This window comes from Clostridium sp. CS001 (genome assembly GCF_020443565.1).
Classification (GTDB): domain Bacteria; phylum Bacillota; class Clostridia; order Clostridiales; family Clostridiaceae; genus Clostridium_AD.
The window spans coordinates 56,735-98,631 of record NZ_JAIZZN010000014.1 but is presented as its reverse complement, the minus strand read 5'-3'; the positions used below and the strand labels follow the sequence as shown (position 1 = coordinate 98,631).

At 33.8% G+C, this 41,897-nt stretch carries 37 protein-coding genes, 3 tRNA genes, 2 rRNA genes and 1 other annotated feature (1 of these 43 cut by a window edge); of the genes, 39 read left to right on the top strand and 3 right to left on the bottom strand.

Features of this window, described 5'->3' with window-relative positions; translation table 11 throughout:
* The 7 genes from LGK97_RS11230 to LGK97_RS11200 all read left to right on the top strand — a co-directional run.
* A 23S ribosomal RNA gene (locus tag LGK97_RS11230) occupies positions 1–105 on the top strand; the annotation flags it as partial.
* An 84-nt stretch (positions 106–189) separates the two neighbouring features.
* Positions 190–306: ribosomal RNA gene (gene rrf / locus LGK97_RS11225) — 5S ribosomal RNA — on the top strand.
* Between the two features lie 5 nt (positions 307–311).
* Positions 312–386: transfer RNA gene (locus LGK97_RS11220), tRNA-Asn, on the top strand.
* 315 nt (positions 387–701) lie between these two features.
* Entirely contained in the window at positions 702–2,780 is a 2,079-nt protein-coding gene (gene fusA / locus LGK97_RS11215) for an elongation factor G (RefSeq protein ID WP_226259858.1), read from the top strand.
* 168 nt (positions 2,781–2,948) lie between these two features.
* The gene (locus LGK97_RS11210; protein ID WP_226259857.1) at positions 2,949–3,185 is read left to right on the top strand and encodes a hypothetical protein; all 237 of its coding nucleotides are present in this window, start codon (positions 2,949–2,951) and stop codon (positions 3,183–3,185) included.
* Positions 3,148–3,372, top strand: a complete 225-nt coding sequence (locus tag LGK97_RS11205) for a hypothetical protein (protein ID WP_226259856.1) — start codon at positions 3,148–3,150, stop codon at positions 3,370–3,372. The genes LGK97_RS11210 and LGK97_RS11205 overlap by 38 nt, the downstream gene beginning before the upstream one ends.
* Before the next feature lie 189 nt (positions 3,373–3,561).
* On the top strand, positions 3,562–4,185 hold the full coding sequence (locus LGK97_RS11200) for a histidine phosphatase family protein (RefSeq protein ID WP_226259855.1): 624 nt from the start codon (positions 3,562–3,564) through the stop codon (positions 4,183–4,185).
* Positions 4,186–4,251: 66 nt separating this feature from the next.
* Here the strand turns inward: LGK97_RS11200 and LGK97_RS11195 are convergent, their stop codons facing one another.
* Both LGK97_RS11195 and LGK97_RS11190 read right to left on the bottom strand, forming a co-directional pair.
* Positions 4,252–5,751 carry a sensor histidine kinase gene (locus tag LGK97_RS11195; RefSeq protein WP_226259854.1) on the bottom strand — a complete coding sequence of 500 codons (1,500 nt, stop codon included), beginning with the start codon at positions 5,749–5,751 and terminating at the stop codon, positions 4,252–4,254.
* Positions 5,748–6,428 carry a response regulator transcription factor gene (locus LGK97_RS11190; protein WP_226259853.1) on the bottom strand — a complete coding sequence of 227 codons (681 nt, stop codon included), beginning with the start codon at positions 6,426–6,428 and terminating at the stop codon, positions 5,748–5,750. Before LGK97_RS11190 ends, LGK97_RS11195 begins: the two co-directional genes overlap by 4 nt.
* Positions 6,429–6,718: 290 nt before the next feature.
* Here LGK97_RS11190 and LGK97_RS11185 point away from each other — a divergent pair, with 290 nt between their 5' ends.
* The 6 genes from LGK97_RS11185 (at position 6,719) to disA (ending at position 15,600) form a co-directional block, all read left to right on the top strand.
* Positions 6,719–7,960: an aminopeptidase P family protein gene (locus LGK97_RS11185; protein ID WP_226259852.1), complete on the top strand. Its 1,242-nt coding sequence runs from the start codon at positions 6,719–6,721 to the stop codon at positions 7,958–7,960.
* A gap of 67 nt (positions 7,961–8,027) precedes the next feature.
* Positions 8,028–9,764: an ABC transporter ATP-binding protein gene (locus LGK97_RS11180; RefSeq protein WP_226259851.1), complete on the top strand. Its 1,737-nt coding sequence runs from the start codon at positions 8,028–8,030 to the stop codon at positions 9,762–9,764.
* A 270-nt stretch (positions 9,765–10,034) separates the two neighbouring features.
* Entirely contained in the window at positions 10,035–10,256 is a 222-nt protein-coding gene (locus LGK97_RS11175; RefSeq protein WP_226259850.1) for a hypothetical protein, read from the top strand.
* A gap of 150 nt (positions 10,257–10,406) precedes the next feature.
* Positions 10,407–12,848, top strand: a complete 2,442-nt coding sequence (locus LGK97_RS11170; protein ID WP_226259849.1) for an ATP-dependent Clp protease ATP-binding subunit — start codon at positions 10,407–10,409, stop codon at positions 12,846–12,848.
* Positions 12,849–12,969: 121 nt separating this feature from the next.
* Positions 12,970–14,325 carry a DNA repair protein RadA gene (gene radA, locus LGK97_RS11165; protein ID WP_226259848.1) on the top strand — a complete coding sequence of 452 codons (1,356 nt, stop codon included), beginning with the start codon at positions 12,970–12,972 and terminating at the stop codon, positions 14,323–14,325.
* A gap of 210 nt (positions 14,326–14,535) precedes the next feature.
* A complete protein-coding gene (gene disA / locus LGK97_RS11160) occupies positions 14,536–15,600 on the top strand; it encodes a DNA integrity scanning diadenylate cyclase DisA (protein WP_226259847.1) in 1,065 nt (354 codons plus the stop codon).
* 36 nt (positions 15,601–15,636) lie between these two features.
* Here the strand turns inward: disA and LGK97_RS11155 are convergent, their stop codons facing one another.
* On the bottom strand, positions 15,637–16,041 hold the full coding sequence (locus LGK97_RS11155) for a DUF1573 domain-containing protein (protein ID WP_226259846.1): 405 nt from the start codon (positions 16,039–16,041) through the stop codon (positions 15,637–15,639).
* Positions 16,042–16,188: 147 nt separating this feature from the next.
* On the opposite strand from LGK97_RS11155, the gene LGK97_RS11150 reads away from it, so the two are divergent.
* The 26 genes from LGK97_RS11150 to tuf (LGK97_RS11025) form a co-directional block, all read left to right on the top strand.
* Complete coding sequence (locus LGK97_RS11150; protein WP_226259845.1) at positions 16,189–16,656, top strand: CarD family transcriptional regulator; 468 nt, start codon at positions 16,189–16,191, stop codon at positions 16,654–16,656.
* 123 nt (positions 16,657–16,779) lie between these two features.
* Positions 16,780–17,886, top strand: coding sequence for a PIN/TRAM domain-containing protein (locus LGK97_RS11145; protein WP_226259844.1), 1,107 nt, complete (start codon positions 16,780–16,782; stop codon positions 17,884–17,886).
* A gap of 25 nt (positions 17,887–17,911) precedes the next feature.
* Positions 17,912–18,598 carry a 2-C-methyl-D-erythritol 4-phosphate cytidylyltransferase gene (gene ispD / locus LGK97_RS11140; RefSeq protein ID WP_226259843.1) on the top strand — a complete coding sequence of 229 codons (687 nt, stop codon included), beginning with the start codon at positions 17,912–17,914 and terminating at the stop codon, positions 18,596–18,598.
* Between the two features lie 339 nt (positions 18,599–18,937).
* Complete coding sequence (locus tag LGK97_RS11135; protein ID WP_226259842.1) at positions 18,938–20,650, top strand: proline--tRNA ligase; 1,713 nt, start codon at positions 18,938–18,940, stop codon at positions 20,648–20,650.
* Positions 20,651–20,783: 133 nt separating this feature from the next.
* On the top strand, positions 20,784–21,206 hold the full coding sequence (locus tag LGK97_RS11130) for a Mini-ribonuclease 3 (RefSeq protein ID WP_226259841.1): 423 nt from the start codon (positions 20,784–20,786) through the stop codon (positions 21,204–21,206).
* A gap of 2 nt (positions 21,207–21,208) precedes the next feature.
* Positions 21,209–22,012 carry an FAD-dependent thymidylate synthase gene (thyX, locus tag LGK97_RS11125; RefSeq protein ID WP_226259840.1) on the top strand — a complete coding sequence of 268 codons (804 nt, stop codon included), beginning with the start codon at positions 21,209–21,211 and terminating at the stop codon, positions 22,010–22,012.
* Positions 22,013–22,317: 305 nt separating this feature from the next.
* Complete coding sequence (gene rlmB, locus LGK97_RS11120; protein WP_226259860.1) at positions 22,318–23,082, top strand: 23S rRNA (guanosine(2251)-2'-O)-methyltransferase RlmB; 765 nt, start codon at positions 22,318–22,320, stop codon at positions 23,080–23,082.
* An 8-nt stretch (positions 23,083–23,090) separates the two neighbouring features.
* Positions 23,091–23,600, top strand: coding sequence for an NYN domain-containing protein (locus LGK97_RS11115; protein ID WP_226259839.1), 510 nt, complete (start codon positions 23,091–23,093; stop codon positions 23,598–23,600).
* A 75-nt stretch (positions 23,601–23,675) separates the two neighbouring features.
* The gene (gene sigH, locus LGK97_RS11110; RefSeq protein WP_226259838.1) at positions 23,676–24,317 is read left to right on the top strand and encodes an RNA polymerase sporulation sigma factor SigH; all 642 of its coding nucleotides are present in this window, start codon (positions 23,676–23,678) and stop codon (positions 24,315–24,317) included.
* 70 nt (positions 24,318–24,387) lie between these two features.
* Positions 24,388–24,462, top strand: a tRNA-Gly gene (locus LGK97_RS11105).
* 8 nt (positions 24,463–24,470) lie between these two features.
* Positions 24,471–24,546 (top strand) — tRNA-Thr (locus LGK97_RS11100).
* Between the two features lie 80 nt (positions 24,547–24,626).
* Entirely contained in the window at positions 24,627–25,820 is a 1,194-nt protein-coding gene (gene tuf / locus LGK97_RS11095; RefSeq protein ID WP_226259837.1) for an elongation factor Tu, read from the top strand.
* A gap of 250 nt (positions 25,821–26,070) precedes the next feature.
* The gene (rpmG, locus tag LGK97_RS11090; protein ID WP_125002828.1) at positions 26,071–26,220 is read left to right on the top strand and encodes a 50S ribosomal protein L33; all 150 of its coding nucleotides are present in this window, start codon (positions 26,071–26,073) and stop codon (positions 26,218–26,220) included.
* 39 nt (positions 26,221–26,259) lie between these two features.
* Positions 26,260–26,484, top strand: coding sequence for a preprotein translocase subunit SecE (gene secE / locus LGK97_RS11085; protein ID WP_226259836.1), 225 nt, complete (start codon positions 26,260–26,262; stop codon positions 26,482–26,484).
* A 45-nt stretch (positions 26,485–26,529) separates the two neighbouring features.
* On the top strand, positions 26,530–27,051 hold the full coding sequence (gene nusG / locus LGK97_RS11080) for a transcription termination/antitermination protein NusG (protein WP_226259835.1): 522 nt from the start codon (positions 26,530–26,532) through the stop codon (positions 27,049–27,051).
* Between the two features lie 56 nt (positions 27,052–27,107).
* Positions 27,108–27,533 carry a 50S ribosomal protein L11 gene (gene rplK, locus LGK97_RS11075; RefSeq protein ID WP_226259834.1) on the top strand — a complete coding sequence of 142 codons (426 nt, stop codon included), beginning with the start codon at positions 27,108–27,110 and terminating at the stop codon, positions 27,531–27,533.
* Between the two features lie 55 nt (positions 27,534–27,588).
* Positions 27,589–28,278, top strand: coding sequence for a 50S ribosomal protein L1 (rplA, locus tag LGK97_RS11070; RefSeq protein ID WP_226259833.1), 690 nt, complete (start codon positions 27,589–27,591; stop codon positions 28,276–28,278).
* Between the two features lie 37 nt (positions 28,279–28,315).
* Positions 28,316–28,451 (top strand) — a sequence feature (ribosomal protein L10 leader region).
* A 33-nt stretch (positions 28,452–28,484) separates the two neighbouring features.
* Positions 28,485–28,985, top strand: coding sequence for a 50S ribosomal protein L10 (rplJ, locus tag LGK97_RS11065; protein WP_226259832.1), 501 nt, complete (start codon positions 28,485–28,487; stop codon positions 28,983–28,985).
* Between the two features lie 114 nt (positions 28,986–29,099).
* Positions 29,100–29,459 carry a 50S ribosomal protein L7/L12 gene (rplL, locus tag LGK97_RS11060; RefSeq protein WP_226259831.1) on the top strand — a complete coding sequence of 120 codons (360 nt, stop codon included), beginning with the start codon at positions 29,100–29,102 and terminating at the stop codon, positions 29,457–29,459.
* Positions 29,460–29,728: 269 nt separating this feature from the next.
* Positions 29,729–33,442: a DNA-directed RNA polymerase subunit beta gene (gene rpoB, locus LGK97_RS11055; protein ID WP_226259830.1), complete on the top strand. Its 3,714-nt coding sequence runs from the start codon at positions 29,729–29,731 to the stop codon at positions 33,440–33,442.
* A gap of 32 nt (positions 33,443–33,474) precedes the next feature.
* A complete protein-coding gene (gene rpoC, locus LGK97_RS11050) occupies positions 33,475–37,008 on the top strand; it encodes a DNA-directed RNA polymerase subunit beta' (protein ID WP_226259829.1) in 3,534 nt (1,177 codons plus the stop codon).
* A gap of 121 nt (positions 37,009–37,129) precedes the next feature.
* Positions 37,130–37,372: a ribosomal L7Ae/L30e/S12e/Gadd45 family protein gene (locus tag LGK97_RS11045; protein ID WP_226259828.1), complete on the top strand. Its 243-nt coding sequence runs from the start codon at positions 37,130–37,132 to the stop codon at positions 37,370–37,372.
* A 116-nt stretch (positions 37,373–37,488) separates the two neighbouring features.
* Entirely contained in the window at positions 37,489–37,869 is a 381-nt protein-coding gene (gene rpsL, locus LGK97_RS11040) for a 30S ribosomal protein S12 (protein ID WP_226259827.1), read from the top strand.
* A 146-nt stretch (positions 37,870–38,015) separates the two neighbouring features.
* Positions 38,016–38,486, top strand: a complete 471-nt coding sequence (gene rpsG, locus LGK97_RS11035) for a 30S ribosomal protein S7 (RefSeq protein ID WP_226259826.1) — start codon at positions 38,016–38,018, stop codon at positions 38,484–38,486.
* A gap of 74 nt (positions 38,487–38,560) precedes the next feature.
* A complete protein-coding gene (gene fusA / locus LGK97_RS11030) occupies positions 38,561–40,630 on the top strand; it encodes an elongation factor G (protein ID WP_226259825.1) in 2,070 nt (689 codons plus the stop codon).
* A 125-nt stretch (positions 40,631–40,755) separates the two neighbouring features.
* Positions 40,756–41,897: the 5' portion of an elongation factor Tu gene (tuf, locus tag LGK97_RS11025; RefSeq protein ID WP_226259824.1), read on the top strand. 52 nt of this gene lie beyond the right edge of the window; 1,142 of the gene's 1,194 nt are visible here — the first part of the coding sequence; it begins with the start codon at positions 40,756–40,758; its stop codon lies off the right edge, out of view.

Below are 41,897 nucleotides of genomic sequence, written 5' to 3'. Positions count from 1 at the left end.
TGATGTGAGTAAGACTCCTGGAAGAACACCAGGTTGATAGGTTAGAGGTGTAAGCATGGTAACATGTTCAGCTGACTAATACTAATAAGTCGAGGGCTTGACCTTAATTAAATGAAATAAAAATAATGCGAAATCTTCGTAAGAAGAAACATTCACTGTGCAATTTTCAGAGAATATTTATATTCTCAATCTGGTGATTATGGCATGAAGGTAACACCCCTTCCCATACCGAACAGGTAGGTTAAGCTTCAATGCGCCGATGGTACTGCAGGGGTAGCCTTGTGGGAGAGTAGGTTGTCGCCAGGTAATGTTCCGCGATAGCTCAACGGTGGAGCACTCGGCTGTTAACCGATAGGTTGAAGGTTCGAATCCTTTTCGCGGAGCCAATTTTATTTAAAGTATACAAAAGCTAATTAATAGCTTTTTTTACGTTATAGGGAATTCTGAGTTGAGATTTATAACATTTATTAACAAGTTATTTATATTAAATGTGGATTATAGTAATAACTCCTACTTATATTAAGTATATAATTAAGTATCAATAATAAAATTATTGATACTTTTATCTTTTTTAGGAAATAATAAGTAAAGGATGAGTTATATTCATACTATTTAGAAAATTTGATCAATATAAAAGGATTTTTTATTAATAGGTAGAATATATAAGTATATATCTAATGAAAAGCTAGGAGGTATTGTATATGAAAGAATATAAAAGCAATAATCTAAGAAATATAGGAATTGTTGGACATAGCGGTTCAGGAAAAACCACAATAATGGAATCATTACTATATTACACGAAAGCTATAGATAGATTTGGTAAGGTTGATGAGGGTACTACAATTAGTGATTATGATGTTGAGGAAAAAAAGAGAAAAACATCTATTTCTACATCAGTAGCCTTATGTGAATGGGAAGATGTAAAAATAAATTTAGTAGATATGCCTGGATATTTTGATTATATAGGCGAAATGATTGAGGGATTAAGAGCTGTAGATATGGCAATGATAACTGTGTGTGGTGTATCGGGCATAGAAGTTGGTACTGAAAAAGCTTATGAATATATCAAGGATCATAACTTACCCAGAGCATTTTTTATTAACAAGCTAGATAGAGAAAATAGTAACTTTGAACTTGTTTTGCAGCAACTAAAAGAAAAGTTTGGGTTGTCTGCTGTACCAATACAATACCCTATAGGTAGCGAAGAAAATTTTATAGGAGTAATAAACGTTATATCTAGAAGAGCTAGAATATTTAATGCTAAAACACATAAGATGGAAGAAAGTGATATTCCAGAAGAATTAATTGATAAAGTAGATGAGTGCAAACAGATGGTTATGGAGGCAGTAGCTGAAACTGACGAAGCTTTGTTAGATAAATATTTTAACGAGGGTTGTATAAGTGAAGAAGAAATATATAATGGTCTTATAAAAGGAGCATCTAAAGGAGAGATTGCACCTATAATGTGCGGATCTGCTTTAATAGGCATAGGAATGCACACATTGTTAGAAGATATTGTTGAATGTTTCCCTTCACCAATTGATACAACCCTTTACAGCGCTAAGGATATAAAAGATAATAAATATACACAAATAAAGATCAATGCGGACGACCCGTTTTCAGCATTAGTATTTAAAACTATTGCAGATCCTTTTGTGGGTAAATTATCAATGTTCCGTGTCATTACTGGAAAAGCTAAAAGTGATACAATGGTATATAACACTAATAAAGAAAAAGAAGAAAAGATAGGAAGTATGTATTTCTTAAAAGGTAAACAACAATTTCAAACTCAAGAAATTGAGGCTGGCGATATTGGAGCTGTATCAAAACTTCAATATACAAGTACAGGGGATACACTTTGTGATAGTTCAAGACTATTAATCTTTGATACTATGGATTTTCCACAACCAGTGTTCTCAAGGACTATTGTAACTAAAACTAAAGGTGATGAAGATAAAATATCTAGCGGGTTAACAAAACTATTAGAAGAAGATCCTACATTCTCAGTAGCTAGGAGTACAGAAAGTGCAGAAACTATAATATCTGGCCTTGGAGCAACTCACCTTCAGGTAATAGTTAGTAAGCTTAAAAATAAATTTGGAGTGGATGTATCACTAGATGTTCCAAAGATAGCTTATAGGGAAACAATTAGAAAATGCTCTGATGTCCAAGGGAAACATAAAAAACAATCCGGAGGACATGGCCAATATGGAGATGTAAAGATTAAATTTGATCCTAGGAAAGATGGTAAGGATGATTTAGAGTTTATTGACGCAGTAGTAGGTGGAACCGTTCCAAGGCAGTATATACCTGCTGTTGAAAAAGGATTAAGAGAGAGTATTCAGCACGGTGTACTTGCAGGGTTCCCAGTTATAAGATTAAGAGCAACATTACATGATGGGTCTTATCATGCTGTGGATTCCTCTGAAATGGCATTTAAAATGGCTGCATCAGTAGCCTATAAGAAAGGACTTCAAGATGCACAGCCTGTTATATTAGAACCTATTATGCACGTTGAAGTTGTATGTCCAGAGGACTACATGGGCGATATTATTACAGATATAAACAAAAAAAGAGGTAAGATTTTAGGAATGGAATCTGTTGAACGAGGACAAAAAGTTATTGGGGAAGTGCCTCAATCAGAATTATTTAATTATGCAACAGATTTGCGCTCAATGACGGGCGCTAGAGCAAGCTTCAGGGTTAAGTTTGAAAGATATGAAGAGGTGCCGGAAGACGGGGCTCAAAAGATAATTCAAGCGAATAAGGACCCAGAATAAAAGACAATATCTAAAGAAATGAAGTTATGGTTATCCATGGCTTCATTTTTATTTTACCCATAAACTCTCTGAGATTACAAGATAAAATAAATATATTATAATAATTGCACATATTTTGTCTAAAATTGCTAAACCTATTAATAAATATAGAAAAGAGGGGGAAATTGAATGTCTGAATATAGATTAGATATTGTTGGAGATATTAAATTAAGTGATTACAGCAGCATTCATGATTATATGGGAGTAATTCAGCAGAATGATAAATTCACAATTACTTCAAAAATGAAGAACTTTGAGGAAGTTAAGATACTTTGCGAAATATTAGAAAGCAATCACTTTAGCATTGTAGAAGAAGGAGGAAGAGAAAATGGACAGTATTATGTCACATCGCAAAAAAAGAGGTAAAGAGGACATCATTGATAGACACTTAATAGAGCAGGCATATGGATCTGATTATCCCAATAAGGTAACTGCGCATCCGCTTGAACTTAACACTTATGCAGACCCAACAATTACTTCAAAAACTATGATACCGTCTGTGGATTTAGAAGAGGGGTTAGTTATTCACAAGGATGAACATTTATCTGATTAATCTTTTTAAAGAATGTATTAGGTAACTACAACAATTCAATTATACATATTTTGATAAGACAAATATTAGAAGCTAACTTCTATTGTTTGTTTTTTATTTTGCAAGCGTAGTGTATGGTTAATTATTAAGTTTGATTATATGTGAGAGATATATTATACTTTTAACGTGGTATAAAAGGAGGTAAAGCAAATGACAACTTTATATATTACCAGACATGGTGAAACTGAATGGAATACAGAAGGTCGTATGCAAGGATGGAACGATTCACCGCTTACAAAGCTAGGAATCCATCAAGCGCATTGGCTTTACGAGAGACTGAAAGATATAGATTTTAATGTAATTTATTCTAGTCCTACGGGGAGGGCTTATAAAACAGCAGAGATTCTTAAAGGTGAGAAAAACATAGAAATTATTGCGTATGATGCACTAAAAGAATTAAACCTTTCACAGTGGGAAGGGCTTGACCAAAAGAGTATCAAAGATAAGGATGAAGAGCAGTTTCATAATTATTGGAAGGCACCACACCTGTACAAGCCTTTATTTGGAGAGAGCTTTTTAGAACTTCAGAATAGGATAACAGCGGGGATTAAAGAAATTGTAAAAAATCATAAGGATGAAACAGTATTAATAGTAACTCATACTATGACATTAAAAGCATTAATGGCGGGGCTTAACAATAAGCATATTTCTACAATGTGGGACCCACCATTTATAAAACAAACTAGCTTAACTATTATAGAGATGGATGAAGATAAAGTAGATATTAAAATGTATGCAGATGACTCTCATCATAAGGAAATAACATTAGACTAAAAGACAGAATTTATGGTTTTAAACACTAGAGCAGATATATTGAAATAAATATATCTGCTCTAGTATTTAGCTTGTTATAATGTCCAAAGTAAAGTAAAAGCAAACACCTGTATCTGTATTTGAAACACCAAAATAACTTTTGTGAAGAAATAATATGTTTTTAACTATAGATAAACCAAGACCTGTACCGCCAAAGTTCTTATTACCAGACTTATCTACCTTGTAAAATCTATCCCAAATTCTATCTAAATCTTCACTGCTAATAAAGCTACCCTCATTTTCTATTTCTACTGACACTTTACCTTCTACTATTTTTAGTGCAATTATTATATTCTTTTTAATAGGCGTGTGCCTTATGGCATTACTTATTAAATTATTCATAACCTCTTTTATCCTATAAGGGTCACCGTAAACCATTATATTTTTCATATCAGAGGGTATATTTAGCTTAAGGTATCTATCATTTATACTATTTAGATACTTCTTGTATATGGAGCTAACTAGTTCTAAAACATTAAATTCTGACATGTTTAATTTAAAGTTACCTGACTCTAATTGGGATAAATCCATCATATCACATACTAAAGAATTCATATTTTTAGATTCATCTATTATTACATCTAAATAGTAAGCTACATCATCTCCTTTAGGTATACCATCTTTTAATCCTTCTGCATAGCCTTCTATAAGGCTGATGGGAGTTTTAAGTTCATGGGAAACGCTAGCGATAAATTCTTTTGTCATTTTTTCTAATTGCCTTTCTTTTTCAATGTCTCCTTTAAGCTGATCATTAGCAGTTTTAAGTTCAGTTAGAGTTGCCCCTAGTTTTTCGGACAAAAAGTTCAAGGTTCTTCCTAGACTACCTATTTCATCATTAGAAGCTATTTGGCATTTGGCAGAGAAATCTAACTGTGAAATTTTTGTAGCTGTAGAGTTTAAAGAAATAAGTGGTTTTGAAACCATCTTAGAATAAATTAAAGAAAGTACGGCTATTAAAATTACAGCAGCAATGTAGACATAAACATAATATTTTCTTGTAACATATGTTGCTTCACCTACAGGTTGTAGCGTAGATAACACAAAAACAATATCTTGTATTTCACCATTTGATATTACCGGTGATACTAAAACCAAATTGTCTGTATGTAAAGATGGATGTTTAAGGGTATATACTATGGTTTTTTTAGTACTTAAAACATCAAAATAATTTTCTAAAGAAGATATCCAATTATTAATAGCTAGCATCATTGTTTCTGAGCTCCTAGATTGCTTTTCATTTATCATGGGCTGTTTTATTAATTTAAGTGTACCACTGTTTTCTAAGATGGCTATTTTTGCATTGTTTTTATCTTCAAAATCACTCATTGCATTGAAAATATTATTGGAATTATAATTAGGATAATCAGATTTAAATTTTTCTACATTAGATTTTAGTTCTTTTGTCTTTTGAGTGACATAAAATTTTTCGAAAAATAGGAATTGAATAGAGATAACTGCACTTATAAAAAGGAATAAGAACACTACCGTAACAGCAAATAACTTCAAGGTGATTCCATTTTTTTTCATTCAATCACCTCAAATCTATAACCAGAACCGCGTACAGTGCAAATAAATTTTGATTTATTTATGAGCTTTTCTCTTAATCTTTTTATGTGAGTATCAACAGTCCGTAGGTCGCCATCATAACTGTAACCCCATACATTATCTAGTAAGGCATTCCTAGATAAAACTATCCCTTTGTTTTTAATTAGGTACGCTAGTAAATCATATTCTGTGGGAGAAAGATTTATTTCACTGCCATCTACATATACTTGGCGAGATAGAAGATTGACTTTTAAACCTTGAATATCAAATATATTATCTGGCTTGCCTAGGCTTCCTTCTACTCTCTTTAAAAGAGCTTTACTCCTTGCTACAAGAACCTTTGGACTAAAGGGTTTGGTCACATATTCATCAGCGCCAAGTTCAAAACCTGTAAGCTTATCCTCTTCTTCACCTTTGGCTGTTAAGAATATTATAGGAACATCAGAGGTTTGCCTTATAGTTTTGCACACTGAAAATCCATCCAGGTTTGGCATCATTACATCTAATATAATTAAGTCTATATTGTTACTAGTAAATTCCAGCAAGGCATCGGTTCCATTTGTTGCTTCTACCACATTAAAATCTTCTATTTTGAGATAATCACGTATAAGCTTTCTCATTCTATCTTCATCCTCAACTACCAGTATAGTTTTTTTCATAACGTTACTTCAAAGTTATAAAAGTCTTTGAAGACCCTCCATTCTTTTATTATTTTAGTATTTTTAATAAAAAGATATTTGCTTTAATAAAAATATATCATATTATGAGAGATTAATAAAATGTTTCTTAAAACAATTAAGGTAAGAGGAAACTTAGGGTGATAGTATATATAATAGTTGAAGCGTTTGTAGAAAATTATTGAAATTAATTAAGCAGAGTGTTATGTTATAGGGAGAAATAAGATAAAAAACTACTATTTTTTATTTAGAAACACTATGGGGGGATTGAAATGAAAAAAGAGTTATTTGTTAGAAATAGAAAGAATTTATGGGACAAGTTAGAAGAGAATTCCATAACATTAGTATTTGCAGGTCAGGCACCATACAAATCCGCTGATGAAACATATGCGTTTACTCCAAATAGAAATTTTTACTATCTAACAGGAATTGATAGAGAGAAAATGATTTTAATGTTAGTGAAAAGAAATGGCAAAGTAGAAGAAACTCTGTTTATTGAAAAAAATGACCCTATTATGGCTAGATGGGTAGGAGAGAAAATGTCTGAAAAGGAAGTAAGAGAAATCTCGGGCATAGAAAAAACTAAATTTATAGAAGAATTTGAAGAAACTCTAGGCTTAATTTTGGATAGAACTGAGATAGAAAGTTTATATTTAGACCTTGAAAGACAACAGTTTAATATGTCTGCCAGTACACCTCAAAGATTTGCAAATGCTGTAGTTGAAAGGTATCCTTACCTTAGAATAAATAATATATATCATGAAATAGCTAGCCTTAGACTTATAAAATCAGAAGAAGAAATCGAATTAATTAGAGAAGCTATAGATATAACTGATAAAGGGATAAAAGCACTAATGAAAAACTCTAAAGCAGGAATGAGAGAGTATGAATTAGAGGCTTACTTTGACCTTATACTGAAAAGCAACGGCGTAAAAGAGTATGCTTTTCACACTATTGCAGCTTGTGGTAAGAATGCAACGATACTTCATTACAGTGAAAATGATAGTGAACTTGAAGATGGTAAGCTAGTATTATTCGACCTAGGAGCTCAATATAAATATTATAATGCAGATATAAGCCGAACATTTCCAGTAAATGGAAAGTTTGCGGAAAGACAAAAACAAATTTATAATGTAGTATTAAGAGCACAAGAGGCTGTAACAGCAATTGCAAAACCAGGCATATTATTTTCAGTTTTAAATGAGACAGCTAAAAAAGTACTAGCAGAAGGATGCAAAGAGCTGGGTCTTATTAAAGAAGATGGTGAGTTATCTAAGTATTATTTTCATGGTGTAAGCCATTATTTAGGACTGGATACTCATGATGTAGGAAGTCGTGATGTGGAGTTAAAACCAGGAATGGTGTTTACCAATGAGCCAGGACTTTATATAGAAGAGGAGAATATTGGAATTAGAATTGAAGATGATATATTAATCACAGAAGATGGCTGTGAAAACCTTTCAAAACAAATTATAAAAACAGTAGAAGAAATTGAAGCATTTATGGCAAAGTAGATTTTATATATATTTATTGTAAGTAGTAACTGTAAATTACTACTTATTTTTTAAGGAGGAAAATCACATGATTAAAAAGTTTATTTCTTATTACGGTCCTCATAAAAAATTATTCATATTAGATATGGTTTGTGCGTTCTTAGTAGCAGCGCTAGATTTAGTTTTCCCAATGGTAACAAGAAGTATTTTAAATGAGGCGTTGCCGCAAGGGAATATACGTATGGTATTAATATTTACAGGCGTATTAGCATTTCTATACATATTAAAGTTAATATTTAATTACATAATTGAGTATTGGGGACATGTTGTAGGGGTTAGGATGCAGTATGAAATGAGGAAGGATATATTTTCTCATCTTCAAACATTATCTTTTAAATATTTTGATGATAATAAAACCGGACATATTATGTCAAAGATCATTAATGATTTAATGGAGATATCAGAACTTGCGCATCATGGTCCAGAGGATGTATTTATTTCTGTAGTTATGCTTGTAGGATCATTTATTGCACTTTGTACAATTAATGTAAAGCTTACATTAATAATATTTGCTTCCCTACCTTTCATGATATGGTTTGCTATGAGTAAGAGAATTAAGATGTCAGAAGCCTTTAAATCTGTCAGAAAAGAAGTTGCAAATGTAAATTCAAGCTTGGAAAGTAGTATATCAGGTATTAGAGTTTCTAAATCCTTTACTAATGAAGAATATGAAAAAGATAAGTTTGATGAAGGAAATGAACAGTTTAAAAAATCAAGACAATATGCATATAAATATATGGCAGAGTTTTCTTCTGGTGTAAAGTTTTTTGTTGATATACTAAACGTTATTATTTTTGGATTTGGGGGATATTTTGTATATAAGAAGTGGATTAACGTACCAGACTTAGTAGCATATTTATTATATATACAATTCTTTGTGCAACCGATTCGAAGGCTTACATCATTTGTTGAGCAATATCAAACGGGGATGTCTGGGTTTGAGCGTTTCATTGAGCTTATGAGTATAAAACCTGAAATAACTGATAAGGATGATGCCATAGTGCTAAAAGATGTAATGGGAGATATAGAACTTAAGGATGTAACTTTTAGTTATAACGAGAAATCCTCAATTTTGTCTAATATGAATTTACACATAAAACAAGGTAAAACTTTAGCGCTTGTTGGACCATCCGGTGGAGGTAAAACTACATTGTGCCACCTTATTCCAAGATTTTATGAATTAGACAAAGGAGATATTTTCATTGATGGTAATAGTATAAAGGATGTTACCTTGAAATCATTAAGACAAAACATAGGGATAGTTCAACAAGAAGTATTTTTATTTGCAGGAACTATAAAAGAAAATATATTATATGGACGACCTGATGCTAGTGATGAAGATGTAATTGAAGCAGCTAAAAATGCAAATATACATAACTTTATAATGTCACTATACGATGGTTATGATACAAGCATAGGGGAAAGAGGAGTTAAATTATCTGGTGGACAAAAACAAAGGATGTCTATAGCTAGGGTATTTTTAAAGAATCCTCCTATATTAATCCTAGATGAGGCTACATCAGCATTAGATAACGCTACGGAGATGATAATACAAAAGTCATTAGAGCAGTTATCTAAGGGAAGAACAACACTTGTAGTAGCCCATAGACTTTCTACTATAAGAAATGCAGATGAAATAGTAGTAATTACAGATAAGGGTATACAGGAAAAAGGTACACATAAGGATTTAATAAAGGTTGATGGAATATATTCAAAGTTGTATCATGCTCAATTTAAGGGATATATACCAGATGAAGTGATATAGTTCAAATTTAGACTTTTAATTAAACATAATTTTATGAAATAAAGGCTTATCTTCTTGTTTTAAGAAGGAAAGCCTTTGTTTTTTTGTGATTAACAAGTAATAAGGGATATTATGTATCAAAATGTAGGAAAATACACTACGAAAATATGTATATTAACAAGGAGAAAAAAAACCGTTATAGAATAGTTAATATATGGTAAATAAATTCATGAATTTATTACTACCTTAATTTTAAAAAGGTTTTCAGAAAATTTTCAAAGGAGGAGCGAAATGATTAAAAATAAGAATTCTATTATAGAACTATTGCATGAAAGTAAAAGCTTCACATACTTTAAGGGTAATTCAGAAATAAATGTGGTTTTAAAGTCCAGTGAGGGCATCAATATTAGGTACTATGAAGATAAATGTATAGTTATTAATTTTTTTGACTATAAAGATGGAATTTCTAAGTTGTATAAAGATAGAAAATATATAAACAGAAATATATCTTAATTAAAATAGAATATACATTATGTGTATGAACATGCTTGGTGTGTTTGTATAGTAAATAAGAAAATAAGGATCTTATGTAATGAAAGAATTGTTATAGAAGTGGATATAATAAAGAAATAAGTAAATTCATTGCAAGAAAGGTGTTTGAATATGATGTTTAATAAATTTACAGAAAGAGCACAAAAGGTTTTGATGTACGCCCAGGAAGAAGCAGAGCAACTAAAACATGGATATATAGGAACGGAACATATACTTTTAGGCATTTTAAAGCAGCAAGATGGGGTATGCAAGAAATTACTAGGTGATATGGGAGTTTCGCAAGAAGACGTAAAGAAATTAGTAATAGAGTATGAAGGTGAAGGGGATGTAGAAACATGTAAGGGTGAAATTCCATTAACGCCAAGGACAAAGAGACTATTAGAACTAAGTCTTTTAGAAGCTAGAACTCTAAATCATAATTATATTAGTCCGGAACATATATTACTTGCTTTAATAAAAGAATCAGAAGGTGTGGCGTATACAATCTTAGCTAATCTAGGTGTTGATTTTCATAAACTAAGAAATGAAGTGTTAAGTAATTGGGGTTCAGAAGATACTCAAAGAGGAGGGGTATCAAAAGAGAAAAAGAAATATAGCACTGAAGCCTTAGATAGGTTTGGTAGGGATTTAACTGAAATGGCAAGGGAAGGAAAGCTTGATCCTGTTATAGGAAGAGACGATGAAACTCAAAGGCTTTTAGAAATCTTATGCAGAAGAATGAAGAATAACCCTTGTCTTATTGGAGAGGCAGGTGTAGGTAAAACAGCAATAGTAGAGGGCCTTTCACAAAGGATAGCTTCCGGTAGTATTCCAGAAGTTCTAAAAGGCAAAAGAGTAATAACTTTAGATATATCTTCAATGGTTGCAGGGTCTAAATATAGGGGAGAATTTGAGGAAAGGCTTAAGAAGGTAATGAAAGAAATAGTAGAAGCAGGAGATGTTATCATATTTATAGATGAGATTCATACTATAATAGGGGCAGGAGGAGCTGAAGGGGCTATTGATGCTTCCAATATATTAAAACCGGCTCTCGCTCGTGGAGAAATACAATGCATAGGTGCGACAACTATAGAGGAATACAGAAAATATATTGAAAAGGATTCGGCACTAGAGCGAAGGTTTCAACCTATAACGGTAGGGGAACCAAGCAAAGAGGAAGCCGTAGATATATTAAAAGGATTAAGAGATAAGTACGAAGCACACCACAGGGTTAAGATTACTGACAGTGCAATTGAAGCAGCTGTTAGCTTATCACATAGATACATATCAGATAGATATTTACCTGATAAAGCAATAGATATTATAGATGAAGCAGGTTCAAAGGTAAGAATTCAAAGTTTAACCCCTCCACCAAACATGAAGGATTTAGAAGATGAAATGGAAAAAGTAGCTAAAGAGAAAGCTGATGCTATATCAGTACAAGACTTTGAAAAAGCAGCTATTTTAAGGGATAGAGAGAAGCAGATAAAGGATAAGCTAGGGTACTCCAAGAATAGTTGGAAGACTCAGAATCAAATAGATGAACTAATCGTATCAGAACTAGAAGTTGCAAATGTGGTATCAAAGTGGACTAATATTCCTATAGAGAAATTGACACAAAAGGAATCCGAGCGGCTACTAAGGTTAGAAGAGGTACTTCATAAGAGAGTGATAGGTCAAAGTGAAGCAGTCAAATCAATCTCAAGAGCCGTAAGAAGGGCAAGAGTAGGACTTAAAGACCCCAAAAGACCTATAGGTTCTTTTATATTCTTAGGACCTACTGGTGTAGGGAAAACAGAATTATCTAAAGCATTAGCAGAGGCTATGTTCGGGGATGAGAATAACATAATAAGAATAGATATGTCAGAATATATGGATAAACATACGGTGTCACGGCTTATGGGTTCACCGCCAGGGTATGTAGGATTTGAGGAAGGTGGTCAGTTAACTGAAAAGGTTAGGCGAAATCCATACTGCGTTATACTTTTCGATGAGATTGAAAAGGCCCATCCAGACGTAACTAATGTTTTGCTACAGATATTAGAAGACGGAAGGTTAACAGATGGAAAAGGTAAAACTGTAGATTTTAAAAATACAGTAATTATAATGACATCAAATGTAGGAGCGTCTACTCTAAAAAGGCAAAGGTCTGTAGGATTCGATGTAAGAGTAAATGAACAAAACTCAGCATACGAGAAGATGAAGGAAAATATTATGGAAGAGTTAAAACATTCATTTAATCCTGAGTTTCTAAATAGAATAGATGATATTATCGTATTTCATTCACTAGAAGAAGAGGACTTGTATGAGATTGTAGAATTAATGCTTAATGTATTGAAAGAACGTCTAAAGGAGCATGAGATTAATGTAAGCTTTGACGATGAAAGTAAAAAACATTTAGCTAAAGCAGGGATTAACACTGTTTATGGAGCTAGGCCGCTTAGACGAGAAATAACCAAATCTGTGGAGGATAAGCTTTCTGAAGAAATACTTAAAGGTACTATTAATAAAGGTGACAATATAATTGCAACTATAAAAAATAATGAATTGATTTTTGAGACTTTGCATATTTAATGTTGTTTATATATCTTAAAAAGGATATACTTATGAAAGCATAAAATTTTTAACCACTCTTGAGTGGTTTTTTAATTTTTAGAGATTATAAAGGTTATAAAATAGTGATGGGGGCGGATATATGTCAAAGATTAAAAATGTATTTGTTTGTCAAGAATGTGCATATGAAGCACCTAAATGGCTGGGGAAATGTCCTAGTTGCAATAACTGGAATACAATGATAGAGGAAGTAAAAGATACAGGGTTCAAAAGAGCAGTTACTATGAGTAATAGCATCGCACCCCGTAGCATAATGGATATAACATCTAGTGAACATGAAAGACTTAATACAGGTATCCAGGAATTAAATAGGGTATTAGGTGGCGGATTAGTTAAAGGCTCATTAACATTAATATCAGGAGATCCAGGTATAGGTAAGTCTACGCTACTTTTACAAACAGCCAAAAACATATGCGATAAATATGGAAAGGTACTTTACGTTTCAGGTGAGGAATCAGAAGAGCAAATTAAAATGAGGGGTGACAGACTTAACGCGGTATCAAAGGAATTATACATAGTATCGGAGACTAATGTAGAAACTATTGAAAAATACATAGATGAAATAAAACCAATATTTATAATAATTGATTCCATACAAACTCTTTTTAAGACTTCCGTTAGTTCAGCACCCGGAAGCGTTTCTCAAGTTAGAGAATGTGCTAATGAATTAATGCGTATAGGTAAAACTAAAGCGATACCTTTATTTATTGTGGCCCATGTTACTAAGCAAGGTGAACTTGCAGGACCTAGGGTACTTGAGCACATGGTAGATACGGTTTTATATTTTGAAGGTGAGAGAAATCAAGAATTTAGAATACTTCGAACCATGAAGAATCGTTTTGGTACAACAAGCGAAATAGGTGTATTTGAAATGAGACAAGAAGGGTTAGCTCAAATATTAAATGCTTCTAGTATCTTTCTTGAAGAAACAAGTTTTAGCCAAGAAGGCTCTGTGGTTATAGGGATAATTGAAGGAACAAGGCCTATTTTAGTTGAAATTCAAGCATTGGTTAGTGAAACTAAGGCAATCATGCCTAGACGAACTGCAGTAGGGGTAGATAATTCAAGATTAAATCTTATTTTAGCTGTTTTAGAAAAAAAGTTAAAGGTACCCTTTTATAACTGTGATGTCTACGTTAATGTAGTAGGGGGTCTGAATTTAGATGGAACTTCTGGAGATTTAGGACTGGCGATTGCTCTATTATCTAGTGTAAAGAATAAAGCAATAAAGCTAGGTAAAACAATTATTGTAGGTGAAATTGGACTTACAGGGGAAGTAAGACCCATATCCCATTGTGAGAAAATAGTAAATGAAGCAAGTAAGTTGGGATTTAATAATATTATAATACCAGAAAGAAATCAAAAGAAAATCAATAATAAGGATATTAATATTATAGGCACAGATTCATTAAAAGATGTTCTAAGTAAGATTTTTTAACGACATTTCAGAAGGTAAGTCTCCCACTTCTATAAGTGGGGGTCAACTATCCTAGCAAAATAAAACTTCAGTGGGAGCCTAAATCTCCTTCTGAAGTCGTTAATATTGCAGCACCGCAGGTGATGATTTAACTATATTTTAGCACATTCGATTATGAGTAATTTTGAAGGCGATGATTAAGGGTACTATTTATTAAATAAGGAGAAAAACATGAGAGAAGAGAAAAGCAAAGAACTTATGAGTATATTGAAAGTAATGGCGCCTGGGACATCACTCAGGGAAGGGCTTGAAAATATTTTAAGAGCTAAAACCGGGGGGCTTATTGTTTTAGGCGATGGTAAGGAGATATTAGATATTGTGGACGGTGGATTTGGAATAAACTCTGAATATAGCCCTGCGTACATTTATGAATTAGCAAAGATGGATGGAGCTATAGTAGTAAGTAGTGATTTAAAAAGAATATTATATGCTAACACACAACTTATGCCAAGTCCTACCATACCTACTTTTGAAACTGGTACAAGACACAGAACAGCTCAAAGAATAGCTAAGCAAACAGGGTCTGTTGTTATTGCAATATCACAAAGAAGAACTATTATAACTGTTTATAAAGATGAAATAAAATATGTTTTAAGAGATAGTAGTATTATTTTAGCAAAAGCAAATCAAGCTGTTCAGACATTAGAGAAATATGTTTCAGTGCTTGAACGGGTGGTAAGTAACTTAAATCTTTTAGAATTTCAAGATTTAGCTACATTGTTTGATGTTATAAGTGCAGTACAAAGAACCGAAATGGTGATGAGAATAGTTTCAGAAATAGAAAGATATATATGTGAACTTGGGAATGAAGGTAGACTTATTTCTATGCAACTAAGTGAGTTAATTAGAAGCGTTGAAGAGGATGGAATACTATTAATAAGAGACTATTGCCAAAGTGGTATGAATTATATGGAGATGTATAGACAGATAGAAACTATGAGTCCTGAGGAACTGTTAGATTTAGATTTCATTTCTAAAATTATTGGGTACGTGGGTGTACCGTTAGTGGATACGCTAATTTCTCCTAGGGGATACAGGATGTTAAATAAAATACCTAGAATACCTACTAATGTTATAGAAAACTTAGTTAAGCATTTTAGGGAATTAAAAGCTACAATGGAAGCATCTCATGAACAGCTTGATCAGGTAGAAGGAATAGGTGAAGCAAGAGCTAAAGCAATTAAGAATGGATTAAGAAGATTAAAAGAGCAATTTATGTTAGATAAGCAAATATAGCACAAGATAAGCTTTAGCTTACCTTGTGCTATATTTCTATCTCATGGTATATTTGCCTAATGTACTAATTTTATCATACTCTTTTAAGAGAATATCATATAAATTTAAGTCTAAAAGATTACATAAAGAAGTAATATAAAAAAGATTATTCCCGAGTTCCTTTTCTAAGACTTCTCTGCAGTTTTCACAAAGCTTGCCTTGCATATGAGTATCAAGTGAGGCGCCAAGGGTGTCCAAATTCAAATCTTCTATATTAGCAGGAATGTATTGTTTTTTTGCATCAATATTAATACAGCCACAATTGGTAACGGATTTTATAACAGCTCTATTAACTCTAGCCTCAGATTCTTGAAGTTTAGTAATTATATCTAAAATGCTTCTATGTCGTAATAAAGATTCGTCTACAGAATTTTGAAAACTATCAAATATAAGATCTTTCATTAAGTTCAACTCCTTGTTAAAGATTTTAATAGCTATATTATCTTAATTATAGGTTTTATATTATGTTTTTGTCAATAAATTAAGTACGAATATCAACCTATAAATATATAATAAATCAAGAGGAGTTTTATTAATAGGGGGAATAGCATGTTGAACATTGGTGAGAAGATTTTTATAGCAGGTTATGGCGCTGGATATATACAGGGTATGGATAATAAGGAATTACATGGGTCAGAATGTAAATATGTAAATATATATCTATTACTAGATAATATGAGTTTTATGATTCCAATGAGTAGAATTGGAAATTACAAGATTAGAAAGATTTTAAATAAGCTAGAGTTAGAAAAGAACTTAAAAATTATATCAAATGAAACAGAGCATATTGAAGGTAATTGGAATAATAGATATAGAATTAATAAGAAAAAGATTCAAAGTGGTAATATATTAAAAATGTGTCAGGTAATTAGGGATTTATACTATTTGAAAAAGGAAGACATACTTCCACCAGGAGAGTTAAAGATTTTAGAAAGGGTTGAAGGGATGATTGCAAGCGAAATAATGTTAGTGTTTGAAGTAACTATGGAGGAAGCGTTATGTAAAATACGAAGTTAAGTTTAATAAATTGTTAATTCTATGATGTATTTCATTGAATTACAGAAATTTATAGTATATATTAGATAATAACAGGATATAAATTTGAATAAGTGTTAATAATTTAAAAGGAGGTGAATTTTTTTGCTAAAAAAGATTTTCAGGGGACTTTTTACAATCATAGGATTAATTATAGGCTATCTAGTAGCGGAAATGCTTTTAAGCACAAGCTATTTTGTTCAGCTTGATCACTTTAAAAGTGGTACAGTTCAAGGAATAATATTCATTATTTTTTCTACATTAATCTTTGGAGTTATTTTATTTTTAATATCGCCTATAATTGTAACCTTTATAATGAAGTTTATGGATTATGTGGAGAAAAGCATGCAAAAAATGCCAACTGCCCAAATTATATTTGGTACAACAGGTGGGATAATAGGTCTTGTAATTGCATCTTTATTTGCAGGATTATTCAAATATGATTCCCTGATATGGAATATCATAGTAGTTATTTTTACGGTTATAATGGCAGCTTTGGGAGCAGATATTTGTGCAAGGAAAAGAGATGACATATTAGCTTTTTTCACAAGCACTAAAAGGAATACAGGGTTCAAAGATAAGAAGGTAAAGGGATTTACTAATGAAAATCCTAAGGTACTAGATACATCAGTAATAATTGACGGTAGAATATTTGATATTTGTCAAACGGGTTTTGTTGAGGGTCCACTAATAATACCAACTTTCGTATTAGAAGAGCTTAGGCATATCGCGGATTCCTCTGATGGACTTAAAAGAAACAGAGGAAGAAGAGGGCTAGATATATTAAACAAGATTCAAAAGGAGTTAAATATTGAAGTTGAAATTTGGGAGAAGGATTTTCCTGATATAGCAGAAGTAGATAGTAAGCTTCTCAAATTAGCTCAGCTTTTGAATGGTAAAGTTATTACAAATGATTTTAATCTTAACAAGGTAGCTGAGTTTCAAGGGGTTCCAGTTTTAAATATTAACGAACTTGCAAATGCCGTGAAGCCAGTGGTTTTACCAGGTGAGGAAATGAAAATTCAAGTGATGAAGGATGGAAAGGAATCGGGACAAGGAATAGCCTATTTAGATGACGGTACAATGATTGTCGTTGAGGGTGGAAGGCGTTATATTGGTGAAGATATAGTTGTTATTGTAACATCAGTTCTTCAGACGGCTGCAGGCAGGATGATTTTCGCTAAAAATAAGGATTCCTTGATAAAGGGTTAATTATATTGAGTAAGCGAGGGTTGTTATGATTAGAAATTGTGCAGTAATTTTGGCTGCTGGAAAAGGTAGTCGCATGAAGGAATCTATTAATAAGCAATATTTAAAAATTAATCAGCATCCAATTTTGTACTATACTTTAAGAGCATTTTCACAAAGCAATTACATAGATGAAATTATAGTAGTTGTTGCAGAAGGTGAGATGGAATATTGTAGGAAAGAAATAATTGAAAAGTATAACTTTTTAAAAGTAAAAGATGTGGTTATTGGTGGAAAAGAAAGACAAGATTCAGTGCTAAAAGGACTAAGTGCTGTATCAAATTGTGAAATTGTGCTTATTCATGACGGAGCTAGGCCATTTATAAATCAATCTATTATAAGTGATGCAATCACTTATGCTAACTTATATGGAGCAACTGCTTGCGGAGTAGAGCCAAAGGATACAATTAAGATAAAAGACTCCTTAGGATTTTCAGTAGATACTCCTGAAAGAGAAACACTATTTTGTGTTCAAACACCACAGGCGTTTAAGTACAATCTCATATTAAATTGTCATAAGAAGATTAATGAGGAAGGTATCAAAGTAACGGATGATACCATGGTCGTTGAAAGGTATGGGAATAAGGTATATCTTTATAAAGGTAGTTACGATAATATAAAGGTTACAACACCAGAGGATTTAGAAATTGGAAGGCAAATACTACAAAGATTTTAATGTTGACAGTATCACATTTAATGTGTATATTAATTAGTAACTATATGTAATGGTTCATACAAATTGAATATTAGGCAATGATGAAGAATAGTAGAGACCACTATACAGAGAGAAAATACTAGGTTGAGATATTTTCAAAGGTTTTGAACCTACTTTGGAGCTGTAGTAAAACTACCGGTAGTATATACCGTTAAAAAATGAGTGCAAATTTAGGTGGTACCGCGATATAATTCGCCCTAATACAGGGCGGATTTTTTATTTTTTGTTCTTTTGATGTTCGAAGGTAATGAAGTACCATATAAAAAATAAATTCTAAGAGATATATAAGGAGGAATACTTATGAAATTATCCAAAATGTTAATAAGTACACTAAGGGAAGTACCAGCGGAGGCAGAAATCGCAAGTCACCAATTGATGTTAAGAGCTGGAATGATGAGGAAAATGGCTTCTGGGGTGTACAATTACATGCCACTTGGAATAAGAGTTATAAAAAAAATTGAAGATATTGTTAGAAATGAAATGGATAGTGCAGATGCACAGGAATTTTTAGCATCGGCCTTAATTCCTTCTGAGCTATGGATTGAATCTGGAAGATGGGATGTTTATGGAGCAGAATTATTTAGACTGAAAGATAGAAATGCAAGGGAGTTTTGTTTAGGACCTACACACGAAGAAGTATTTACAGATATAGCTAGAAATGAAATTAAATCTTATAAGCAGTTACCACTGAACCTGTATCAAATTCAAACAAAGTATAGGGATGAGAGAAGACCAAGATTTGGAGTTATGAGATCAAGAGAATTTATAATGAAAGATGCTTATAGCTTTGATGCAGATAATGAGGGACTAGATATATCTTACAATAAAATGTATGATGCCTATAATAACATATTTAGAAGATGTGGACTAGAATGCAAGGCTGTTGAGGCTGATTCTGGTGCAATGGGTGGTTCGGGATCAGCAGAGTTTATGGTTAAGTCTGAAGTAGGTGAAGATGAGGTAGTTTTCTGTAAATCATGCAATTATGCAGCTAATATGGAGAAAGCACCAACTCAAGTTGATCACATGGAAAAAGAAGAGTTCAAAGAATTAAATAAAATATTAACTCCAAATGTAAAAACTATAGAGGATTTAGAGAAGTTCTTTAACACCACTTCTAGAAAATTTGCAAAAACGCTTATTTATAAAGCAGATAATAGAGTTGTTGCAGTTATGGTAAGGGGAGATAGGCATTTAAATGAGATTAAAGTAATAAATGCGATAGGTGGAGCATTAGAGTTCGAAATGGCAGATGCAAAGACTGTAATGGAGGCAACTTCTGCAGCAGTAGGATTTGCAGGCCCAATAGGTATTAAGGCTGATGTAGTATTAGTTGACGCTGAAGTAGCTAATATGTATAATTTTATAATTGGTGCAAATGATACAGGATATCATTATGAGAATGTTAATTATGGAAGAGACTTTGAAGGTAAGGTTGGAGACTTTAGAAAAGTTAATGAGGGAGATAAATGCCCTAAGTGTGAATCACAGCTTACAATTGCTAGAGGTGTAGAAGTAGGGCACATATTTAAACTCGGAACTAAATATTCAGAAGCTATGGGTGCAACTTTTATAGGGCAAGACCAGAAAAAACAGCCTTTAGTTATGGGATGCTACGGTATAGGCATAAATAGAACAATGGCAGCTATTATAGAACAACATCATGATGAGAATGGTATAAAGTGGCCAATATCAGTAGCGCCATATCAAGTTGTAGTAGTACCAGTATCTAAAAAGGATGAGCAGCAGATGGAAATTGCTGAAGAAATTTATAATAATCTAAAAGAATTGGGCGTAGAAGTTCTTATGGATGATAGAGATGAGAGAGTTGGAGTTAAATTTAAGGATTTAGATCTAATTGGAATTCCAATGAGAATTACTGTTGGGAAAAAGATTTCTGAAGGTAAGCTTGAGTTTAAATTAAGAAGTGCACAAGATAATGAAGAAGTAGAAATAAGTGCAGTTATTAATAGAGTCAAAGAAGAATTTAAAAATAATAACATAATATTATAGATTCTATTTGAAGTTCACGGTAACATATGGCTATAGGGATGACTATAGCCATAAAAATTAATACTTATATTATAAGGCAGCCTGCGCTAATTATTTTATAATAGACGTCTAATGTGTATAAAGGAGAATAAGATTGGAATTTAATATATTAAAGAATAAGTTTACAACGGAGCAAGCCAAGCAGTTAAATCCACTAGTTCTTGCACTTGTTGGAGATGCAATCTATGAGGTTTTTATTAGAGCCTATCTTGTAGAAAAAAATAGGAATATGAACGCTCATAAGATTCATGTTAAGGCAGTTGAACATGTAAAAGCGCATGCACAAAGTGAGTATATGAAATTTATTATAGAAGATTTAAGTGAAGAAGAGTTAAGCATATTTAAAAGGGCTAGAAATTCAAAAAGTGGAACCACACCTAAAAACGCAGATTTAAATGAATATAAATGGGCCACTGGATTTGAGGCGTTAGTTGGTTTTCTATATCTAAGTGAAAAGGACGAACGGCTAAATTGTATTTTTGAGAAAATTATAAAGTTTGATTTGGGAGATGAGTAACTATGCTTAAGGTTAAATTGATAGAGCATACACCGAGTCCAGAAAAAGTAGTAGCGTCAGCGGCCAAACTTTGTTATAGTCAAGTAGGGGTTGATGAAATATTAGAAAACTTGGATGAAGAAAAGACACAGAAGTTTTTGGATATGTTAATGACCTATGGACATCACTCCCCAATAGAGCATGTGAGCTTTACTTTTGCAATTGAGGGAGTATCTAGGAGCTTAACTCATCAATTAGTTAGGCATAGGGTAGCATCATATTCCCAGCAAAGCCAAAGATACGTTAGGCTAGAACAATTTGAATACATAATACCACCGAATATTGAAGAAAATGAGAAGGCAAAAGAAATTTTTATGAGATCTATGAGTCGTGTTCAGGAAGAGTATAATCAATTAGTGGATATACTATGTACAGAGGAATTAGATAATCTTGTAAAAGAATACTTAGATGCTAAAGGATTGGTAAATCCTGAGGAAATTGAGGAAAAACAATACAGAAACATTAAGAGTAAAGCTGAGAAAAAGGCTATTGAGGACGCACGATATGTGTTTCCAAATGCTTGTGAAACTAAAATTATAGCCACTATGAATGCTAGGGAGTTAATACATTTCTTTAATCATAGATGTTGCAATCGGGCTCAATGGGAGATACGCCAGATGGCGAAGGAAATGCTTGTGCAAGCTAGAAAAGTAGCACCTGTGCTATTTAAATATGCAGGTCCAAGTTGTGTCAATGGCCCATGTCCTGAAGGTGGTATGTGTTGTGGCAAGATGCTAGATATAAGAAAAGAATATGAAATTAAATAGATAAAGTGAAAGAGGGATTTAAAATGAGCGACAATAAAAAATATCAAGGAAACAAAGGAAGTCAAGAAGGACGATCAAGTCAAGGCAGTAGAGGATTTTCAGGTGGTAAACCAGAAAAAGGTGGTGCTCCATATAGAGGATCTAGAACCAACGAACACGCTACTAAAGAAAATAGAGATTTTTCAAGCGGTAGAGGAGATAAAAGCAAGGCAACCCCTAGAAGAAATAGACAAGGCGAAGAGAGTTTAGTTGAAAATAAGAAAGCTACTAGAGAGAGAGCACAAGTAAATCCTAGAAGTAGCAGTATCAATCAAGAAGTTGAAGTTAAGGCACTCAGGGAAGATTTAATTGAAGGTAGGAATGCAGTTATAGAAGCACTAAAGTCAGATAGAACTATAGAGTATATTCTTATTGCCAAGGGAGATACAACAGGATCTATAAGTGTAGTAATGGCACTAGCTAAAGAAAAGGGAATTGTTACAAAAGAGGTTGACAGAAGAAAACTAGATGAAATGTCTCAAACCTCATCACACCAAGGTGTTATGGCTATAGTAACCCCTTACAAATACTTTGGATTAAACGACATATTTAAATATGCAGAGGAAAAGGGAGAAAAACCTTTTATAATTATACTAGATGAAATCGAAGATCCACATAACTTTGGGTCTATAATAAGAACTGCTGAAGTATGTGGTGCTCATGGAATAATAATACCTAAGAGAAAAAATGTAGGTGCTACACCAGTAGTATATAAAACATCAGCTGGTGCAATTGAACATGTTAAAATAGCAAAAGTAACTAATATAAACGCAGCTATAGAAGAAATAAAAGAGCGTGGAGTATGGGTCTATGGTGCAGATATGGATGCTGAGGATTATGTTTTCAATACAGATTTAACTGGTGCAGTAGCTTTAGTTATTGGAAGTGAAGGTAGAGGTATTTCTAAACTTACTAAAGAAAAGTGCGATGTATTAGTAAAGATACCTATGGTTGGAAAGATAACATCTTTAAACGCATCGGTTGCTAGTGGCATAATAATGTATGAAATTATGAAGCAAAAAATCAGATGAGGTAAAAAGTGAAAACAGTTTTCGTTGATGGGTATAACGTTATTAATAGTTGGCCAAATCTTAAGGGGATAAAAGATTATAGCTATGAAGCTTCCCGTGAGCAACTCATTGACATACTTCAAAATTACTCTGAGTTTAAAGGTTACAAGATGTTTATAGTGTTCGATGCGCACATGGTTAAAGGTAGTCTTGAAAAAAAAGAAAGACTAGGAAACCTAGTTGTTGTTTTTACAAAAGAGGGTGAAACAGCGGATGTATTCATTGAAAAGATGGTGAATAACATAGGACGAAAATCTGAAGTATCCGTTGTTACATCAGACTCTATTGAGCAACAAGTTACCTTTCAAAGAGGTGCTACTAGAATGTCTTCTATAGAATTTTATCATGAAGTAATTAGTATAGAAAAAAAGATTCAAATGAAGACAGAAAAAAAGTATTTGGAAAAAAGGAACTTATTAGAAGATAGAATAGATGAGGAAACATTAAAGAAACTTGAAAAAATACGGAGGAGCCATTGAATTGTCTTGACTATAGAAATTCCTCTAAGGTATAATCATCTATATGACACATGTTTGGTGTGGAGGGGATGTTTGTTGGAGAAAATCGTTAAAGCCAGTGTGGATAACTCATGCTTTGGAGATAGATTGGATGAAGAAGTAGTTATTGAAGCACAAAAAAAAAATGTTAGAGCACAAGAATACTTAATTAATAAGTACAAAAACTTTGTTAAGGCTAAGGCGAAGTCTTATTTTTTGATTGGCGCCGATAAGGAAGACATTTACCAAGAAGGTATGATAGGTCTCTATAAGGCTATTAGGGATTTTAAGGCAGATAGACTATCTTCTTTTAGAGCGTTTGCCGAAATCTGTGTTACAAGGCAGATAATCACAGCAATAAAAACAGCCACTCGCCAAAAACATATTCCTCTAAATACATATATCTCTTTAAATAAACCAATATATGATGAGGAGTCAGATAGAACGTTGTTAGATGTGCTATCAGGTGCTAAAATTACTGATCCAGAAGAATTAGTTATCAGTAAGGAAGAAGTTGCAAACATTCAAAATGAAATTGGGGAAGTTCTTTCAGAACTCGAGATGGAAGTTCTAATGTCCTACTTAGACGGTAAGTCTTATCAAGAGATTGCCTGTGATTTAGACAGACATGCAAAGTCTATAGATAATGCACTGCAAAGAGTAAAAAGAAAATTAGAAAAATGTCTAAGTAAAAGGTGAAAAACTATTGACAATTAAAACAAAGAATAGTAAAATTAATAACTGGTGTATAGCTTTTAGTTGTATGTCAGCGGGAGTAGCTCAGTGGTAGAGCACCAGCTTCCCAAGCTGGGTGCCGCGGGTTCGATACCCGTTTCCCGCTCCAAACTAAGTGCCCATATAGCTCAGTCGGTAGAGCGTCACCTTGGTAAGGTGGAGGTCACCGGTTCAATCCCGGTTATGGGCTCCACAATTATTAAAGGCATACAACACACTAGGATAAGTTTACTTGCACAAAAGTGTAATTATTTATATAAGGAGGAATACAAAATGGCAAAGGCAAAATTTGAAAGAAGCAAACCACACGTAAACATTGGAACAATAGGACACGTAGATCACGGTAAGACAACATTAACAGCAGCAATAACAGCAGTACTTTCAACAAAAGGATTGGCTGAAGCATCAAGATTTGACCAAATTGATAAAGCACCAGAGGAAAGAGAAAGAGGAATTACAATCAATACATCACACGTTGAGTATCAAACAGATACAAGACACTATGCACATGTTGATTGCCCAGGTCACGCGGATTATGTAAAGAACATGATCACAGGAGCAGCACAAATGGACGGAGCAATACTAGTTGTTAGTGCTGCAGATGGTCCAATGCCTCAAACAAGAGAGCATATACTATTAGCAAGCAGAGTTGGAGTAGGATATATAGTAGTATTCTTAAACAAAGCAGATATGGTAGATGACCCAGAATTATTAGAATTAGTTGAAATGGAAATCAGAGAACTATTAAGCGAGTATGACTTCCCAGGCGATGACATTCCAGTAGTAACAGGATCAGCATTAAAAGCATTAGAAAATCCAACAGATCCAGAAGCATCAAAATGCATACTTGATTTAATGGAAGCTGTAGACACTTACATTCCAACACCAACAAGATTAACAGACAAACCATTCTTAATGCCTGTAGAAGACGTATTTACAATTACAGGAAGAGGAACAGTAGCAACAGGAAGAGTTGAAACTGGAGTACTTAAAGTTGGAGAAGAAGTAGAAATAGTTGGACTTAGCGAAGATAAAAGAAAAGTAGTATGTACAGGAGTAGAGATGTTCAGAAAGCTTCTTGATTCAGCAATGGCAGGAGACAACATCGGAGCATTATTAAGAGGAGTACAAAGAACTGACATTGAGAGAGGACAAGTGCTTGCAAAGCCAGGTTCAGTACATCCACATGATAAATTTGTAGGTCAAGTATATGTACTTAAAAAAGAAGAAGGCGGAAGACACACTCCATTCTTCGACGGATACAGACCACAGTTTTACTTTAGAACAACTGACGTAACAGGTTCAATCAAATTACCAGACGGAATGGAAATGGTAATGCCAGGAGACCACATTGACATGAATGTTGAATTAATCACTCAAGTAGCAATGGATGAAGGATTAAGATTTGCAATCAGAGAAGGTGGAAGAACAGTAGGTTCAGGAGTTGTTACTTCAATAGTTAAATAATATAATAGAAGCCCACAATATAATTGATCATAAAATAGAACTAAGCTTTAAGCTTAGTTCTATAAAAGAAAGTATGTATGTTTTGTTTGAAGCGACGGGAACGTTTAATGAAAAAACACCTTGAACTAATTCATTGACATATGTACTGAGTTATGATAAATTGTTTAAGTAAAATAAAAAGCTAAGGATAGCATAGTGCTTATTAAGCACAAACTTCCTTAAATAGGTGGAAAATCGGGAGGTGTAGATTGTGAGAGTAAAAGTAACTTTAGCATGTACTGATTGCAAACAGAGAAATTACAATACAATGAAAAACAAAAAAAATAACCCAGATAGAATAGAAATGAAGAAATACTGTAAGTTCTGCCACAAACATACACTTCATAAAGAGACAAAATAATACAGCATAAAACACAAAACGTTGGGGGATGCGAGTAAAATGACTGTTAACGGGAAGATTAAAGCAAAAAGTAAATCAAACCAAAACGGAATAGTCAATTTTTTCAAGGATCTTAAGGCAGAAGCAAAAAGAATAACTTGGCCTTCAAAAAAAGACATTAAAAAAGCAACTATTGCAGTGGCAAGCTTTTCTTTCCTTTATGTAGTCTTTGTAGGTTTCTTGGATTATGGTTTTAATAACCTCTATAAAATAATCTTTAAATAGGGTAAAAGAAGGAGGTAGGGGACGGAGTACTCCACCCCTTGAGCTATGGCAGATAAAGCAAAATGGTATGTTGTACATACATATTCTGGTTACGAAAATAAAGTTAAAGCCAATCTAGAAAAGGCAATCGAAAATAGAAATCTTGAAGAATACGTACACGATATTCAAGTTCCTATGGAAGAGCAAGTTGAAGTAAAGGATGGAAAGAAAAAAATAACTTTTAAAAAGGTATTTCCAGGTTATGTAATGGTTAAAATGCTTATGACAGATGAATCTTGGTATATAGTTAGAAATACTAGAGGCGTAACGGGATTCGTAGGACCAGGGTCTAAGCCTGTTGCTCTTACTGAAGATGAAGTTAGAACTATGGGTATATCAGAAAAGACTATAGTTGTTGACTACGAAATAGGTGAGAATATCCAGGTTACATTTGGGCCATTCGAAGGATTTGTTGCGTTAATACAAGAAATTCATTTGGAGAAGCAAACGATTAAGGCACTTATAAACATGTTCGGCAGAGAAACGCCTGTTGAACTAGAGTTCAATCAAATACAAAAATTAGACTAGGTACTAAGTGGGAGGATTTTTAATCCGCATCACCACAATATAGGAGGTATATACTCATGGCTAAGAAAATAACAGGAATGATAAAACTTCAACTTCCTGCAGGAAAAGCAACTCCAGCACCACCAGTTGGTCCAGCACTTGGACAACACGGTGTTAATATCATGGGATTCTGTAAGGAATTCAACGCAAAAACTGCTGATCAAGCAGGTATGATAACACCAGTAGTTATAACTGTATATCAAGATAGATCTTTTAGTTTCATATTAAAAACTCCACCAGCAGCTGTATTATTAAAGAAAGCAGTTGGACTTGAAAGTGGTTCAGGAGTTCCAAATAAAACTAAAATTGCTACTATTTCTAAAGCTAAAGTAAAAGAAATAGCAGAAATCAAGATGCCAGACTTAAATGCAGCATCAGTAGAAGCTGCTATGAGCATGATAGCTGGAACAGCAAGAAGTATGGGAATAGTTGTTGAAGAATAATTTTCGATTATAGTGGGAGGTAAAAACCGTTATAACCACGAAGGAGGATACTAATATGGGAAAAAATTACATAGAGAGCGCTAAACTTGTTGACAAGAACGCTCTATATACGCCAATAGAAGCTATGGAACTTGCGGTGAAAACTGCTAAAGCTAAGTTTGACGAAACTATTGAACTTGCTGTAAAACTTGGTGTTGATCCAAGACATGCAGACCAACAAGTAAGAGGTGCAGTAGTGCTTCCTCATGGAACAGGTAAAACAGTTAGAGTTTTAGTTTTCGCTAAAGGTGAAAAAGCTAAAGAAGCAGAACTAGCAGGCGCTGATTTTGTTGGAAATGATGATTTAGTTGAAAAGATCCAAAAAGAAAGCTGGTTTGCATTTGATGTAGTTGTTGCTACACCGGATATGATGGGTGTTGTTGGTAAGTTAGGTAGAGTACTTGGACCTAAAGGATTAATGCCAAATCCTAAATCAGGAACAGTTACATTTGATGTTGCTAAAGCAATAGCTGAGATCAAAGCTGGTAAAGTTGAATATAGAGTTGACAAGACTTCTATTGTCCATGTACCACTTGGAAAAAAATCTTTTGGTGCAGAAAAACTAGCTGAAAATTTCCATGCTTTAATGGAAGCAGTAGTTAAAGCTAAACCATCAGCAGCTAAAGGACAATACTTAAAATCAGTATCAGTTTCAAGCACTATGGGACCTGGAGTAAAAGTTAATCCAACTAAAGTGTTAGACTAGTATTGACAAAAAGATTTAAGCATGTTACAATGTTTAAAGTAAAATAGATAATATTCCGTAGATAGCAGGTGCGAAAGCGTAAAAACAAATGCCTGCCGAGGATTCCAATAAATGTACTTATGTGCGGATATTAGGTCTCTTCGTTTCTACGGAGAGACTTTATTTTTTCATAAAGCAGTTAAAAACTGTGAGGAGGTGGATACACAGTGTTAAGCAATAATAGACAATTAAAAGAAGCAAAAGTGGCAGAAATCAAAGAAAAATTAGAAAAAGCTCAAGGTGTAGTACTTAGTCAGTATCAAGGTCTAAATGTAGAAGACGATACATTATTAAGAAAAAACCTTAGAGAAGCTGGAGTAGAATATAAAGTTTATAAAAACACTTTAGTTATTCTAGCAGCTAGAGAATTAGGGATTGAAGGTATAGTAGCTCACTTACAAGGACCTATTTCAATAGCATTTGGATATGAAGAACCAACTGCTCCTGCTAGAGTTTTAAATGAGTTTGCAAAAACCCACAAAAAATTAGAGCTTAAAGCAGCTATAATACAAGGTCAAGTATTTGATGGCGCTCAAGTTAATGAGTTAGCATCAATACCACCAAGAAATGTTCTTATTGCAAAATTACTTGGAAGCTTCAAAGCTCCAATATCAAATCTTGCATACGTATTGAACTCAATTAAAGAGCAAAAGGAATCAGCTCAATAATATTTAAAGTATTAAGCTGAAAGACATTGCAAATTAACTTTAATTGATTCAAGTTAAGCCTTTTATAAGGTAAGTGTAAAATATACATGAAAAAAATTCGGAGGTGCCTTTATAATGACAAGAGAAGAAATTATTCAAGCAGTAAAAGATATGAGTGTTTTAGAATTAAATGAATTAGTAAAAGCTTGCGAAGAGGAATTTGGCGTAAGTGCTGCAGCACCAGTTGCAGCTGCAGGAGTTGCAGCAGTATCTGCTGAAGAAAAAACTGAATTTGATGTAGTTTTAATGAGTGCAGGCCCTAACAAAATTAAAGTTATTAAAGTTGTTAGAGAATTAACTGGACTAGGATTAAAAGAAGCTAAAGATATAGTTGATGGAGCTCCTAAAACAATTAAAGAAGGCGCTAGCAAAGAAGATGCTGAAGGCATGAAAGCTAAACTTGAAGAAGTTGAAGGCGTAGTAGAAATAAAATAATTTAATTTAATTATGAAACAGGGCACTTTTATATAAGAGTGCCCTGTTTTTGAAAAGTTATGTTGACATGGAATTATAATTGTGATAACATAGCATAATGCACTTAAAGTTAGTAGTTTAACATAAAGAGATGTAATTACTGGCGAATGTGAATTAAATTAACAGAACTGGTTATAATAACATGATGAAAATGTGTGAATCCAGAAACACAAAGTCCTAGGGGAAAGTGTGTTTTTGGTTATTTTAGTTTATGCAAGGGGTGAAAGCTGATGGTACATCCTGTCCAATTAGGTAAAAGAACAAGAATGAGTTTTTCAAAGATAAGAGAAGTAACTGATATGCCAAATTTAATTGAGATACAGTTAGACTCTTACAATTGGTTTTTAGAAGAGGGACTTCAAGAGGTTTTTGACGATATAAATCCTATACAGGATTATACTGGTAACCTTGTACTAGAGTTTATAGGATACAAACTTGATACGGATAATATTAAGTATTCTGTAGAACAATGCAAGGAAAGAGATACAACTTATGCAGCGCCTTTAAAAGTTAAGGTTAGATTGCGTAATAATGAAACTGGCGAAATCAAAGAGCAAGAAGTCTTTATGGGAGACTTCCCGCTAATGACAGAGCAAGGGACATTTGTTATTAATGGAGCGGAAAGGGTAATAGTAAGTCAATTGGTTAGATCACCAGGGGTTTATTATAATTACTCCGTTGATAAAACAGGAAAAAAACTTTATTCTGCAACAGTAATTCCAAATAGGGGAGCTTGGCTTGAATATGAAACAGACTCTAATGATATTGTATATATTAGAATCGACAAGACAAGGAAATTACCTATAAGTGTTTTAGCTAGGGCTATGATGGAGAATGGTAGTGACTTAGACTTACAACAATTACTTGGTGAAGAAGAAAGATTAAAAGCTACAGTAGAGAAAGATAATACTAAAACAAGAGAAGAGGCACTTATAGAAATATACAAAAGATTAAGGCCAGGTGAACCACCTACAGTTGATAGTGCTGTATCTCTTATTGATTCACTATTCTTTGATGCGAAAAGATATGATTTGTCAAGAGTTGGTAGATATAAATTCAATAAGAAATTATCAATAAACCATAGAATTGCAAATCAAATTTCTGCCGAGAATATTGTTAATCCTATAACTGGAGAAGTTATAGTTGAAAAGGATCAAAAGATAGACAGAGAAACTGCTCTAGAAATTCAAGATTTAGGAATTAATGTAGTTGATCTACAAATAGAAGACAAAGTAATAAGAGTAGTAGGAAATCACTTTGTTAACATTCATAAAGTAGTTAAATTTGATATTTCTGATCTTAATATTAGAGAGATGGTTCATTATCCAACATTAAAAGAAATATTAGATAATTTTAGTGATGAAGATTCAATTAAAGAACAAATAAAAAACAATAAAACTAGATTAATACCAAAACATATAATTAAAGATGATATGTATGCTACAGTGAGCTACGAGTTAGGACTAACTTATGATATCGGTTATATTGATGATATTGATCATTTAGGAAATAGAAGAATTAGGTCTGTGGGAGAACTTCTGCAGAATCAATTCAGAATAGGTTTATCTAGAATGGAAAGGGTTGTCAAAGAGAGAATGACAATTCAAGATCAAGAGGGGATAACACCTCAGGCACTTATTAACATAAGACCTGTGGCAGCAGCAATAAAAGAGTTCTTTGGAAGTTCTCAACTATCTCAGTTTATGGATCAAACAAATCCATTATCAGAACTTACAAACAAGAGAAGATTGTCTGCACTAGGACCAGGTGGACTTTCAAGGGAAAGAGCTGGATTTGAAGTTAGAGACGTTCATTACTCGCATTATGGTAGAATGTGTCCAATAGAAACGCCAGAAGGACCCAATATAGGGCTTATAAACTCTCTTGCAAGCTATGCTAAAGTGAATGAGTATGGATTCATTGAGACACCATACAGAGTTGTAGACAAAAAAACATCGGTAATTACTGATAAGATTTTGTATATGACCGCAGATGAAGAAGATGCATATCTAGTTGCACAGGCTAGTGAGCCAATTAGTGAAGAAGGTACTTTCGTAGATAAAAAAGTATCAGTAAGAAGTAAGGCGGAAGTAATGGTTGTTCCAAGAGAAGAAGTAGACCTTATGGATATATCCCCAAGGCAGATAGTTTCTGTTGCAACAGCTATGATTCCATTTCTTGAAAATGACGATGCAAGTCGTGCGCTAATGGGATCAAACATGCAACGTCAAGCCGTGCCACTACTTAAAGCACAAGCACCTATTATAGGTACTGGAATTGAGTACAGAGCAGCGGTAGATTCTGGTGTTCTTCCAAAGGCGAAAAATGCTGGTATCGTTGAATATGTAAGTGCTAATGAAATTAAGGTAAGAAGAGACTCAGATAGCGGGTTAGATGTTTATAAAATTCTTAAGTTTAAAAGATCCAATCAAGGTACGTGTATAAATCAAAAACCTATAGTTAATAAAGGTGAAAAAGTTGAAGTAAATACAGTACTCGCAGATGGACCTTCAACAGACCTTGGAGAAATAGCATTAGGTAAGAACATACGTATAGGATTTGTAACTTGGGAAGGTTATAACTACGAGGATGCAATGTTAATATCTGAAGAACTTGTTCGTGATGACATATTTACTTCAGTTCACATTGAAGAATATGAATCAGAGGCAAGAGATACAAAACTTGGACCTGAGGAAATAACTAGAGATATCCCAAATGTCGGCGATGAAGCACTTAAAGATATAGATGAACGTGGAATAATAAGAATAGGTGCAGAAGTAAGATCTGGAGACATCCTAGTAGGTAAAGTTACTCCAAAGGGTGAAACAGAACTTACAGCTGAAGAAAGATTATTAAGGGCTATATTTGGTGAAAAAGCAAGAGAAGTAAGAGATACATCACTTAGAGTGCCACATGGCGAAGCTGGAATAATAGTTGACGTGAAAGTATTTACTAGAGAAAATGGTGATGAACTTCCGCCAGGTGTGAACGAACTAGTTAGATGCTATATAGCTCAAAAGAGAAAGATATCTGTAGGCGATAAGATGGCAGGAAGACATGGTAACAAGGGAGTTATCTCTAGGGTATTACCAGTGGAGGATATGCCGTTCTTACCTGATGGAAGAGCAGTTCAAATATGTTTAAATCCACTAGGGGTACCTTCTCGTATGAACATAGGTCAGGTATTAGAGGTCCACTTAGGATGGGCGGCTAGTGAACTAGGCTGGCACATTGCAACACCAGTATTTGATGGTGCTCTAGAGGAAGAAATTGAGGCGTGCTTAGAAAAAGCAGGATATAATGCAGATGGAAAAACAGAACTATATGATGGAAGAACTGGAGAAGCATTTGATAGCAGGGTTACTGTTGGATATATGTACATCTTAAAGCTACATCATTTGGTAGATGATAAAATACATGCTAGATCAACAGGCCCTTATTCTTTAGTAACTCAACAACCTCTAGGTGGTAAAGCTCAGTTTGGTGGGCAAAGATTTGGAGAGATGGAAGTTTGGGCACTAGAAGCTTACGGTTCAGCTCATACATTACAAGAAATCTTAACAGTTAAATCTGATGACGTTGTAGGTAGAGTTAAAACTTATGAAGCAATAGTAAAAGGCGAAAATATACCAGAGCCAGGTGTACCTGAGTCCTTCAAAGTTCTTATAAAAGAATTACAAGCGCTGTGCCTAAATGTTAAAGTTCTGACTGATGAGTTAGAAGAAATTAAACTTAAGGAATCAGTTGATGATGAAATTGAAGAATTGAATTTAAGTGTTAACATAGAAGGTTCAGAAGATATAATTCCGGAACCGCCATTGGAAGAGTACATTGAACTTATAGATGAAGATGAGGAAATAGACATTGATATAAATTACAATGAAATACCCTTAGAAGATTTTGGTGAAGACTTAGAATTAAATGATTTTAATGATGAACATTAAAATTAACATTATTATGAAGGGAGGATGTACCCTTGTTTGAATTTAATAATTTTGATGCTATTCAAATAGGTTTAGCATCACCAGAACAAATCAGAGAATGGTCAAAAGGTGAAGTAAAAAAACCTGAGACTATAAACTATAGAACGTTAAAACCTGAAAGAGATGGACTGTTTTGTGAGAGAATATTTGGACCAATTAAAGATTGGGAATGCCATTGTGGAAAGTACAAAAGAGTAAGATATAAAGGAATAGTTTGTGATAGATGTGGTGTTGAAGTTACAAAGTCTAAGGTAAGACGTGAAAGAATGGGGCATATTGAACTAGCTGCCCCAGTATCTCACATTTGGTATTTCAAAGGAATACCATCTCGTATGGGACTTATTTTAGATATGTCACCTAGATCACTAGAAAAAATTCTTTATTTTGCTTGCTATGTAGTATTGGATCCAAAAGAAACATCATTACTTAAAAAACAAATCCTTAGTGAAAAAGAATATAGGGAAGCTATTGATAAGTTTGGAAATGATAGTTTTGTAGCTGGAATGGGTGCTGAATCTGTAAAGGTACTTTTAAGGGATATAAACTTAGAAGAATTATCTAAGGAATTGAAAGAAGACCTAAAAACAAGTTCAGGGCAAAAGAGAATTAGAAGTATAAGAAGATTAGATGTATCAGAATCATTCAGAAAGTCTAAAAACAAACCTGAATGGATGATAATTGATGTAATCCCAGTAATACCTCCTGATTTAAGACCAATGGTACAATTAGATGGAGGAAGATTTGCTACTTCTGATTTGAATGACTTGTATAGAAGAGTTATAAACAGAAACAATAGGCTAAAAAAGCTTCTAGATTTAGGGGCTCCAGATATAATTGTTAGAAATGAAAAAAGAATGCTTCAAGAAGCTGTAGATGCATTAATTGATAATGGAAGACGAGGAAGACCAGTTACAGGTCCAGGAAATAGACCTTTAAAATCTCTATCTGACATGTTAAAAGGAAAGCAAGGAAGATTTAGACAAAACTTACTTGGAAAGCGTGTTGACTATTCAGGTCGTTCTGTTATAGTTGTTGGTCCTGAACTTAAAATGTATCAATGTGGACTTCCAAGAGAGATGGCTTTAGAATTATTCAAACCATTTGTTATGAAAAAGTTAGTTGGAAGCGGAGTTGCTCACAATATTAAGAGTGCTAAAAGAATGGTAGAAAGAGTTATGCCTCAAGTATGGGATGTACTTGAAGAAGTAATATCTGATCATCCAGTACTACTAAATCGTGCACCTACACTTCATAGACTAGGAATTCAAGCGTTTCAACCTGTTCTTGTAGAGGGAAGGGCTATTAAGCTACATCCTCTTGTATGTACAGCTTATAACGCTGACTTTGATGGAGATCAAATGGCAGTACATGTACCGTTATCTGTAGAAGCTCAAGCTGAATCAAGATTTTTAATGCTTGCTGCACATAATATTATGAAGCCATCCGATGGTAAACCAGTGTGTGTGCCTACTCAAGATATGGTTTTAGGTGCTTACTACTTAACTCTCGATAAAGATGGTGCTAAAGGTGAGGGAAGATCATTCTCATCACCAGATGAAGTAATAATGGCTTATGAAGTAAAGGATATTGAAATTCATGCTAAAATTAAAGTTAAAGTATCTGGCATCGTTAATGGTGTTAGTATAACTTCAATTGTAGAAACTACACCAGGAAAATTAATCTTTAATGAAACCATACCGCAAGATTTGGGATTTGTTGATAGAAGCATACCTGGCAATGAAATGAAATTTGAGATCGACTTCTTAGTTAGTAAAAAGAACCTAGGTGGTATTATTGATAAGTGCTACTTAAAATATGGTCCTTCAGAAACTTCTAAGATGCTAGACAGAATTAAGGCTAAGGGATATCATTACTCAACAATTGGAGCAATTACTGTTGCTACATCTGACATGGTAATTCCAGTTGCTAAAAAAGCATTGCTTGCAGAGGCGGATGAAACTGTTGATAAAATTGAAAAAATGTATCGCAGGGGATTAATTTCAGAAGAAGAAAGATATGAAAGAGTAATAGAAAAATGGACTAAGACTACAGAAGATGTTGCAAATGCATTAATGGATAGCATGGATAAATTCAATCCAATATTCATGATGGCAGATTCAGGTGCCAGAGGATCTAAGAGTCAGATCAAGCAATTAGCAGGTATGAGAGGTCTTATGGCTAATCCATCCGGTAAGATAATTGAGTTACCTATTAGAGCATCATTTAGAGATGGACTAAGCGTATTAGAGTATTTCATTTCAACACACGGAGCTAGAAAAGGTAACGCAGATACTGCTCTTAAGACAGCTGACTCAGGATATCTAACAAGAAGACTTGTTGATGTATGTCAAGATGTTATAGTAAGACATGAAGATTGCGGAACTGTTGAAGGTTTTGAAGTTTCAGAAATCCGTGATGGCAGTGAAGTAATAGAGCAGTTAGTTGAAAGATTAACTGGAAGATATTCTGCTGAGGATATTGTTCATCCGAAAACAGGAGTAGTAATAGTTCCTAAGGATGAATACATGGATATTAAATTAGCGGAAGAAGTTCAAAAGGCTGGCGTAAAGAAAGTTAGAATTAGATCAGTATTTACATGCAGGGCTAAAATTGGAGTTTGTGCTAAGTGTTATGGAATGAATATGGCAACTTCACAAAAAATCAATATTGGAGAAGCTGTAGGTATAATTGCAGCTCAATCCATAGGAGAGCCAGGAACACAACTTACAATGAGAACATTCCATACAGGTGGAGTAGCTGGATCAGATATAACTCAAGGTCTTCCAAGGGTTGAGGAATTATTTGAAGCTAGAAAACCAAAGGGTTTGGCAATAGTAAGTGATGTGTGTGGTAGTGTTAAAATGGAAGATACTAAGAAAAAGAGAGTTGTAATTGTAGTTAGTGATTCAGGAGAAGAATTTAGCTATGATATACCATTTGGATCAAGATTAAAAGTTGCAAATGGAGATAGGATAGAAGCTGGAGATGAGGTAATCGAAGGATCAGTTAATCCACATGATATATTAAGAATCAAAGGGGTTAATGGAGTTAAAAATTACTTATCATCAGAGGTACAAAAGGTTTATAGACTTCAAGGTGTTGATATTAATGATAAGCATTTAGAGGTTGTTGTAAGACAAATGACAAGAAAAGTGAAAGTTGAGGAATCTGGAGATACTGAATTACTACCAGGAAACTTAGTTGATATTTTTGCTTTTGAAGATGCTAATGCGAAGGTTGAAGCTGAAGGTGGTGTGCCTGCAGAAGGAAAAATCTCTCTACTAGGTATAACAAAAGCCGCACTTGCAACTGAATCATTCCTATCAGCAGCGTCATTCCAAGAAACTACAAGAGTGCTTACTGATGCAGCTATTAAAGGTAAAATTGATCCATTACTTGGATTAAAGGAAAATGTAATAATTGGTAAGCTAATACCAGCTGGTACTGGTATGACAAGATATAGAACTATAAAAATAAATACTGAAGATGAAGAAAAGCCAGAAGTTGAAAATGATTTTGAAGTATAAATTATAACTAGTTGACAGGGTGCTACTAAAATGATAAAATACAGCTTGTGTGTGATTTTAATTGAGTAGATGCATCTTAGTTTAGATAAATCTCAAGATTGTGATTATGAGGAGGCTAGATATGGTAGGTAAAATTGTAGGACAGAAGGTCGTTGGAGTTAAGCAAACCCTAAAAGCATTGAAAAGTAGTAAAGGCAGGGTTTTGTATATAGCCAAAGATGCGGATAGTAATATTACTGATCCTATTTTCGAACTAGCCAAAGCTAATTCGCTACAAATAATCTTTGTAGACACAATGAAAGAACTAGGAAATCTTTGTGACATAGATGTTGCATCTGCAACAGCATTGCTTCTCGAAGAATAAATTAATGCTAGTAACTAAACAATATAGATATATCATGCGGTAATATAAACATCGATTTATGTTACATTGCGTTGATATAAATGAAGTTAAGCTTATAAAAATAAGGAGGTGAAAACATGCCAACTATTAACCAATTAGTAAGAAAAGGCAGAAAGACATTAGCAACAAAATCATCCTCACCAGCATTAAAAGAGTGTCCACAAAAAAGAGGTGTTTGTACAGTAGTTAAAACAACAACTCCTAAAAAGCCAAACTCTGCATTAAGAAAAGTAGCAAGAGTTAGACTTACAAACGGATACGAAGTGAGTGCTTATATACCAGGTGTAGGACACAACTTACAAGAACACAGTGTTGTACTTATAAGAGGTGGAAAAGTTAAAGATTTACCAGGAGTTAGATATCACATCATCAGAGGGACATTAGACGCAGCTGGTGTAGCTAACAGACTACAAAGTAGATCTAAATACGGTGCTAAAAGACCAAAGGTAAAAAAATAATACTTTGAGTTAAAGGTGCAATGTCTTCAGCATTTATATATATGATAATTTGTATATTTACATAAATTTGCAGGAGTGCAGAGTACTTTGCGGTAGGGATATCGAGTACCTATGAGTTAATTAAAATTGTTAAGGAGGGAAGAAAAGTGCCGAGAAAAGGATATATTGCGAAAAGAGATGTATTACCAGATCCTATGTACAATAGCAAAGTCGTTACAAAGTTAATAAACAATGTAATGGAAGATGGAAAAAGAGGAGTAGCACAGAAGATATGCTACGAGGCTTTTGACATGATTAGAGAGAAAACAGGTAAAGACCCTTTAGAGGTTTTTGAAACAGCATTAGCAAACATTATGCCATTACTTGAAGTAAAAGCTAGAAGAATAGGTGGAGCTAATTATCAAGTACCTATTGAAGTTAGACCTGAGAGAAGACAGACATTAGGTTTAAGATGGTTACTTATCGCTACTGATAAAAGAGGCGAGAAGTATGCAAGAGAAAAACTTGCTAATGAGTTAATAGATGCTTCAAACAATACAGGGGCAGCAGTAAAGAAGAGAGAAGATACACATAAAATGGCTGAAGCTAACAAGGCTTTTGCTCATTACAGATATTAATATTAAAACTGTTTTGGCTATGCCAAGACAGTTTTGTCAAATTTAAAATCACTCGTTAAGAGGAGGAACAAACATTGGGTAGAGAATATTCTTTAGACAAATTTCGTAATATAGGAATTATGGCTCACATTGATGCTGGTAAAACAACAACAACTGAGCGTATATTATTCTATACAGGAAAAACACACAAGATTGGCGAGGTTCATGAAGGTGGAGCTACCATGGATTGGATGGTACAAGAGCAAGAAAGAGGAATAACAATAACATCGGCTGCTACAACTTGTTTTTGGAGAGGTCATAATATAAATATTATTGATACACCAGGACACGTAGATTTTACAGTTGAAGTTGAAAGATCTTTAAGAGTTCTTGATGGTGCAGTATCTGTGTTCTGTGCAAAGGGTGGAGTTGAACCTCAATCTGAAACAGTATGGAGACAAGGTAATAAGTATTCAGTTCCAAGAATGGCATATGTTAACAAGATGGATATAATGGGTGCGGATTTCTTTAGAGTTGTTGGAATGATGAGAGACAGACTAAAAGCAAATGCAGTTCCAATACAACTACCAATAGGTAAAGAAGATGTATTTGTAGGAATTATAGATTTAGTTAGAAATGTTGCAGAAGTCTATAAAGATGACTTAGGAAAAGAAATAGAAGAAACAGAAATTCCAGAAGATATGAAAGAACAAGCAGCGGAATATAGAGCAGCTTTGGTTGAAGCAGTAGCTGAACTAGATGAAGCACTAATGATGAAATATCTTGATGGTGAAGAAATAACTGAAGAAGAATTAAAAGCTGCACTTAGAGCTGGAGTAATTAAGAATGAAATAGTGCCTGTAGTTTGTGGTTCTTCATATAAAAATAAGGGTGTTCAAATGATGATAGATGCTGTTATTGATTATATGCCGTCACCATTAGATATACCAGCTATCAAAGGCTATGATGTTGATACTAAGGAAGAAATGGAAAGACATCCTGATGATAGTGAGCCAATGGCAGCATTAGCATTTAAAATTGCTACGGATCCTTTTGTTGGTAGACTTGCATTTACAAGAGTTTACTCAGGTATAATGAAAAGTGGTACATATGTATTAAACGCTAACAAAGGTAAAAAGGAAAGAATTGGTAGACTAGTTAAAATGCATGCTAATCACAGAGAAGAAGTTGAAGAATTACGTGCAGGAGAGTTAGGTGCAGTAATTGGTCTTAAAATGACAACTACAGGGGAAACTTTATGTGATGAAGATCATCCAATATTACTTGAAAGTATGGAATTCCCAGATCCAGTTATTCATGTAGCTATTGAACCAAAAACAAAAGCTAGTCAAGAAAAAATGGGTATTGCACTTTCAAAGCTTGCTGAAGAAGATCCGACTTTTAAAACTTTTACTGATCAAGAAACAGGTGATACGATAATTGGTGGTATGGGTGAGCTTCACTTAGAAATTATTGTTGACAGATTAACAAGAGAATTTAAAGTTGAATGTAACGTAGGTAAGCCACAAGTTGCATATAAAGAAACAATACGTAAAGAAGTTAAAGCTGAAGGTAAATTCGTTAGACAATCAGGTGGACGTGGACAATACGGTCACTGTTGGATAGAATTAATACCAACTACAGAGCCTTACTCATTTGAAAATGCTACTGTAGGAGGATCAATTCCAAGAGAATATATAGCTCCTATCGAAACTGGAATTAAAGAAGCATCACAAAATGGTATACTTGGTGGATATCCAGTTCTTAACTTTAAGGTTAGAGTTATTGATGGATCATACCATGATGTTGACTCTAATGAAATGGCATTTAAGATTGCAGGTTCTATGGCATTTAAGAATGCTATGGCAAAAGCAGATCCAGTACTCTTAGAACCAATCATGAAGGTTGAAGTAACTGTGCCAGAAGATTACATGGGAGACGTTATAGGTGACCTTAACTCAAGAAGAGGTAGAATAGAAGGAATGGACTCTGTGGCAGGAGCTCAAGTAATTAGAGCAATGGTTCCATTATCAGAAATGTTTGGTTACTCTACTACACTTAGATCAAGAACTCAAGGTAGAGGAGTATACAGTATGGAATTTGCTGCATATGAGGCAGCACCAAAGAATATACAAGAACAAGTAGTAGGAAATAAACAACAGTAAAATATTAAATAGTGGCATATCTAAATAGACTAATATTTGGTGATGTGCTATTTATAAATACAAACCAATTATTTTCTAATAATTTAAAATAGAAATTAAGATGCAAATATAAGGAGGAATACAAAATGGCAAAGGCAAAATTTGAAAGAAGCAAACCACACGTAAACATTGGAACAATAGGACACGTAGATCACGGTAAGACTACATTGACAGCAGCAATAACAGCGGTACTTTCAACAAAAGGATTGGCTGAAGCATCAAGATTTGACCAAATTGATAAAGCACCAGAGGAAAGAGAAAGAGGAATTACAATCAATACATCACACGTTGAGTATCAAACAGATACAAGACACTATGCACATGTTGATTGCCCAGGTCACGCGGATTATGTAAAGAACATGATCACAGGAGCAGCACAAATGGACGGAGCAATACTAGTTGTTAGTGCTGCAGATGGTCCAATGCCTCAAACAAGAGAGCATATACTATTAGCAAGCAGAGTTGGAGTAGGATATATAGTAGTATTCTTAAACAAAGCAGATATGGTAGATGACCCAGAATTATTAGAATTAGTTGAAATGGAAATCAGAGAACTATTAAGCGAGTATGACTTCCCAGGCGATGACATTCCAGTAGTAACAGGATCAGCATTAAAAGCATTAGAAAATCCAACAGATCCAGAAGCATCAAAATGCATACTTGATTTAATGGAAGCTGTAGACACTTACATTCCAACACCAACAAGATTAACAGACAAACCATTCTTAATGCCTGTAGAAGACGTATTTACAATTACAGGAAGAGGAACAGTAGCAACAGGAAGAGTTGAAACTGGAGTACTTAAAGTTGGAGAAGAAGTAGAAATAGTTGGACTTAGCGAAGATAAAAGAAAAGTAGTATGTACAGGAGTAGAGATGTTCAGAAAGCTTCTTGATTCAGCAATGGCAGGAGACAACATCGGAGCATTATTAAGAGGAGTACAAAGAACTGACATTCAAAGAGGACAAGTGCTTTCTAAGCCAGGTTCAGTACACCCACATGATAAATTTGTAGGTCAAGTATATGTACTTAAAAAAGAAGAAGGCGGAAGACACACTCCATTCTTCGACGGATACAGACCACAGTTTTACTTTAGAACAACTGACGTAACAGGTTCAATCAAATTACCAGACGGAATGGAAATGGTAATGCCAGGAGACCACATTGACATGAATGTTGAATTAATCACTCAAGTAGCAATGGATGAAGGATTAAGATTTGCAATCAG

What these genes read in the sequence shown, in the direction of transcription:
- fusA (WP_226259858.1), top strand. Translation starts at nt 702, where the DNA reads ATGAAAGAATATAAAAGCAATAATCTAAGAAATATAGGAATTGTTGGA.
- LGK97_RS11210 (WP_226259857.1), top strand. Translation starts at nt 2,949, where the DNA reads ATGTCTGAATATAGATTAGATATTGTTGGAGATATTAAATTAAGTGAT.
- LGK97_RS11205 (WP_226259856.1), top strand. Translation starts at nt 3,148, where the DNA reads ATGGACAGTATTATGTCACATCGCAAAAAAAGAGGTAAAGAGGACATC.
- LGK97_RS11200 (WP_226259855.1), top strand. Translation starts at nt 3,562, where the DNA reads ATGACAACTTTATATATTACCAGACATGGTGAAACTGAATGGAATACA.
- LGK97_RS11195 (WP_226259854.1), bottom strand. Translation starts at nt 5,751, where the DNA reads ATGAAAAAAAATGGAATCACCTTGAAGTTATTTGCTGTTACGGTAGTG.
- LGK97_RS11190 (WP_226259853.1), bottom strand. Translation starts at nt 6,428, where the DNA reads ATGAAAAAAACTATACTGGTAGTTGAGGATGAAGATAGAATGAGAAAG.
- LGK97_RS11185 (WP_226259852.1), top strand. Translation starts at nt 6,719, where the DNA reads ATGAAAAAAGAGTTATTTGTTAGAAATAGAAAGAATTTATGGGACAAG.
- LGK97_RS11180 (WP_226259851.1), top strand. Translation starts at nt 8,028, where the DNA reads ATGATTAAAAAGTTTATTTCTTATTACGGTCCTCATAAAAAATTATTC.
- LGK97_RS11175 (WP_226259850.1), top strand. Translation starts at nt 10,035, where the DNA reads ATGATTAAAAATAAGAATTCTATTATAGAACTATTGCATGAAAGTAAA.
- LGK97_RS11170 (WP_226259849.1), top strand. Translation starts at nt 10,407, where the DNA reads ATGATGTTTAATAAATTTACAGAAAGAGCACAAAAGGTTTTGATGTAC.
- radA (WP_226259848.1), top strand. Translation starts at nt 12,970, where the DNA reads ATGTCAAAGATTAAAAATGTATTTGTTTGTCAAGAATGTGCATATGAA.
- disA (WP_226259847.1), top strand. Translation starts at nt 14,536, where the DNA reads ATGAGAGAAGAGAAAAGCAAAGAACTTATGAGTATATTGAAAGTAATG.
- LGK97_RS11155 (WP_226259846.1), bottom strand. Translation starts at nt 16,041, where the DNA reads ATGAAAGATCTTATATTTGATAGTTTTCAAAATTCTGTAGACGAATCT.
- LGK97_RS11150 (WP_226259845.1), top strand. Translation starts at nt 16,189, where the DNA reads ATGTTGAACATTGGTGAGAAGATTTTTATAGCAGGTTATGGCGCTGGA.
- ispD (WP_226259843.1), top strand. Translation starts at nt 17,912, where the DNA reads ATGATTAGAAATTGTGCAGTAATTTTGGCTGCTGGAAAAGGTAGTCGC.
- LGK97_RS11135 (WP_226259842.1), top strand. Translation starts at nt 18,938, where the DNA reads ATGAAATTATCCAAAATGTTAATAAGTACACTAAGGGAAGTACCAGCG.
- thyX (WP_226259840.1), top strand. Translation starts at nt 21,209, where the DNA reads ATGCTTAAGGTTAAATTGATAGAGCATACACCGAGTCCAGAAAAAGTA.
- tuf (WP_226259837.1), top strand. Translation starts at nt 24,627, where the DNA reads ATGGCAAAGGCAAAATTTGAAAGAAGCAAACCACACGTAAACATTGGA.
- secE (WP_226259836.1), top strand. Translation starts at nt 26,260, where the DNA reads ATGACTGTTAACGGGAAGATTAAAGCAAAAAGTAAATCAAACCAAAAC.
- nusG (WP_226259835.1), top strand. Translation starts at nt 26,530, where the DNA reads ATGGCAGATAAAGCAAAATGGTATGTTGTACATACATATTCTGGTTAC.
- rplK (WP_226259834.1), top strand. Translation starts at nt 27,108, where the DNA reads ATGGCTAAGAAAATAACAGGAATGATAAAACTTCAACTTCCTGCAGGA.
- rplA (WP_226259833.1), top strand. Translation starts at nt 27,589, where the DNA reads ATGGGAAAAAATTACATAGAGAGCGCTAAACTTGTTGACAAGAACGCT.
- rplL (WP_226259831.1), top strand. Translation starts at nt 29,100, where the DNA reads ATGACAAGAGAAGAAATTATTCAAGCAGTAAAAGATATGAGTGTTTTA.
- rpoB (WP_226259830.1), top strand. Translation starts at nt 29,729, where the DNA reads ATGGTACATCCTGTCCAATTAGGTAAAAGAACAAGAATGAGTTTTTCA.
- LGK97_RS11045 (WP_226259828.1), top strand. Translation starts at nt 37,130, where the DNA reads ATGGTAGGTAAAATTGTAGGACAGAAGGTCGTTGGAGTTAAGCAAACC.
- rpsL (WP_226259827.1), top strand. Translation starts at nt 37,489, where the DNA reads ATGCCAACTATTAACCAATTAGTAAGAAAAGGCAGAAAGACATTAGCA.